56 protein-coding genes and 1 tRNA gene (2 of these 57 only partly in view) are annotated in these 56022 nt (G+C 71.0%); 21 read left to right on the top strand and 36 right to left on the bottom strand.

Features of this window, described 5'->3' with window-relative positions:
• From BM342_RS00540 to BM342_RS00520, 5 genes are all read left to right on the top strand, one after another.
• Nucleotides 1-711, top strand: partial view of a tyramine oxidase subunit B gene (locus BM342_RS00540; RefSeq protein WP_177231999.1) — the 3' portion only. It extends 444 nt beyond the left edge of the window; the window shows 711 of its 1155 coding nt (coding positions 445-1155); its start codon lies off the left edge, out of view; its stop codon occupies nt 709-711.
• 3 nt (nt 712-714) lie between these two features.
• The gene (locus tag BM342_RS00535; RefSeq protein ID WP_255368436.1) at nt 715-1950 is read left to right on the top strand and encodes an FAD-dependent oxidoreductase; all 1236 of its coding nucleotides are present in this window, start codon (nt 715-717) and stop codon (nt 1948-1950) included.
• Nucleotides 1951-1964: 14 nt separating this feature from the next.
• Entirely contained in the window at nt 1965-3251 is a 1287-nt protein-coding gene (locus BM342_RS00530; protein WP_092963538.1) for an allantoate amidohydrolase, read from the top strand.
• Nucleotides 3252-3258: 7 nt separating this feature from the next.
• On the top strand, nt 3259-3846 hold the full coding sequence (locus BM342_RS00525) for a HutD family protein (RefSeq protein WP_092963536.1): 588 nt from the start codon (nt 3259-3261) through the stop codon (nt 3844-3846).
• Nucleotides 3847-3984: 138 nt separating this feature from the next.
• Entirely contained in the window at nt 3985-5235 is a 1251-nt protein-coding gene (locus BM342_RS00520) for an ammonium transporter (RefSeq protein ID WP_092963534.1), read from the top strand.
• A gap of 73 nt (nt 5236-5308) precedes the next feature.
• On the opposite strand, the gene BM342_RS00515 is transcribed toward BM342_RS00520, so the two are convergent.
• Nucleotides 5309-5382: transfer RNA gene (locus BM342_RS00515), tRNA-Gly, on the bottom strand.
• Nucleotides 5383-5462: 80 nt separating this feature from the next.
• Between BM342_RS00515 and dcd the strand changes: the two genes are divergently transcribed.
• The 4 genes from dcd (at nt 5463) to BM342_RS00495 (ending at nt 8853) form a co-directional block, all read left to right on the top strand.
• Entirely contained in the window at nt 5463-6068 is a 606-nt protein-coding gene (dcd, locus tag BM342_RS00510) for a dCTP deaminase (RefSeq protein ID WP_092963532.1), read from the top strand.
• Between the two features lie 124 nt (nt 6069-6192).
• The gene (locus tag BM342_RS00505; protein WP_092963530.1) at nt 6193-6543 is read left to right on the top strand and encodes a hypothetical protein; all 351 of its coding nucleotides are present in this window, start codon (nt 6193-6195) and stop codon (nt 6541-6543) included.
• A gap of 194 nt (nt 6544-6737) precedes the next feature.
• Complete coding sequence (locus tag BM342_RS00500) at nt 6738-7712, top strand: alpha/beta hydrolase (RefSeq protein ID WP_092963528.1); 975 nt, start codon at nt 6738-6740, stop codon at nt 7710-7712.
• Nucleotides 7713-7833: 121 nt separating this feature from the next.
• Complete coding sequence (locus tag BM342_RS00495) at nt 7834-8853, top strand: helix-turn-helix domain-containing protein (RefSeq protein WP_092963526.1); 1020 nt, start codon at nt 7834-7836, stop codon at nt 8851-8853.
• Nucleotides 8854-8886: 33 nt separating this feature from the next.
• Here BM342_RS00495 and BM342_RS00490 read toward each other — a convergent pair whose 3' ends face one another.
• Complete coding sequence (locus BM342_RS00490) at nt 8887-9279, bottom strand: DUF4267 domain-containing protein (RefSeq protein WP_092963524.1); 393 nt, start codon at nt 9277-9279, stop codon at nt 8887-8889.
• Nucleotides 9280-9349: 70 nt separating this feature from the next.
• Here BM342_RS00490 and BM342_RS00485 point away from each other — a divergent pair, with 70 nt between their 5' ends.
• The 3 genes from BM342_RS00485 to BM342_RS00475 all read left to right on the top strand — a co-directional run bounded on the left by BM342_RS00485 (nt 9350) and on the right by BM342_RS00475 (nt 11851).
• Nucleotides 9350-9913 (top strand): TetR/AcrR family transcriptional regulator, encoded by a 564-nt coding sequence (locus tag BM342_RS00485; protein WP_218154871.1) that lies wholly within the window; start codon nt 9350-9352, stop codon nt 9911-9913.
• Nucleotides 9914-9995: 82 nt separating this feature from the next.
• Nucleotides 9996-10952 carry a DUF389 domain-containing protein gene (locus BM342_RS00480; RefSeq protein WP_092963520.1) on the top strand — a complete coding sequence of 319 codons (957 nt, stop codon included), beginning with the start codon at nt 9996-9998 and terminating at the stop codon, nt 10950-10952.
• A gap of 77 nt (nt 10953-11029) precedes the next feature.
• Complete coding sequence (locus BM342_RS00475) at nt 11030-11851, top strand: PfkB family carbohydrate kinase (RefSeq protein WP_092963518.1); 822 nt, start codon at nt 11030-11032, stop codon at nt 11849-11851.
• A gap of 114 nt (nt 11852-11965) precedes the next feature.
• Here the strand turns inward: BM342_RS00475 and BM342_RS00470 are convergent, their stop codons facing one another.
• On the bottom strand, nt 11966-12973 hold the full coding sequence (locus BM342_RS00470; protein ID WP_092963516.1) for an alpha/beta hydrolase family protein: 1008 nt from the start codon (nt 12971-12973) through the stop codon (nt 11966-11968).
• A 70-nt stretch (nt 12974-13043) separates the two neighbouring features.
• Between BM342_RS00470 and BM342_RS00465 the strand changes: the two genes are divergently transcribed.
• Entirely contained in the window at nt 13044-13736 is a 693-nt protein-coding gene (locus tag BM342_RS00465; RefSeq protein ID WP_092963514.1) for a TetR/AcrR family transcriptional regulator, read from the top strand.
• 9 nt (nt 13737-13745) lie between these two features.
• Here the strand turns inward: BM342_RS00465 and BM342_RS00460 are convergent, their stop codons facing one another.
• The 7 genes from BM342_RS00460 to BM342_RS00430 all read right to left on the bottom strand — a co-directional run bounded on the left by BM342_RS00460 (nt 13746) and on the right by BM342_RS00430 (nt 19520).
• Nucleotides 13746-14585 carry an alpha/beta hydrolase gene (locus BM342_RS00460; protein ID WP_092963512.1) on the bottom strand — a complete coding sequence of 280 codons (840 nt, stop codon included), beginning with the start codon at nt 14583-14585 and terminating at the stop codon, nt 13746-13748.
• 30 nt (nt 14586-14615) lie between these two features.
• Complete coding sequence (locus BM342_RS00455) at nt 14616-15404, bottom strand: SDR family NAD(P)-dependent oxidoreductase (RefSeq protein ID WP_092963510.1); 789 nt, start codon at nt 15402-15404, stop codon at nt 14616-14618.
• Between the two features lie 20 nt (nt 15405-15424).
• Nucleotides 15425-16351, bottom strand: a complete 927-nt coding sequence (locus BM342_RS00450) for an MmyB family transcriptional regulator (protein ID WP_092963508.1) — start codon at nt 16349-16351, stop codon at nt 15425-15427.
• A 71-nt stretch (nt 16352-16422) separates the two neighbouring features.
• Nucleotides 16423-16950, bottom strand: a complete 528-nt coding sequence (locus BM342_RS00445) for an MmyB family transcriptional regulator (RefSeq protein ID WP_092963506.1) — start codon at nt 16948-16950, stop codon at nt 16423-16425.
• Nucleotides 16951-17012: 62 nt separating this feature from the next.
• Nucleotides 17013-17810 carry a helix-turn-helix transcriptional regulator gene (locus BM342_RS00440; RefSeq protein ID WP_092963504.1) on the bottom strand — a complete coding sequence of 266 codons (798 nt, stop codon included), beginning with the start codon at nt 17808-17810 and terminating at the stop codon, nt 17013-17015.
• A 49-nt stretch (nt 17811-17859) separates the two neighbouring features.
• A complete protein-coding gene (locus BM342_RS00435; RefSeq protein WP_092963502.1) occupies nt 17860-18675 on the bottom strand; it encodes a PDC sensor domain-containing protein in 816 nt (271 codons plus the stop codon).
• Nucleotides 18672-19520 carry a FadR/GntR family transcriptional regulator gene (locus BM342_RS00430; protein WP_092963500.1) on the bottom strand — a complete coding sequence of 283 codons (849 nt, stop codon included), beginning with the start codon at nt 19518-19520 and terminating at the stop codon, nt 18672-18674. Before BM342_RS00430 ends, BM342_RS00435 begins: the two co-directional genes overlap by 4 nt.
• A 110-nt stretch (nt 19521-19630) precedes the next feature.
• On the opposite strand from BM342_RS00430, the gene BM342_RS00425 reads away from it, so the two are divergent.
• The 4 genes from BM342_RS00425 to BM342_RS00410 are packed head-to-tail and all read left to right on the top strand — an operon-like array spanning nt 19631 to nt 23645.
• Complete coding sequence (locus BM342_RS00425) at nt 19631-20698, top strand: ABC transporter ATP-binding protein (RefSeq protein ID WP_092963498.1); 1068 nt, start codon at nt 19631-19633, stop codon at nt 20696-20698.
• 53 nt (nt 20699-20751) lie between these two features.
• Complete coding sequence (locus BM342_RS00420) at nt 20752-21933, top strand: ABC transporter substrate-binding protein (RefSeq protein ID WP_092963496.1); 1182 nt, start codon at nt 20752-20754, stop codon at nt 21931-21933.
• Nucleotides 21933-22835 (top strand): ABC transporter permease, encoded by a 903-nt coding sequence (locus BM342_RS00415; protein ID WP_092963494.1) that lies wholly within the window; start codon nt 21933-21935, stop codon nt 22833-22835. The genes BM342_RS00420 and BM342_RS00415 overlap by 1 nt, the downstream gene beginning before the upstream one ends.
• A 9-nt stretch (nt 22836-22844) precedes the next feature.
• A complete protein-coding gene (locus BM342_RS00410) occupies nt 22845-23645 on the top strand; it encodes an ABC transporter permease (protein WP_092963492.1) in 801 nt (266 codons plus the stop codon).
• 72 nt (nt 23646-23717) lie between these two features.
• On the opposite strand, the gene BM342_RS00405 is transcribed toward BM342_RS00410, so the two are convergent.
• Both BM342_RS00405 and BM342_RS00400 read right to left on the bottom strand, forming a co-directional pair.
• Complete coding sequence (locus BM342_RS00405) at nt 23718-23981, bottom strand: hypothetical protein (RefSeq protein ID WP_092963490.1); 264 nt, start codon at nt 23979-23981, stop codon at nt 23718-23720.
• 44 nt (nt 23982-24025) lie between these two features.
• Nucleotides 24026-24679, bottom strand: a complete 654-nt coding sequence (locus BM342_RS00400) for a LysE family translocator (RefSeq protein WP_255368435.1) — start codon at nt 24677-24679, stop codon at nt 24026-24028.
• A 130-nt stretch (nt 24680-24809) separates the two neighbouring features.
• Between BM342_RS00400 and BM342_RS00395 the strand changes: the two genes are divergently transcribed.
• The 3 genes from BM342_RS00395 to BM342_RS00385 are packed head-to-tail and all read left to right on the top strand — an operon-like array spanning nt 24810 to nt 28005.
• Nucleotides 24810-26282, top strand: coding sequence for an aminotransferase-like domain-containing protein (locus BM342_RS00395; protein WP_177231998.1), 1473 nt, complete (start codon nt 24810-24812; stop codon nt 26280-26282).
• A 9-nt stretch (nt 26283-26291) separates the two neighbouring features.
• A complete protein-coding gene (locus BM342_RS00390) occupies nt 26292-27116 on the top strand; it encodes an alpha/beta fold hydrolase (protein ID WP_255368434.1) in 825 nt (274 codons plus the stop codon).
• A 52-nt stretch (nt 27117-27168) separates the two neighbouring features.
• A complete protein-coding gene (locus BM342_RS00385) occupies nt 27169-28005 on the top strand; it encodes a mechanosensitive ion channel family protein (protein WP_177231997.1) in 837 nt (278 codons plus the stop codon).
• Between the two features lie 42 nt (nt 28006-28047).
• On the opposite strand, the gene fdxA is transcribed toward BM342_RS00385, so the two are convergent.
• The 17 genes from fdxA to BM342_RS00300 all read right to left on the bottom strand — a co-directional run bounded on the left by fdxA (nt 28048) and on the right by BM342_RS00300 (nt 48241).
• Nucleotides 28048-28368 (bottom strand): ferredoxin, encoded by a 321-nt coding sequence (gene fdxA / locus BM342_RS00380; protein WP_092963484.1) that lies wholly within the window; start codon nt 28366-28368, stop codon nt 28048-28050.
• Nucleotides 28365-29792 (bottom strand): FAD-dependent oxidoreductase, encoded by a 1428-nt coding sequence (locus BM342_RS00375; RefSeq protein ID WP_092963482.1) that lies wholly within the window; start codon nt 29790-29792, stop codon nt 28365-28367. The genes fdxA and BM342_RS00375 overlap by 4 nt, the downstream gene beginning before the upstream one ends.
• Nucleotides 29789-30604 (bottom strand): uroporphyrinogen-III C-methyltransferase, encoded by an 816-nt coding sequence (gene cobA, locus BM342_RS00370; RefSeq protein ID WP_092963480.1) that lies wholly within the window; start codon nt 30602-30604, stop codon nt 29789-29791. Before cobA ends, BM342_RS00375 begins: the two co-directional genes overlap by 4 nt.
• On the bottom strand, nt 30601-31569 hold the full coding sequence (locus BM342_RS00365; RefSeq protein ID WP_369823080.1) for an ABC transporter permease: 969 nt from the start codon (nt 31567-31569) through the stop codon (nt 30601-30603). The genes cobA and BM342_RS00365 overlap by 4 nt, the downstream gene beginning before the upstream one ends.
• Nucleotides 31559-32302 (bottom strand): ABC transporter ATP-binding protein, encoded by a 744-nt coding sequence (locus tag BM342_RS00360; protein ID WP_092963478.1) that lies wholly within the window; start codon nt 32300-32302, stop codon nt 31559-31561. The genes BM342_RS00365 and BM342_RS00360 overlap by 11 nt, the downstream gene beginning before the upstream one ends.
• A gap of 4 nt (nt 32303-32306) precedes the next feature.
• Nucleotides 32307-33419 (bottom strand): ABC transporter substrate-binding protein, encoded by a 1113-nt coding sequence (locus BM342_RS00355; RefSeq protein ID WP_092963476.1) that lies wholly within the window; start codon nt 33417-33419, stop codon nt 32307-32309.
• Between the two features lie 172 nt (nt 33420-33591).
• Nucleotides 33592-34917: a sulfate adenylyltransferase subunit 1 gene (locus BM342_RS00350; RefSeq protein ID WP_092963474.1), complete on the bottom strand. Its 1326-nt coding sequence runs from the start codon at nt 34915-34917 to the stop codon at nt 33592-33594.
• Nucleotides 34917-35840: a sulfate adenylyltransferase subunit CysD gene (gene cysD / locus BM342_RS00345; RefSeq protein WP_255368433.1), complete on the bottom strand. Its 924-nt coding sequence runs from the start codon at nt 35838-35840 to the stop codon at nt 34917-34919. The genes BM342_RS00350 and cysD overlap by 1 nt, the downstream gene beginning before the upstream one ends.
• Nucleotides 35837-36580 (bottom strand): phosphoadenylyl-sulfate reductase, encoded by a 744-nt coding sequence (locus BM342_RS00340; protein WP_092963470.1) that lies wholly within the window; start codon nt 36578-36580, stop codon nt 35837-35839. The genes cysD and BM342_RS00340 overlap by 4 nt, the downstream gene beginning before the upstream one ends.
• Nucleotides 36577-38319 carry a nitrite/sulfite reductase gene (locus BM342_RS00335; protein ID WP_092963468.1) on the bottom strand — a complete coding sequence of 581 codons (1743 nt, stop codon included), beginning with the start codon at nt 38317-38319 and terminating at the stop codon, nt 36577-36579. The genes BM342_RS00340 and BM342_RS00335 overlap by 4 nt, the downstream gene beginning before the upstream one ends.
• Before the next feature lie 201 nt (nt 38320-38520).
• Nucleotides 38521-39399, bottom strand: a complete 879-nt coding sequence (locus BM342_RS00330) for a sirohydrochlorin chelatase (protein WP_092963466.1) — start codon at nt 39397-39399, stop codon at nt 38521-38523.
• Between the two features lie 241 nt (nt 39400-39640).
• Nucleotides 39641-40738: an ABC transporter ATP-binding protein gene (locus BM342_RS00325; protein ID WP_092963464.1), complete on the bottom strand. Its 1098-nt coding sequence runs from the start codon at nt 40736-40738 to the stop codon at nt 39641-39643.
• Complete coding sequence (locus BM342_RS00320) at nt 40735-41766, bottom strand: ABC transporter permease (RefSeq protein WP_092963462.1); 1032 nt, start codon at nt 41764-41766, stop codon at nt 40735-40737. Before BM342_RS00320 ends, BM342_RS00325 begins: the two co-directional genes overlap by 4 nt.
• A gap of 1 nt (nt 41767) precedes the next feature.
• Complete coding sequence (locus BM342_RS00315; protein WP_092963460.1) at nt 41768-42745, bottom strand: ABC transporter permease; 978 nt, start codon at nt 42743-42745, stop codon at nt 41768-41770.
• Nucleotides 42742-43803 (bottom strand): ABC transporter ATP-binding protein, encoded by a 1062-nt coding sequence (locus BM342_RS00310; protein ID WP_092963458.1) that lies wholly within the window; start codon nt 43801-43803, stop codon nt 42742-42744. The genes BM342_RS00315 and BM342_RS00310 overlap by 4 nt, the downstream gene beginning before the upstream one ends.
• 141 nt (nt 43804-43944) lie before the next feature.
• The gene (locus BM342_RS00305; protein ID WP_255368432.1) at nt 43945-45606 is read right to left on the bottom strand and encodes an ABC transporter substrate-binding protein; all 1662 of its coding nucleotides are present in this window, start codon (nt 45604-45606) and stop codon (nt 43945-43947) included.
• A gap of 49 nt (nt 45607-45655) precedes the next feature.
• Nucleotides 45656-48241 (bottom strand): beta-glucosidase, encoded by a 2586-nt coding sequence (locus BM342_RS00300; protein ID WP_255368431.1) that lies wholly within the window; start codon nt 48239-48241, stop codon nt 45656-45658.
• Between the two features lie 219 nt (nt 48242-48460).
• On the opposite strand from BM342_RS00300, the gene BM342_RS00295 reads away from it, so the two are divergent.
• Complete coding sequence (locus tag BM342_RS00295; RefSeq protein WP_143109712.1) at nt 48461-49114, top strand: TetR/AcrR family transcriptional regulator; 654 nt, start codon at nt 48461-48463, stop codon at nt 49112-49114.
• 3 nt (nt 49115-49117) lie between these two features.
• Here the strand turns inward: BM342_RS00295 and BM342_RS00290 are convergent, their stop codons facing one another.
• The 7 genes from BM342_RS00290 to BM342_RS00260 all read right to left on the bottom strand — a co-directional run.
• Nucleotides 49118-50203 carry a tartrate dehydrogenase gene (locus BM342_RS00290; protein ID WP_092963452.1) on the bottom strand — a complete coding sequence of 362 codons (1086 nt, stop codon included), beginning with the start codon at nt 50201-50203 and terminating at the stop codon, nt 49118-49120.
• 47 nt (nt 50204-50250) lie between these two features.
• Complete coding sequence (locus BM342_RS00285; protein WP_092963450.1) at nt 50251-51234, bottom strand: ABC transporter ATP-binding protein; 984 nt, start codon at nt 51232-51234, stop codon at nt 50251-50253.
• Nucleotides 51231-52229 (bottom strand): ABC transporter ATP-binding protein, encoded by a 999-nt coding sequence (locus BM342_RS00280; protein ID WP_092963448.1) that lies wholly within the window; start codon nt 52227-52229, stop codon nt 51231-51233. The genes BM342_RS00285 and BM342_RS00280 overlap by 4 nt, the downstream gene beginning before the upstream one ends.
• On the bottom strand, nt 52226-53128 hold the full coding sequence (locus BM342_RS00275) for an ABC transporter permease (protein WP_092963446.1): 903 nt from the start codon (nt 53126-53128) through the stop codon (nt 52226-52228). Before BM342_RS00275 ends, BM342_RS00280 begins: the two co-directional genes overlap by 4 nt.
• Nucleotides 53125-54090 carry an ABC transporter permease gene (locus tag BM342_RS00270; protein WP_092963444.1) on the bottom strand — a complete coding sequence of 322 codons (966 nt, stop codon included), beginning with the start codon at nt 54088-54090 and terminating at the stop codon, nt 53125-53127. The genes BM342_RS00275 and BM342_RS00270 overlap by 4 nt, the downstream gene beginning before the upstream one ends.
• Nucleotides 54091-54180: 90 nt before the next feature.
• Nucleotides 54181-55881 carry an ABC transporter substrate-binding protein gene (locus BM342_RS00265; RefSeq protein WP_092963442.1) on the bottom strand — a complete coding sequence of 567 codons (1701 nt, stop codon included), beginning with the start codon at nt 55879-55881 and terminating at the stop codon, nt 54181-54183.
• A gap of 128 nt (nt 55882-56009) precedes the next feature.
• Nucleotides 56010-56022, bottom strand: the 3' portion of a protein-coding gene (locus BM342_RS00260; RefSeq protein ID WP_092963440.1) for a S9 family peptidase. Its footprint extends 1862 nt past the window's final position; the window shows 13 of its 1875 coding nt (coding positions 1863-1875); its start codon lies beyond the right edge, outside the window; it ends in the stop codon at nt 56010-56012.

Below are 56022 nucleotides of genomic sequence, written 5' to 3'. Positions count from 1 at the left end.
GCCGCCGCGAAGCGGCTCGCTCCCGTGAACGCGAAGTCGCTCGGCATCATCGGCCCGGGCGCCATGAACAAGAGCGCGCTGCACGCCATGACCACCGCGCGACCGACCCTCGATACGATCCGCATCAACGGGCGCCGCCGCTCGACCTCCGAGGCGTTCGCGACCTACGTCAAGACCCACTACCCCCAGTTCACGACCATCGAGATCGCCGACTCGGTCGAGGCGGCCGTGCGCGACTCCGACATCGTGTCCGAGGCCGTGACCGGTCTCGTCGGATCGGAGAACTACCCGTACATCGACGGCGACTGGATCAAGCCCGGTGCGTTCCTGAGCCTGCCCGCGAACCTCCGCATGGACAAGGAGTACACGCTCTCCGGCAAGGCGCGGCTCATCGCCGACGCGAAGAAGATCTACGAGGCCTGGGCCGAGGAGTACCCGGCACCGTCGCACGAGACCGCCTTCGGCATGATCGGCCTGTACTGGCAGGACCTCATCGATGCGGGCGAGCTCGACGAGTCGAAGGTCGTCAACATCGGCGACGTCTTCGACGGCAGCGCCGTCGGGCGGGAGTTCGACGATCAGCCCGTGCTCTTCAGCGTCGGCGGCATGGGCGTCGAGGATGTCGCGTGGGCGAAGACCGTCTACGAGAACGCGGTCGAACTGGGCATCGGCACCAAGCTGAACCTCTGGAACACGCCGGACTTGGCCTGAGCCATGCCGCACGACATCCGCGAACCCATGGACGACCTCGCGAACCCGAATCCGAACCGGAACCCCCGACCCGAGTCGGCGACCTATGCGGTCATCGGCGCCGGCCTGACCGGAGCCTCCGCGGCCTGGCGGCTGGCCCAGTCCGGCGCCGAGGTGATCGTGCTCGAGCGCGACGTGCCGGCGTCGGCGCAGGGCAGCTCGCATGGTTCGGCCCGCATCTTCCGCTACGCCTACCCGGATCCCTTCTATGCGGGCCTGGTCGTGCAGGCCAAGCTCGGTTGGGACGAGCTCGAAGCAGCGAGCGGCCGGCGGCTGATCACGCCGAGCGGTTCGCTCGACTTCGGCGCGGTCCGAGACCCGCTCGGCCTTGCGCAGGTGCTGGCGGAGACGGGCGTCGACCACGAGATGCTCGGCAGGGCCGAGGCGCAGGCCAGGTGGCCCCAGCTGCACTTCGACACCGAGGTGCTGTGGCATCCGGGGGCCGGGGTGATCGACGCCGAGCGCTCGGTGGAGACGATGCTCGAGCTCGCGCAGGCGGCGGGAGCCGAGGTTCGCCTCGGCTGGGAGGCCGCGACCGTGCGTCGCGCCGCGACGGGATACCTCGTCACCTCGGCGACCGGCCAGACCGTGCATGCGGAGCAGGTGATCGTCGCCGCGGGCGGCTGGCTGCCGGCCCTGCTCGACGGGCTCGACCTGCCGGCCGGCTTCCTCGACGCCCTGCCGCAGTTCGAGGTGCGGCAGGAGAACGCCTTCCACTTCCCCTACCGCGATGCGCGGCACCAGGGCGAGACGCCTCCCGGAGCGACGACCTCGTGGCCGACGTTCATCTACAAGGGCGAGGACATCCAGGCGTACAGCCTGCCCGGCGGGCGCGATGCCGATTTCCGCGGGCAGAAGATCGCGGAGTACAACGCGGGTCGGGTGATCCCCTCCGCTCGCGCCCAGGACGGCGTGATCGACGCATCCAACCGGGCACGCGTCATCGGGTTCGTCGAGCGGTTCACGCCGGGCATGGCGCCCGAACCCTACGCGGAGGCCACGTGCCTGTTCACGAACGTGCCCCGCGACGACATGATCATCGACCGCGCCGAGGGCATCACCGTCGTCTCGCCCTGCTCCGGTCAGGGTGCGAAGTTCGCGCCGCTGCTCGGCGAGCTCGTGCTCGACCTCGTGGCCGGATCGGGGCGGGCCGCCGAGCGGTTCCGTGCGGCCGGGCAGCGATTCGCGGCGGCGGCATGAGCGGCCAGGCCGGTATGTCCGTACTGTCCGGCAGGGCCGGAACGGTCGCCCCGAGCGGCGCGGGCACGCACGGCGACGCGAACGCACTGCTGGCCGAGATCGAGGGGATCGGCCTCGCTCCCGATGGCGGCGGTTACACGCGCCCGGTGTTCTCGCCGGCCGAGCTCCGGCTGCGGAGCTGGTTCACCGCACACGCCGAGGCCCGGGGCCTTGCGGTCGAGACCGACCGGAACGGCATCATCTGGGCGTGGTGGGATGTCGCGGGCGGGCCGACCGCGACCGCGACCGCTCGACGCGACGCGATCGTGACGGGCTCGCACCTCGACTCGGTGCCCGGCGGCGGCAACTTCGACGGTCCGTTGGGCGTTGTGAGCGCCCTCGCGGCCGTCGACCTGCTGCGGGATCGCGGCGTCCGTCCGGTGCGGCCGCTCGCCGTCGCGGTCTTCCCCGAGGAGGAGGGGTCGAGGTTCGGCATCGCGTGCCTCGGTTCCCGGCTCCTCGCGGGTGCGGTGGCGCCGGAGCGGGTGCACGCGCTGGTCGACGACTCGGGATCGACGTTCGACGAGGTCGCCGCGGGCGCGGGCTTCGACGCCTCCGGCATCGGCCCGGACCCGGATCGCCTGGGCGACATCTCGGCGTTCGTCGAACTCCACGTCGAGCAGGGCCGCGGGCTCGTCGACCTCGATCAGCCCGTCGCGCTCGCCGGCGCGATCATCGCGCACGGCCGCTGGCACCTGCGGATCGAGGGGCGCGGCGACCATGCCGGCGCCACGCGAATGGCCGACCGGAGCGACCCCGTGATCGTGGCATCCGAGGCGATCCGCAGCGTTCGGCAGCGCGCGCTCGCCGTCGACGATGCCCGCGGCACCGTCGGGCGCATCAAGGTCGTGCCGGGCGGCACCAACGTCATCGCCTCGGCCGTCGACCTCTGGATCGACGTCCGCCATCGCGACGTTGAGCGGGTGCGTCGGATCGTGGAGCAGGTCGTCGCCGACACCCGCCGGGCGGCCGAGGCCGAGGACTGCACGCTCGCGGTGGCCGAGCAGTCGTTCTCGCCGACCGTGTCCTTCGACCCGGAGCTGCGCGATCGCATGCAGGCCGTGCTGCCCGGGGCCCCCGTGCTCGACACGGGTGCGGGCCACGATGCGGGCGTGCTCGCAGCGAGCATCCCCACGGGCATGCTGTTCGTCCGCAACCCGAGCGGTGCCTCGCACACCCCGGCCGAGTCGGCCGAGCCCGCCGACGTGGCCGCGGGAGTCGAAGCTCTTGCCCGGGTCCTCGAGCACCTGGTCACCCGATAGGCCGGCCATGACCCCCGAAGCTCGTGCCGAACCCGGGGTCGTTCGCCCAACGGATGTCGCGGCGGAGCCATGGCGGAACGGCAGGGGCGTCACGCGCGTGCTGGTGGCGCGACCGACGTGGCGCATCAGCGTCGCCGAGATCGACGGGCGCGCGGCCTTCTCGGAGTTCGCCGGATTCGACCGGGTGCTGATCCCGCTCGACCGCGGCGGGCTGCACCTCGAGATCGAGGGAGTCGGGCAGCGAGTCGCGCAGCACTCGAGCATCGCCTTCCGCGGAGAGGATCGCGTCACCGCTGACTCGGGCGACCGCCAGGCGAAGGTCGTGAACGTCATGGTGCATCGATCGTGCATCGGCGCCGACTGGACCGTCTCGATCGAGTCCGGCTCGGCGCTCGCCGGTGTCGAAGCACGTGATCGACCCGAAGCGGATGCCGCGGCGGCCGTCGCGCTCACCGGCACCGTCTCGGCACCCGATGCCCGACCGCTGCCACCGGGCAGCGTGGTGCTCGCGCCGGGGACGGCGCGCATCGGCGCCACCCCGCACGACGTGTGGGCCGTGCTGCGCCTGCGCCCGGCCGCGGCATCGGACGCATGACGCCCGACCCGCGACATCCGGCCCACCGCACTCACCAGAACCAACGGTCTCACCAGTACCGCCGACCGCATTCGACCCACTGATCCACCGCGACACCAGACCCACCGACACACCCGACCCTCGAAAGGAACCCCACTGATGGATAGCGGAAACCTCGCCTGGTACCTCGTCGCCGGCGCGATCGTCCTGTTCATGACCCCCGGCATCGCCTTCTTCTACGGCGGCATGGTCAAGGCGAAATCGGTCGTCAGCATGATGATGATGAGCTTCGGCGCGATGGGCCTCGTCGGCGTGCTCTGGGTGCTGTACGGCTACAACATGGGCCTCATGTCGCCGGGGGAGGGCAACCTGATTCCCGGCCTGCTCGGCAACCCCTTCGCCGACATCGGCCTCAGCGCGATGGCTTCGGCCGACGACAACGGCACCCTGCTGGCCGTCTTCTACGGCGCGACCTTCGCGATCGCGACCACCGCGCTGGTCTCGGGGGCGATCGCCGACCGTGCCCGCTTCGGCCCGTGGATGCTGTTCGCCGGCATCTGGGTCACGCTCGTGTACTTCCCGGTGCAGGGCTGGGTGTGGGGCTTCGACGCCGACGGCACGCCGACCGGCTGGATCTACGCGCTCGGCGACACGCTCGGCTTCTCGACCACGACGATCGACTACGCGGGCGGCACCGCCGTGCACATCAACGCGGCAGCGGCAGCACTCGCCCTGGCCCTCGTGCTCGGCAAGCGCATCGGCTTCGCGAAGGGCGCGCACCAGCCGCACAACGTGCCGCTGACCCTGATCGGCGTCGCGATCCTGATCGTCGGCTGGTTCGGCTTCAACGGCGGCGCCGCGGCCACGATGGGCTTCGACGGCCTCGGCCGGATCATCCTGAACACCTTCGTCGCGGCGGCTGCCGGCATCCTTGGCTGGGTGCTCGTGGAGCGCGCCAAGGACGGCAAGGCGACCTCGATCGGCGCCGGCTCCGGCGCGATCGCCGGCCTGGTCGCGATCACGCCAGCCTGCTACTCGCTCACGCCCGGCTGGTCGATCCTGCTCGGCGTGATCGCCGGCGCCGCCTGCGCGTTCGCGATCGAACTCAAGTACAAGCTCGGGTTCGACGACTCGCTCGACGTCGTCGCGCTGCACGGCATCGGCGGACTGATCGGATGCTGGTTCCTCGGGTTCTTCGCGACCGACACCGGCCTCATCTTCAGCGGCAACCTCGAACAGCTCACCGTTCAGGTGATCGCCTCGACCGCCGTCGCGGTCTACTCCTTCGGCATCACCTGGCTGATCGGCACCGGAATCGAGAAGACGATCGGCTTCCGCGTGCAGAACGCCGACGAGCTCGCGGGCGTCGACGCGGCCCAGCACGGCGAGGACGGCTACGTGCTCGCGTAGCCGATCGGAGCAGCCGGGAAACCACGAGGCCCCGTGCGACGCAGTTCACGCTGTGTCGGACGGGGCCTCGGTGTGGAGCCGATGACGGGAATCGAACCCGCGCTATCTGCTTGGGAAGCAGAAGTTCTGCCATTGAACTACATCGGCGTGCGGCATCCGTCGGCCGTGTGACGGGCCCGCGGTGCAACGAGAGTCATCCTAGCAAGCGCGTTGCTACGCTGGCACACGTGCTTCTCTCGGATCGTGACATCAGGGCCGAACTCGAACTGGGGCGCGTGCGCCTCGAGCCGTCCGATCCGGCGATGCTCCAGCCGAGCAGCGTCGACGTGCGGCTCGACCGGTACTTCAGGCTGTTCGACAACCACAAGTACCCGTTCATCGATCCGGCCGAAGATCAGCCCGAGCTGACGCACCTCATCGAGGTCAAGCCCGACGAGGCGTTCATCCTGCACCCCGGCGAGTTCGTGCTCGCGTCGACGTACGAGGCCGTGACGCTGCCCGACGACGTGGCGGCGCGACTCGAGGGCAAGAGCTCGCTCGGTCGTCTCGGCCTGCTCACCCACTCGACGGCCGGCTTCATCGACCCGGGCTTCACCGGGCACGTCACGCTCGAGCTCAGCAACGTCGCGACGCTGCCGATCAAGCTCTGGCCGGGCATGAAGATCGGGCAGATGTGCTTCTTCCGCCTCTCGTCGCCGAGCGAGAAGCCCTACGGCTCGGCCGAGTACAGCTCGCGCTACCAGGGCCAGCGCGGCCCGACGGCATCGCGGTCGTTCCACAACTTCCACCGCACGGATGTCGGCGCGACCGACGCGGGGTCGCTCGGCGGCTGAGCGCATTCGTCGCCGAGACGCCGACCCGCGATACGCGCGCCGAAACGCGGCGGGCGATGCCCTCGGGAGTACCGTGAGCCTCACGCCGGCGGTTCGCGCTCGGCCTGTTCGAGGGGGTACCGACATGGCTGGTGAACGACCGGGCGGCGTGACACTCGTCGCCGTGCTCGCGTGGATCTCGGGCGCGTTGCAGGTGGTGTCGGGGCTCTTCCAGATCTTGCCGGGAGGCGGCAACTTCGGCGCGGGCGTCTGGGCGATCATTCTCGGCATCATCACCGTCGTCGTGAGTCTCGGCCTGTTCCGCGGCTCGAACGCGGCCCGCGTCATCGTCACGATCATCTTCGTGATCGACATCGCCACCGCGGTCTGGCTCATGACCCTCGGCGCGTTCTGGAGCGGCCTCTTCTCGGCGCTGTTCCCGCTGATCGGTCTCATCCTGCTCTGGAGCAAGCGGGCCAACGCGTTCTTCTCCTGATCGATCTCCTGATCGATCCTTCCCGCTCGGTCGACGAGGCTCCCCGGTGACATCCGCTCGGTGAATGCCCGTCCGCCGACTGGCGGGTGGACTCGGGTGAACCGGCTACGATCGTCGGTTCCGGATGCCGCGTGCCCGCGCGGATCATCGGAGCAGACGTCACGACGAGGTGACGCACGATCGAGGAGTCACCGATGACCGACACGACTGCGACGCGGACCCGACCGCCCTTCGACCCCGAGCTGGAGGCCGTGCTCGGCATCCTCGGAGAGCAGCTGCCATCGAGCATCACGCCCGAGATGATCCCGCTGATGCGACAGGCGCCGATCGTCGCTCCCGTCGACGACCTGTTCGCAGAGCACGGCATCTCCCGCCGCGACGTGACGATCCCGGGCCACCTGGGCGACGAGATCGTCGTGAGCGTGCTGCAGCGCGTCGGGCGAACCGGCACTGGCCCCGGCATCTTCCACACGCACGGCGGCGGCATGATCATCGGCGACCGGTTCGTGGGCATCGCGGGTGTCATCCCGTGGATCCTGGAGCACGATGCCGTCTGCGTCACGGTCGAGTATCGGCTCGCGCCGGAGTTCCCCGACCCGTATCCCGTCGAGGACTGCTACGCGGGCCTGCTCTGGACGGCCGAGCACGCCGAGGAGCTCGGCGTCGACCTGGCTCGCCTGCTCATCGCCGGCGCGAGCGCTGGCGGCGGGCTCGCCGCGGGCGTCTCGTTGCTCGCCCGCGACCGCTCGGGCCCCGAGCTCATCGGGCAGGTGCTCATCTACCCGATGCTCGACGACCGCGATCTCACCGTGTCGACGCAGCAGATCGATGGCGAGGGCGTGTGGGACCGCACGAGCAACCTCACCGGGTGGACGGCACTGCTCGGCGAACGTCGCGGAACCGACGACGTGTCGATCTACGCATCGCCGTCGCGCGCGACCGACCTGTCCGGCCTGCCGCCCGCCTTCATCGACTGCGGCAGCGCCGAGGTGTTCCGCGACGAGGACGTCGCGTACGCGTCGCAGATCTGGGCCGACGGCGGCGAGGCGGAGCTCCACGTGTGGCCCGGCGGGTTCCACGGCTTCGACATGATGGCGCCGCATGCCGTGATCTCGAAGGCGATGGTCGCCGCACGCGATGCCTGGGTCGCCCGAGTGCTCGCGGCCTGACGCCGCTCGACTTCCGTGGTCGCGGGCGAGCCGGCATGCCTGCCCCGTCGTCCGCGACCGCGGAGACATCGTGCGCCCGCTCGATTAGGGTTGGGCGCACACGCGCGATGGAGCCCGCACCATGCAAGAACTCGTCGGCCGTCTGACGGCGCTCGATCCCGAGGCGAGCGAGACGCTCAAGGTCGTCTCGTACTTCGACACGCTCGTCGCGGGCGGGGTGGGCATCGAGTCGCTGCTGCGCGGGGCTGCCGTGCTCTCCGGTGCCGTCGCGGGATTCGCCCCTTCGGGCGCGGGGCGCGGCAGGCGCATCGCCCCTGACGGCGTCGAGGTCGAGGGCGATCGTGTCGCGTCGGCGGATGCCGCGGCATCCGCCTGGCCGTCGCGCGCGACGAGCGACGGCTCGCTCGTCTGGCTCGAGCGCGCCGGCGCAGCGCACGCGAACGACGCCATGGTGCTCGAACGGCTCGCGCTCGCCGTGGCCATCACGACGGCGCGTAGGGCGAACACGCCGGATGCCGCAGTCGAGGTCGTCGTGACGGCGGGCGCCGCGGCAGCCGATCGGGCGATCGCCGCTTCGCGGCTGCGCCTGGACTGCGCACCCGATGTGCGGGTGGTGGCCGTTCGCGCCGACGAGCCGGCGCCGATCGAGGGTCCGACCGCGGTGGTCGCGACCGCTCGCGGGCTCGTGCGCGTCGTGCTCGTCGAGGGCCCGCCGGTGCTGCCGCCGGGCGTGCGCACCGGGGTCGGCGTGGGCGGCGCGGCCGAACGGCTGCCCCAGTCGTTCGGCTCGGCGCTCATCGCGCTGCGATTGGGCACCGAGGCCGAGCCGCTTGTCGACGCCGCGCAGCTCGGCGCGCTGCTGTTCGTCGCCGAGGCCGCGGATCGCCATGAGCAGCCGCATCCCGATGCCGCGGCGTTGGCCGCACTCGACCCGCGGACGCTGGCAGTGCTCGACGCGCTCGCCGACGCGGGCAGCGTGCGGCAGGCGGCATCCGCCCTCGGCATGCACCACTCGAGCGTGCAGGCCCGGCTCGACGCGCTCACCGAGATGCTCGGGTACGACCCGCGCACACCGGCCGGCCGCACCCGCTTCGCGCTCGCCCGTGCGCTGGCGGCGCTGCAGCGCCCGGGTCTCGGCTGACGTCGCCGGTCTCGGCTGAATGCGGCCGTCGGGTCAGAAGAAGAGCAGCACCGCAGCGAGGATCATCGCCGCCGCAGTCGCGCCGTGGACGCCGAAGGCGGCCGAGCGGTTGCCGCGGTGGCGCAGGATGTTCGCCATGTCGCCGATCGGCACGATGGATTCGACGAGCAGGATCACTGCTGCGGCCGTCGGACCGAATCCGACGAGCATCGCGATGACCACGAGCCCCGATGCGATGTCGCGCGGGCCCTTGATGTGCTGCCACGGGGTCACCTCGGGCGTGATCGCCGTGGTGAACCCGAATCCGGCCGAGGCCGTGGCCGGTGCGAGGAGGTACCAGAGGCCGATGGCGATGATGCCGAGTGCGAGCACCAGGGCGAGTGCTGCGCCGATCCAGGTGAGCGGCGTGAAGGTGCTGAGGTCCATGAGAATCCTTTCAATGCAAGATTTCTAGCAACGCTAGCAATCCTTTCACCCGAGCGCTAGTCTGTGTTTCGTGGCAACCAGTGAGCGCATGGCGCGTCGGCGCGATCAGCGGCAGGGCGCGATCCTCGCGGCCGCGCGCGAGATCGCCGAGGCCGAGGGCTGGAGCGCCGTGACCTCCCGACGGCTCGCGAATGCGATCGACTACACCCAGCCGGTCATCTACTCGCACTTCGCGTCGATGGAGGCCGTGATCGACGCGGTCGCGCTCGAGGGCTTCGCCGAGCTCGCCCCCGAGCTCGCACGGGCGAGGGTCGCGGCATCCGTCGACCGCGACGCGCTCGCGCACGTCGGTCGGGCCTACCTGCGCTACGCCGAGCAGCACCCCGCCATGTACGACGCGATGTTCGTGCGCGGCACCGGCCTGGCGTTCGCCGACGCGCAGACCCCCGAGAACATGGTGGCAGCCTTCACCGAGATCCGCGAGGCGGTGAGCCCGTTCACCGACGACCCCGACACGCTCGCCGAGGTCTACTGGGCGAGCCTGCACGGGCTGTCCCTGCTCCAGCGCTCGCATCGTGTGCCCGGCGACGGCGAGCAACGGCTGGCCGTGCTCCTGGGCATGATCGCCGGCTGAGCGACGGCCGCGGCATCCGACCCGCACTCGATCGCGCCTATCGTGGTCACGCGCGACCACGCGCCCGAGGAGGATCCGGATCATGCTCAACGTCAGGGTCACCGCCCCGCACGCGCTCGCCGAGAGCCTGCGGGCCCAACTGACCGCCGAGCCGACGGTCAGCAATGTCGCGCTCGTGCCGGGGGTCGCCCTCGACGGCGAGGGCGACGTGCTCTTCTTCGAGCTCGCGCGCGAGAACGCGAACAACATCATGCGCACGCTGCGGCATGCGGGGGTCCCCGAGGTCGGATCGATCGTCGTGAGCGATGCGCTCGCAGTGGTGTCGGATGCAGCGACCGCCGCCGAGCGCGCGGCGCCCGGGCATCCGGCCGACGGGGTGCTGTGGGCGCAGCTCGCCGACACCTCCCGCGAGGACTCGCGCCCATCGTGGAGCTTCTTCGCGTTCCTGCTGCTCGCGACGCTCATCGCGGGCATCGGACGCCTGCTCGACCAGCCGATCCTGATCATCGGGGCGATGGTCGTCGGCCCCGAGTTCGCCCCGATCGCGGCCATCTGCTACGCCATCGTGCGTCGCAAGCGCGGTATCGCCGGCATGGCGTCGCTGACCCTGTTCGGCGGCTTCGCCTTGTGCGCGCTCATCGCGTGGGCCATCTGGGCGGTCGTCTACGCCCTGGGCCTGTTCACCTTCGAGCAGGCCACGACCGGACCGCTCACCGACTTCATCGTCGCGCCCGACGCGTGGTCGTTCGTGATCGCCCTGCTCGCGGGCATCGCGGGCGTGCTGTCGCTCACGACGTCGAAGTCGTCGGCGCTCGTGGGCGTGTTCATCTCGATCACCACGGTGCCCGCGGTGGGCACCATCGGCCTCACGCTCGCGGTCGATGCCTGGGACGAGTCGTGGGCCGCGCTCGTGCAGCTCGCGCTCAACCTGGCCGGCCTGCTCATCGCCGGGGTGGCGACGCTCTTCGTGCAGCTGCACGTCGGGCGCGCGGTCGGCCGGCGGCTCGCCGCGCGACGCAAGCCCGTCGCGGCCGGCTGAGCACCCGGCGCTCCGGCACGTCGGCACGTCGGCACCTCGGCACTTCGGCACCGTCGGGCCCGGGTAGGCTCCGGGGCATGGGTGCGCGCGTCGTGGTGGTCGGCTCGATCAACGTCGATTCGGTGGTGCGCGTCGTCGAGCATCCGGCGCCGGGCGAGACCGTGCTCGGCCTCGGCGTCGAGCTGCTGCCCGGCGGCAAGGGCGCGAACCTCGCCGCAGGCGCAGCGGCCTCGGGCGCCGACGTGCTGCTGATCGGGCGCGTCGGCGACGACGATCTCGGCCGGCGCTACGTCGAGCGTCTCGCCGAGCACGGAGTCGACACCTCGGCCGTCTCCGCCGACGCGAAGCAGCCCACGGGGCAGGCGTTCATCACGGTGGCCGAGTCGGGCGAGAACAGCATCGTCGTCATCGCGGGCGCGAACGGCGACCTGGCTCCGGATGCCGCGGCCCGCGCGATCCCAGATGATGCGGCCGTCGTGGTCACCCAGCTCGAACTCGGGCCCGAGGTCGCGGAGGCGGTGCTGCGCAGGGGGCGCACGCTCGGCGCGACGACGGTGCTCAATGCGTCGCCCGTCTCGCCCGCGGCATCCGCCCTGCTCGAACTCGCCGACGTCGTGATCGTGAACGAGCACGAGTGGGCCGCGCTGGGTTCGCCCGCGGATGCGTGCGTGACCCTCGGCGCAGCCGGTGCACGATGGGGCGACGCGGATGCCGCGCCCGACCCGGTCGAGGTCGTCGACACGACCGGCGCCGGGGATGCGTTCGCGGGCGCGCTCGTCGCGCAGTTCGCCGCCGGAGCGAGTCGAGCGGATGCGCTGCGTGCCGCCGTGGCGGCCGGAGCCCGCGCGACGACGTACGCGGGCGCGCAGCCGTGGGGCTTCGCCGCCGCGACCGGGTAGCGCCGCGGGCGACTCCCCACGGGAGGAGATCTGACGCTCGGGAGGATGATTCCGGCCGGATCCGCCCTCCCGAGCGAGCAGAGTCCTCCCGTGGTCACAGCAGGGATGCGCGGGTCAGACCGCCGGCGTCAGCGCGGCATCCGAAGCCGTGACGAAGTCGACCACGGCGTCGAGCGTCACGTCGGCGCGCAGGATGCGATTGTGGCCGAGCCCGTCGGTCGGCACGAGGCGCGTGCTCGCGGGGTTCGCCGCGGCGATCTTCGGCGCCTCGGCGAAGGGAACGCGTCGGTCGCCGCGGTCGTGCACGAGGAGCAGCGGCGTGCCGTCCGGAAGCGGGTGCGCGAGTGCCGAGTAGCGGTCGAAGGGGTCCTCGTCGTCGGCGAAGAGCCTGCGTGCGAACGCGCTCGCCAGGGCGGCGCGCGTCGGGGCGCCGAGCCCGACCATCTCGCCGAATCCGTCGATGAACACGTCGGGGGATCCGGCTCCGGCGATGGCCGCAACCCGGCGCGCGTCGATGCCCTCGCCCGGCGCGAGGAGGGTCGCCATGCCGCCGAACGAGTGCCCGACGAGTGCATGGAACCGTCCGTGCCGCTGCTGGAGCGCGGCGAGGATGTCGAGGTGGTCGACGAGGTAGGTGCCGCGTCCGGGCGAGTCGCCGTTGGCGGGCGCGTCGAACGCGACGACGCGGAAGCCCTCGCTGCGCAGCTCGCGAACGAGTGACGCGAAGACGCTCGCGCGCGACTGCCAGCCGTGGGCGAGCACGACGGTGTCGGGCCCGCCGCCCCACTCGTAGGTGACGACGTCGACCCCCGAGCGACGGATGCCCGGGATGCGCACGCTGCCGCGTCGGGCCTCGTCGTGCGTCGCGAGGTCGGCGGACGCCACTCGGGCCCGGCGGCCGACGTGCATGAAGAGCGGCAGCGCGAGCCGCGCCCCGAGCTCGGGCGAGATCGAGGAGGCGAGACGGATGCCGCCGGCCACCGCGCGGAGGGCCGGCGGTGTCGCGGGCGGTGCCGTCGCGGGTGCGAGCGGCGCGCGCGTAGCGCTTCGAGCGCCCCGGGCGACCCGCACCGGCTCGGCCAGGACGGGGATCGACGAGGTGTCGGATGCCGGTGCGCTCACGGGGTGCCTCCAGAAACTCTACGAACGTTCGTACGTAGAGTGTACGAACGTTCGTGCGTAAACTGCAACCATGGCGATCACCGAGCAGCGCGCGACCGACGAGCGACGGGCCGCCGACGGCCGACGCGCCCGCGGCGACGCCTCGCGCCGCATCGTGCTCGAGGCCGCCGCCGACCTCGCCTCGCTCGAAGGCCTCGACGGCCTCTCGATCGGGCGGCTCGCCTCGGCGGCATCCGTCAGCAAGAGCGGCATCGCCACGCTCTTCGGCTCCAAGGAGCAGTTGCAGCTCGCCACGATCGCCGCCGCTGCCGAGCGGTTCACCGCGACCGTGATCGTGCCCGCACGCGTGCAGCCGCGAGGCATCCGTCGCCTGACCGCGCTGCTCGACCGGGTGGTCGCGTACTCGCAGGACCGCGTGTTTCCGGGCGGATGCTTCTTCTCGGCGTCGGCGGCGGACTTCCACGCCAAGGCCGGGCCGGTGCGCGACGCGCTCGCCGACCAGCTCGAGAACTGGATGGGCTATATCTCGGCCTCGGCCCGATACGCCGTCGAACAGGGCGAGCTGCCGGGGCTCGACGACCCCGACCAGCTCGCGTTCGAGCTGCAGGGCACCTTCGAGTGGATGAACCTCATGGCCGTCATCCGCGAGTCCGACGTGCACTACGCGCGAGCCCGCCGCGCCTACCGCGACCGCCTCGTCTCGCTCGGGGGCGATCCCGCGATCGCCGAGCTCGTGCTCGAGCCCGGCGCCGCGGTGCGCTGAGTCGCGCGCTCAGTCCGCCGTCGCCTCGGCCTTCGCCTCCGTCGGCGTCAGGCCCTGTCCCTCGAGCCAGGCGAGCACATCGGCCGCCACATCCTTCCACCCGTCGTCGAGGGTCAGCGAATGACCGCGGCCCTCGTACTCGTGGTACTCGGTGATCGAGGCCGCGTTGTCGGCGTAGAGCTTCGCGACCTGCTTCGTCACGACCTTCGGCACGACATGGTCTTCGGTGCCCGAGGTGAGCAGCAGCGGTCCGCGCACGGCGTGGTGCGTGTCGACCGCGGCCGGCGAGTCCTTGGTGAACGCCGCGGCCGCGTCCTCGAAGAGCGGGCGCCCCGGGCCGGGAATGACGAACGCCTCGAAGATCGCGTTGCACTCCGCCTCGGAGATCGCGTTGCCGAAGCTGTAGTGGAACTCCTTCGCGGTGAGCGTCACGGTGCGCTTCTTGTTCGCCGGGTTCTTCAGCACCGGGAAGCCCGACTTCAGCTGCGAGAACGGCAGTGCCGTGACGCCCTTGATCGGTGCGGGGTCGATCGCGACCGCGCCGCGCACGAGATCGTGCGCGAGCAGCTCCTGCGCGATGAGCCCGCCGAACGAGTGCCCGACCACGATCGGCTTGGCGTCGAGCGCCCCGATGAGCCCGGCGTAGTGCTCGAAGATCTGCGCGATGCCGACCCCGTCGAGCTCGCTCGGGTCGTCGCGGGTCTCGGCGACGGTCTCGTGGTCGCCGGGCCAGCCGGGCGCGATCGAGGTGTAGCCGTGCTCGGCGAAGAGGTCCTGCCACGGTCGCCACGACGACGAGTGGATCCAGAGGCCGTGGATGAAGACGACGTCGGGGGCGGTGTTCGACATGTGATGCTCCTTGCGTAGTGGATGTGTGCTTCAGAGGGTCTTGATCAGGCCGCCGTCGATGAGGAAGTCGGAGCCCGTCACGTTGCCGGCCCGATCGCTCGCGAGCAGCAGCACCAGGTCGGCGACCTCCGACGGCTGCGTGAAGCGCCCGGTCGAGAACCCGCCCTGGCCGGCGATCACGGTGTCGCGCGCCGTGGCGAAGTCGACGCCGAGCTGCTTCGCGGCCGTGGCGGCGACGCCCTGGTCGCCGAGCCACAGGTCGGTCGCGACCGGCCCCGGGCTGATGCTGTTGAAGCGCAGGTTCGCCGGGCCGTACTCCTTCGACAGCGACTTCGACAGGTTCCAGACGGCGGCCTTCGCGGCCGAGTAGTCGATCACGCCCGGATCGGGCAGGAACGCGTTGACCGAGCCGATCGTCACGACGTTGCCCCCGCCTCGGGCGATCAGTTCGGGGATCGCGGCGCGCGACATCCGGAGCATCGAGAAGAAGCAGACCTCGAAGGTGCGGCGCCAGGCGTCGTCGTCGATCGCGAGGAATCCGTCGCCGCGCAGGCTCACCGCGCCGACGTTGTTGACCAGGATGTCGAGGCCGCCGCGTTCGCGTGCGACCGCGACGAGGCGGCCGGGCGCATCGGGGTCGGTGAGGTCGACCGAGACGAAGGTGACGTCGTCGCCGAGCGCTTCGAGATCTGGCGTGAGCGAACGCGATGCGGCGATCACGTGCACGCCCTCAGCGACGAGCGCGGTGGTCACCGCGAGCCCGATGCCCTTGCCCGCGCCGGTCACGATCGCGGTCTTGCCGTTCAGTCCGAGGTCCATGGCTCGAGGCTAGGGATGCGTCAGGCCGAGGGCGTGGCCCCGGGCTTCCTAGGTGCGACACGGTCAGGTTCGGAAGGCTGCTCGGCGGGCTGCTCGGCGGGCTGCTCGGCGGGCTGTTCGGCGGAGCGCTCGGCGGGCTGTGCTGCGAGGAGCGACAGCATCTGCAGCTTCTCGGCCGAGGGGCTGCCGGGCACCGGGATGTACATGCCGAGCACCTGGCCGCCGGAGCCCGGCAGGTCGAACGTCTGGTACCGCAGTTCGATCAGGCCGACCGAGACATGATCGAAGGTCGACCGATGCCCCGCGGGCGAGCGCGTCTCGTGGTGGTTCCACAACACCTCGAACTCGGGATCCATGTCGCGCAGCTGGGCGAGCAGCATCGTGATCTCGGGGCCGTCGTCGTGCGGATCGATCGAGGCGCGCAGGTAGGCGACCGCCCGGCTCGCGGTCGACCGCCAGTAGGCATCCCGCGGAACGCGCGGATGGAACATCAGCTTCACGAGGTTGTTGCCGACCCGGAAGCCCGGGCTGAGCTCCTCGGCGAGCCGATTGACGAACAGGATGTCGAGGCGGCTGTTGACGATGTGCGCCGGCATCGACGGCATCGACCCGATGAGGCCGATCAGGCTCGCGCTCACCCGGTCGGAGGGCACTGCGGCGCGGGCGACCGCGGGGCGGGCGAGCCGATGGAGGTGGAGCACGGCGTCGTCGTCGAGCGCGAGGCCGCGCACGAGGCCCTCGAGCACCGTCGACGACGGATGCTGCTCGCGGCCCTGTTCGAGCTTCAGGTAGTAATCGGTGCTGATGCCCGCGACGAGGGCGACCTCTTCGCGACGGAGGCCTACGACCCGTCGCGAGGAGCCGTCACGGGGCAGCCCGATGTCCTCCGGCTCCACCAGAGCACGGCGCGCACGGAGGAACTGCGCCAGAGGGCTCACCCGCTCCATGCGAACAGGATACGAGAGCGCTCCCACGGCGCGCGTGTCCGTCTCGCTCCCACGATGGGGATTCGCCGCGTTCACCGTGCCGGCGGATCGAGGTGGGCGGCGAGCTCGTACAGGCGGCGCTCCGAGAGGCTGCCCGGCGCGACATGGCCCAGGATCAACGTCTGGTCGGCGTCGGGAACGCGAAGCAGTTCGTAGGTGATCTCGATCCGCCCGACGTCGGGATGGTCCATCGTCACCTCGAGCGCGTACTCGGCAGGCACCGTCGCGTCGTTCCACGCCCGTGCGAAGTCGGCGCTGCGACCTGCGAGATCGGCGCGCAGCCCCTCGGCCCGCGACCGTGCGTCGCCCGCTGCCGAGACCGACTCCTTGAGGAGCCCGGCCATGCGCGCCGAGACATCCTGCCACTGCGGCAACGTGCGGTGGGCGCTGAGATTGTCGAAGGTGGCCTCGGCCAGGTTCACGCCGGCCGTGAGGCTGGGCGAGACCGCCTGCGCGAGGGCGTTCGATGCGATCACGTCCCAGCGCCCGTCGACCACGATCGCCGGCGTGGTCGGAAGCGCCGCGACGAGTTCTGCGAGCAGCGGGGCGATCCCATCCATACGGGGGAGCCTAACCAGCGGGCCCGCGGTGCGAAGAGGCCCTGTCGCACCCAGTCAGCCGCTCACTCGCCGAGCGCGCGCAGCACCTCGGCGGCGGGCGTGCCCGGCTCGGCGTAGTGCGCGACGAGGGTCAACCGCGCGTCGCCCGGAACGGCGAGGCTCTGCCAGTTGAGCGTGAGCAGCCCGCCGATCGCCGCGACCCAGGTCGTGCCGACCCCGCTCGACTGCACCGTGACGTCGTGGCGATCCCACAGCCGCGCGAAGTCCGGCTCGGTCACGACCAGGCGGCCGACGAGCTCGTGCAGCCGGGGGTCGTCGGGGTCGCTCCGCTCGCGGAGCGCGGAGATCCCGAGCAGGACGTGCTCGTCCCAGTTCGGCAGGTTCGCGCGGGCCGGCGCCGAGAAGAGGGTGTCGAACATGTTCGAGCCGACCGACCCGAACGTGAAGACACGACTCGCGCGCTCGTTCACGGCCAACACGTCCTGGCACGAGTTGATGACGTAGGCGGCCGTGTCCTCGAAGCCGTCGAGGAAGACGAACACGTCGTCGTCGAGCGAGCCCGGAAGCGGGGCGAACGACCGCAGCGGCGGCGGGTCGGCGATGCGGTGCAGGTAGTCGGTCGCCGCGTCGTCGAGGTTCAGCGCGCGAGCGAGCGCGGCCAGCACTTGGTCGGACGGGTGCGTGTCGCGCCCCTGCTCCAGACGCAGGTAGTACTCGGGGCTGATGCCGGCGAGCCGTGCCACCTCTTCGCGGCGCAGGCCGTCGACGCGCCGCCCGGAATCGGAGGGGAGGCCGACCTCCTCGGGCCGCACGGCGTGCCTGCGCGCGCGGAGGTAGTTGCCGAGTTCGTTGATCGCCACGGGCCGAGGCTACGACGGATGCGCGGTCGAGCGCATCCGCACTGCACGATCAGGGCCCGGGCGCCTCCGCCACGAGTGCGAGCGTGGTGTCGCCGCAGGGCAGCACGAGCTCGCCGCCGGTGAGCACGACCGAGTGCCCCGGGTGCTCCTCGTGCAGGGGGGCGAGCGCATCGGCCAGTCCGTCGAGCCGGAGCAGCGCGCCGGTCGCCCGGCGCGAGTCCGTCGAGACGAGGATGCGTCCGGAGGCGTTCACGAGCGTGCAGGCGCCGCCCCACTCGCGCAGCACGGGCAGCAGCTCGCGTTCGAGGCGCGCGACGTACGCGTCGGTGCCGACCACGCCGACCATCTCGCCGTCGGCCGTGACTGGGGTCGTGATGGTGACGGTGTAGTCGTCGGTGCAGAGGTAGTCGACGTAGGGGCCCGTCAGGTGGCGGCGACCCGTTCGCGCGGGAACGCGCCACCACTCGAGCGTCGTGTAGTCGCGGAACTGCTCGGAGTCGGGGTCGCTGACGGCCTCGAGCCGACGCAGCGCCGGGACCCCGCTCGTGCCGAACGAGTTCGCACTGCTCAGCCACCAGGCGAGGTGCCACTGGGCGTCGGGCAGGAAGCCGGGTGCGGCGACGAATCCGGCGCCGGTGATGAGGGCGTGCTCGCGTTCGAGCTCGGCCCCGACGAGCGCCTCGACCACGGCGTCGAGCGTGGTCGCCCGGGCCGTCGGCGAGCCCGTCAGCGCGCCCGCGAACGGGCCCGAGAGCTCGGCTTCGAGCACGCGGCGCCATCCGTCGACCATGGCGAGGAGTGGCTCGATCGTCGAAGCGACGCGCCGGGCGATGTGCTCGGCCGCGAGATCGAGGGTGGTGCTCACGCGGGGATTCCTTCCGCTGATTCCGTTCCGGTGCCGGGTTCCGCTGCGGTGGCGGAGGTCGCATCGGAGGCGGATGCCGGCCCGCCGGCCGGGTGCGCAGCCTGGTCGATTCTGGACTTCTCGTCGACCAGCCACTGCACGGCCTGGGCGATGTGCTCGGTCGTGACGCGTCGTGCACGTTCGGGTTGCACGTCGCGGATGGCCTGGATCAGATCGAGCCGCACGATGCGGCTGCGGTCACGAGCATCTTCCTCCCGCAGGCACATCCAGAGCAAGGGTCCGGCCTCTGCCTGCAGTCGCAGCTCCTCGTGCACGAGGCGCGGCGACTGGCTCACGGCGGCGATCTCGAGCTGGAATCGGCCGACCGCGCGGCGGGCTCCGCCCGCGGTCGTGAGGTCGGCCCTGGCGTCGATGTCGGCGAGATTCGCGAGGTCGTCCTCGCTCGCGCGGTCGGCTGCGACCTCGGCTGCCATGCCGGCGATCGCGGAGTAGTGCAGCGACAGGTCGCGGATCTCGACTCGGCTGAGCGAGCGCAGCCGCCGTTCGACCATGCGGGCCGACGTGTCGGGGTCGAAGGTGACGAAGCTGCCGCCGTCGCGCCCACGCCTCGTGTGCACGAGGCCGTTGTCGCGCAGGGCGACGAGCGCCTCACGGGCGGTGACGACCGCGACGCCGAGGCTCTTCGCGAGGTCGGATTCGCTGGGCAGGCGCTCGCCGTCGCGCAGCACGCCGGCGACGATCGCATCGGTGATGCGCTGTTCGACGAGTTCGGCGCGTCCGGCGCCGTCGAGTGGCGCGAAGACCACTGCGCGGGTGGCGTCGGTTCGGCCGGCTGCGTGCGGCATCCGCCCTCCCGGGTCCGGCTCGGAAACTGTGACACGACCGTAACACGCAGGTCTGGATTAAGACATCTGGATCCATATGATTTTGAACACGCCTCGCGAAGGAGCAACGCATGACCGACAGCCAGCCGGCGATCAGGCTGACCGGACTCACCAAGGAGTTCGGCGCCGTGACCGCCGTCGACCACGTCGACCTCGAGATCGCGGCCGGGGAGTTCTTCTCGATGCTCGGCCCCTCGGGCTCGGGCAAGACCACCGTGCTGCGACTCATCGCCGGATTCGAGCAGCCCACGGGCGGCACCATCGATCTCTTCGGCGAAGACGTGACCAAGCGCGCCCCGTTCGACCGCGACGTGAACACCGTGTTCCAGGACTACGCGCTGTTCCCGCACATGAGCGTGCTCGACAACGTCGCCTACGGCCTGCGCGTGCGCGGCATCGGCAAGAAGGAGCGCAACGAGCGCGCCCGCCGGGCCCTCGCCAGCGTGCGCCTCGAGCAGATGGCCGAGCGCAAGCCGTCGCAGCTCTCGGGCGGCCAGCGCCAGCGCGTCGCACTCGCCAGGGCGACCGTCGTCGAGCCGAAGGTGCTGCTGCTCGACGAGCCGCTCGGCGCCCTCGACCTCAAGCTCCGCGAGCAGATGCAGGTCGAGCTCAAGCAGATCCAGCGCGACCTCGGCATCACCTTCATCTTCGTCACGCACGATCAAGAGGAGGCGCTCACGCTCTCCGACCGCGTCGCCGTGTTCAACGACGGCCGCATCGAGCAGCTCGGCACACCCGCCGAGCTCTACGAGCGACCCGGCTCGCGCTTCGTCGCCGGATTCGTCGGCACCTCGAACCTCTTCGACGACACCCGCTCGCAGGCACTCCTCGGCCGCGGCGGCGAGCACTCCGTGCGCCCCGAGAAGCTCGTCGTGAGCGCCGAGCCCGAGGCGGGCGCCGGTGTGCGCTCGGCCTCCGGCACCGTGGTCGAGGTCATCTACCTCGGCAGCGGCATCCGCACCGTCGTCGACCTCGACGCCGGCCTCCGCGTGACCGTGCTCGCGCAGAACGACCGCCGCGCCCTCGCCGCCGGCGACCGCGGCGACCGCGTGCACGTGAGCTGGCACGACGCAGACGTCATCGCGCTGGCACCCACGGCTTCATCGAGCGAGGCGGATGCCGCGGCATCCGTCGCCTGACCGAAACCGCAGCTCCGCACCACCCCTGCAGTCCCACACAGAAGGAGAGAACCATGAAGCGCATTCCGCACACGGCCCGCCGTGGCGCGGTCGTCGGCCTCGCGATCGCCTCGGTCGCGTTGCTCACGGCCTGCGGCACCTCGAGCGGCTCCGGCGACTCCGGCGGCGACGCCGCGACCGAACTCGGCGAGAACGAGGGCCAGATCTCGATCCTCGCGTGGCCCGGCTACGTCGAAGACGGCACCAACGATCCGACCGTCGACTGGGTGACGCCGTTCGTCGACGCGACCGGCTGCAAGGTCACCACCAAGACCTTCGGCACCTCCGACGAGGCCCTGAACCTCATGAAGACCGGCGACTACGACGTGGTCTCCGCGTCGGGCGATGCGACCCTCCGCCTCATCGCGGGCGGCGACGTGGCACCCGTGAACACCGACCTGATCCCGAACTACGCCGGCATCTACGACTTCCTCAAGGACCAGCCGTGGAACTCGGTCGACGGCGTCGCGTACGGCGTGCCGCACGGCTACGGCGCCAACCTGCTCATGTACAACACGGAGCAGTTCCCGACCGCGCCCACCTCATGGGACGTCGTGTTCGACAAGGCCTCCGAGAACGCGGGCAAGGTCACGGCGTACGACTCGCCCATCTACATCGCGGATGCCGCGGTCTACCTGATGGCGCACGAGCCCGACCTCGGCATCGAGAACCCGTACTCCCTCGATGAGGACCAGCTCGCCGCGGCGGTCGACCTGCTGAAGACGCAGCGCGAGAGCATCGGCGAGTACTGGAGCGACTACCTCAAGGAGATCCAGGCCTTCACGACCGGCGACAGCGTCGTCGGCACGAGCTGGCAGGTCATCCAGAACGTGCTCGAGGGCGAGAGCGCACCCACCGCGGTCGTGCTGCCCGACGAGGGCACGACCGGATGGTCGGACACCTGGATGATCGCGTCCGAGGCGAAGAACCCGAACTGCGCGTACGCGTGGCTCGACTACATCGCCAGCCCCGAGGCGAACGCCACCGCGACCGCCTACTTCGGCGAGGCCCCGTCGTCGGATGCCGCGTGCGACTTCCGCGACGACTGCGAGGCGTACCACGCCGGCGATGCCGACTACGCGTCGCAGATCTGGTACTGGACCACGCCCATCGAGAAGTGCCTCGACGGTCGTACGGATGTCACGTGCACCGACTACGCCGCATGGACCTCCGCGTGGCAGGAGATCAAGGGCTGATGACCTCGGCCTCAGTGGAGTCCCGCCCGCGTCGCTCTGCGGCGCGGGCGGGCTCCGCCTTCCTCTCGACCCATCCGCGCACGCGGCTGGCGCTGCTGCTCGCAGCTCCCCTGTTCTGGCTCGTCGTGGTCTACATCGTCGCGCTCGCGCTGCTGCTCGTCACGGCCTTCTGGTCGGTCGACAGCTTCACGGGCGAGATCACGACCGAGTTCACGCTCGACAACATCATCGAGGTCGTCACCGGCACGCTGTACCAGACGGTGACCCTGCGCACGGTGGGCGTCGCGCTCGCCGTGACCGTGATCGACGTGCTGCTCGCGCTGCCGATCGCCTTCTTCATGGCCAAGGTCGCGTCGCCGCGCATGCAGCGCGTGCTCGTGATCCTCGTGCTGACGCCGCTCTGGGCGTCGTACCTCGTGAAGGCGTACGCCTGGCGATCGGTGCTCTCGCAGGACGGCATCCTCGAGTGGCTGCTCGCGCCGTTCGGCGGGCACACGCCCGGCTACGGGCTTCCGGCGACGATCATCACGCTGTCGTACCTGTGGCTGCCGTACGTGATCCTGCCGATCTACGCCGGCCTCGAGCGGGTGCCCGATTCGTTGCTCGAGGCATCCGGTGACCTCGGTGGCAAGTCGTGGTCGACGATCCGGCTCGTGGTCTTCCCGCTCATCCTGCCCGCGATCATCGCCGGCACGATCTTCAGCTTCTCGCTCTCGCTCGGCGACTACATCACGGTGAACATCGTGGGCGGCGCGAACCAGATGCTCGGCAACCTCGTCTACACGAACGTGGGCGCCGCGAACAACCTCCCGCTCGCGTCGGCGATCGCGCTCATCCCGATCGTGATCATCTTCGGCTACCTGTTCCTCGTGCGCCGCACCGGCGCCCTCGACAACCTCTAAGGCAGACGGATGCGCCTCTCCCGCCCCGCCCGCGTCACGCTCGGCGTCATCACTGCGATCATCCTCGTGGTGGTCTACGTGCCGCTGTTCGTGGTGCTCGTGAACTCGTTCTCGACGTCGACCTCGCTCACCTGGCCGCCGCCCGGATTCACGTTCGAGTGGTGGCAGAAGGCGTTCCAGAGCGCCGGCGCGCTCGAGGCGGTGCTCACGAGCGTGCAGGTCGCGATCGTCGCGACGATCATCGCCCTCGTGCTCGGCACGCTCATCTCGATCGCCCTCCAGCGCTTCGAGTTCTTCGGGCGCGACGCGATCAGCCTGCTCGTGATCCTGCCGATCGCTCTGCCCGGCATCATCACGGGTATCGCGCTGAACAACTTCTTCCGCACGATCATGGGCGTGCCGCTCTCGATCTGGACCGTCGTCATCGCGCACGCCACGTTCTGCATCGTGACGGTGTTCAACAACGTCATCGCGCGCCTGCGCCGGCAGGGCACGAACCTCGAAGAGGCGTCGGCCGACCTCGGTGCGGGGGTCTGGACGACGTTCCGGCTCGTGACGTTCCCGCAGCTGCGCTCGGCGCTGCTCGCGGGCGGCCTGCTCGCGTTCGCGCTGTCGTTCGACGAGATCATCGTGACGACCTTCACCGCAGGCTCGGGGGTCACGACGCTGCCCATCTTCATCCTGAACAACATGTTCCGGCCGAACCAGGCGCCCATCGTCTCGGTGATCGCCGTCGTGCTGGTGCTCGTGTCGATCATCCCGATCTACATCGCCCAGAAGCTCTCGGGTCCGGCCGACCAGAAGCGGTAGTCGAGCGAGCGGATGCCGCGGGCCGGCGTCCCGGTCGGGCGACCGTCGCCCGTGTCTGAGCACACGAACCGCTCAGCGGTTCACCCAGTGCAGGGCGGCGAACTGCCGCCCGAGGGCGCGGGCCCGCTCCGACTCGGGGTAGTCGTCGAGCAGGTCGACGGGGTCCGGCCTCAGCAGGTCGTGCAGCCGCGCGAGCACCGCACGCCATGCCCGGCCGATCGACTCGCGGCGGCTTCGGGCCCGGGAACCGGCCTGCTCGAACGGGAGGCGTGCGATCAGGTCCGCGCAGGCGGGCGCGATGCGGATCGGCTCGGCGGAGGCGAGTTCGCAGGTCATGTCGGTGGTCCTTCTGTTGGGGTGGCGGGTTGCCCGGGATGTCGCTATCCGGCCGTCGTCGCGGGCGCGGGGGCCTCGACGAGGAGCCCGATGCCGACGCCCGCGAGCAGCGTCGCCGTCGCGCGCCGCTGCCAGGTCAGCCATCGCGGTCGTCGGCGCAGGAAGGCGGCGATCGCCCCGGCGGCGAGGATGATGAGGCTGTTCACGGCCATGCTGACCGCGATCTGCACGCCGCCGAGGATGAACCCCTGGGCGACGACCTGGCCGTGGGCGGGCACGATGAACTGGGGGATGAGCGCGACGTACATGATCGCGGCCTTGGGGTTCAGCAGGTTGGTGGCGAGCCCCATCGAGAAGAGGCGGGCGTTCGTGTCGCGGGCGAGGTCCCGCACCTCGAACAGTCCGATGCCGCCGGGTGAGACGGCCCGGATGGCGAGATACAGCAGGTACAGGGCGCCGGCGACCTTGAGCGCGGTGTAGAGCCACGGCACCACGACGAACACCGCGGCGAGGCCGAGGTTGGCCATCGTGAGGTACACGACGAACCCGACCGCGGTGCCGCCGAGTGACACGAAACCTGCTGAGGTGCCCTGCGAGATGCTGCGCGAGGCCAGGTAGAGCATGTTCGGCCCCGGGGTGAGCACCATCGCGAGGGCGACGAGCGCGATCCCGAGCACGGCTCCTGATCCGACGGGCACGGCCGCCTCCTTCGTCTGAGGGAATCCGGATGCCGCGGCTCGGCGTCCGTTCCAGTGTGCGACGATGTTGAGACACTCGGGCAGAATTCGGCAAAGTGTCACACGACACTTCCGGGCGAAGGGAGCGGGCATGCGCGTCTCATCGGGCTGGTCGCCGCGGCTCGCCGCCGGAACGGCGACGACGTCGGAGCGACTCGTCTCGGCGCTCGCCGAGGACATCCTCGACGGGGTCGTCGCCGAGGGCGAGCGCCTGCCGCCGCACCGTGCGCTCGCCGAACAGCTCGGCGTCGCGCTCGGCACGGTGACGAAGGCCTACGCCGAGCTCGGGCTGCGCGGGCTCGTGCGCGGAACCCACGGACGCGGCACGTTCGTGAGCTACCGCGCCGAGGAGTCGACCGGCAGCATCGACCTCGCGATGAACATGCCGCCGCGCATGCTCTCCGACGCGGTCATCGCCGATGCGCTCGCCGCGAGCGCGCGTCGGGTCGACGCCGAGGTGCTCTCGGCGTGCGGTCCGCCCGGCGGCCGGCTCGAGTACCGCCGGTCGGCCGCTGCCTGGATCGCGGCGAGCGGACTCGACCTCGCGCCCGAAGACCTCGTGCTCGCCCACGGCGCCCAGCAGGGCATCGCGGCCGTGCTCATGGCGCTCAGCAGCGGGGCCCCGGGAGGTCGCCCGGTGCCCGTGTTCACCGAGGAGGTCACGTTCCACGGTGCACTGAGCTACGCGCGGCTCGCCGGTCACCGGCTGCGCGGCGTCCCGGTCGATCGGCAGGGCATGCGGCCCGACCTGCTCGACCGCAGGCTGCACGAGCACGCACGCGCCGGCGGGCCCCGTCCGGTGGTCTACGTCACGCCGACCCTCCAGAACCCGACCGCCGCGACGATGTGCGCCTCGCGTCGGCGCGAACTCGTGCGCGTCGCGCGCCTGCACGACGTGTTCATCATCGAGGACGACGTCTATGCGCTCTCCGAAGAGCGCAGCGCGCCGGCGCTGGTCTCGCTCGCGCCCGAGCGCACATTCCACGTGAGCAGCGCATCGAAGGCCCTCAGCCCCGCGATCCGGGTCGGCATGATCAAGCCGCCGTGCGCATTCCGGCCCCGTATCGCCGAGGCGGTGCGAGCCCTGGGCCTGCCGGTCTCGCCGCTCATCTGCGTGCTGCTCGACGAGCTCGTGAGCGCTGGCATCGCCACCACGGTGCGCGCCTCGATCCGCGACGAGGGAGCCAGGCGCATCGCGCTCGCGCGAGACGTGCTCGGCCCCGCCCTGTTCGTCGCGCCTGCGTCCGGCTACCACGTCTACCTTCCGATGGCGCCGGAGCGCGCCCGCTCGGTCGCACGTTCGGCCGACGCCGCCGGCGTGCTCGTGACCGACCCCGACTCGATGCTGGCCGATCCGCAGCAGCCGGTCGGCGGCGTGCGGCTCAGCCTCGGAGCGCCGACCATGGCCGATCTCGCACGCGGGCTCTCGGCGATGCGCGACGTGCTGGGAACCGCCTCGGCAGGAGCGACGACCGATGACCCGGGGAGGCGGCTGTCGCCGACGCCGACGCCGATGCCGATGCCGACGCCGTGGCCGGGATCGGATCGTCGGTCGGCCGGGTAGGGTCGGCGGGTGCAGACCTACACGGCCGCCGACGGCACAGAACTCGCCTACTCGAACATCGGCACGACAGCGTCCGACCTCCCGCCCGCGCTCGTCGTCCCGGGCGGGCCGTGCCGTGGCGTCGACTACCTCGAGGACCTCGCCGGCGCGGGCGCCGATCGGCCGCTCGTCGTGCTGCATCCCCGCGGAACGCCGACCACGGGCGGGCGTTCCAACGGCTGGTGGGCCGATGCCGACGACCTGGTCGCGCTCGCCGATCACCTCGGACTCGAGCGGTTCGACGTCGTCGGGCACTCCGCCGGAACGAGGCTCGTGCTCGCGGCATCCGCTCGCTTCCCCGATCGGCTGCAGCGACTCGCGCTGGTCACTCCGGCCGCGGCGTGGCTCACGGATGCCGCGTGGGACGGCGATGCGATCGGCGGGCGCCGCGGCGATCCAGCGGTGTTCGCGGCGCTCGAGTCGCTCACCGGTGCGCAGCCGGTCGACCAGCGGCAGTGGCATGCCGCCCGAGCCGTCGAGGGGCCGGCCGGGTACGCGCACTGGACCGCCCGCGAACGCGCGCACAGCACGGTGGGTGATTGGGAGCTCGCCGCCGTCGAGGCATGGTTCACGGGCGTCCCGGATGACGCGGCCGCACGGATCCTCACGGCGCCGCGCGTGCCGACGCTCGTCATCGCCGGCGACGCCGACATCCTCTCGGGGGTTGCGCCGGTCGAGGCGTACGCCGCAGCACTCGACGCCGACCTGCGCGTGCTCGCCGACTGCGGCCATTACCCGTGGGTCGAGCAGCCCGATGCGTTCCGCGAGGCGCTCGGGGCGTGGCTCGTCGGCTGATCGGCCTGCGCGGCTGCCGGACGGCGAGCCTCTGCGCTCCTATCCTGACGGAGTGGACCTGAGTCAGCTCGCCGAGTCGACGATCACCTGGCAACAGGTGCTCTTCGCCGTCATCGCGCTCATCGCCGGTTGGGTCGGCGCGTACTTCGCGGGCAGGGGGATGTCGGCCGTCCTCGGTCGGGTGCCGAACCTTCCCGAGGGCGTTCGGACGTTCGCCACCCGGTTCACGCGTTCGTTGCTGATCCTCCTCGGGGTCGGCGTCGCGCTCGCGTTCCTCGGTGCCAACGTGCAGCCGCTGATCGCGTTCCTGGTGGCCGTCGGCGTCATCGTCGTGCTGGTGCTCCGCGGCGTCGCCGACAACTTCGCCGCGAGCGTGCTGATCCAGACCCGAAGGCCCGTCGTCGCGGGCGAGGAGATCATGGTCGAGGGCCCCGACGGGGAGCCGATCATCGGCACCGTCGTCGACTTGAACTCGCGGGCCGTCATCCTGATCACCGTCGACGGGCGGACGGTCCACGTGCCGAACGCCAAGCTGCTGGCCGACGCGCTGGTCAACCACACGCGCAGCGGCTCGCGTCGCAGCGAGGTGCAGCTGCGCGTCGAGCTCGGCGGTCGCGCCGATGCCGTCGACGACGTGCTCGGGCGCGCGAGGGACGCCGCCGCCTCGGTCGAGGGGATCGACCGCCAGCGTGTGCAGACCGTCGTGCAGTCGATCTCGCCGGGCCGGGTCATCGCCCGCCTCCAGTACTGGCACGATCCTGCGGTCGGGGTGCGGGCGACCTCGGACGTCGTCCGCGCGGTGTCCGCGGCGTTCGTCGCCGAAGGGCTGCCCGCGACGGTCACGAGCACGCCGGGCCTGCCGCTGCTGGTGCCGCCCGACGGGTTCTGAGGAACCCGTCGGGCGACCTGCAGGGTCAGTGGCCCTGCGGGGTCAGTGCCCCTGCGGGGCCAGGGCCGCGATCACGGGGTGGTCTTTCGCGATGACGCCGACCTTGGCGGCGCCGCCGGGTGAGCCGAGGTCGTCGAAGAACTCGACGTTCGCCTTGTAGTAGTCGGCCCACTCGTCGGGCAGGTCGTCTTCGTAGTAGATGGCCTCGACCGGGCAGACCGGTTCGCAGGCGCCGCAGTCGACGCATTCGTCGGGGTGGATGTAGAGCGAACGCTCACCCTCGTAGATGCAGTCGACCGGGCACTCGTCGATGCAGGCGCGGTCCTTGACGTCGACGCACGGCAGCGCGATGACGTAAGTCACGAGACGACCAGCGACCCGTCGCGCGAGATGTCGACCTGCTCGTCGCGGGGGACGACCTTGACGCGCTCGCGCACGATCTCGCCGTAGTGCTCGGGCGCCTCGAACGCCTCGCCGAGCGAGCGCTCGTGGGCGTCGAGCGTGAGCCAGCCGTTCCACGTCGTGTAGGCCACCTCGCGCGAGTCGAGCAGCGCGAAGATCTCCTCGCCGTCGGCCGCGTCGACGAGGGCCGCCGGGAGCGAGCCCGCCGTGGCATCCGCGATCAGGTTCGTGATGGTCTCGAGCGCGTCGCCCTTGGTGTGGCCGATGAGGCCGACGGGGCCGCGCTTGATCCAGCCGGTCGCGTAGACGCCGGGCAGGTGCGCGCCCGAGGCATCCGTCACGCGGCCGCCCTCGTTGGGGATCACGGCCTTGCGGTCGTCGAACGGCACGCCGTCGATGGGCGAGCTCGCGTAGCCGACGGCGCGGTAGATCGCCTGCACGGGGATATCGGTGAACTCGCCGGTTCCCTCGACCGAGCCGTCGCCGACCGGGCGGGTGAGCTCGAAGCGCACGGCCTCGACGGCGTCGGAGCCGAGCACCTCGACGGGGGCGTGCAGGAAGTGCAGGTGCAGGCGTCGCGAGGCGGTGTACTCGTGGCCCTCGGGCTTGCGCCACCCGTTGAGCGTGCGGGTCATGACCTTGACCTGGTTGTTCGACGCGAACAGCTGCTCGGCGTGCGGGTCGTTCTCGGCGCGCACGAAGTCGGCGTCGTAGACGATGACGTCGACGTCGGGCACCTCGCCGAGCTCGCGCAGCTCGATGGGCGTGAACTTCACGTGGCCGGGGCCGCGGCGGCCGAAGACGTGCACGTCGGTGACGGGCGAGGCCTCGAGGCCCTCGACGACGTTCGCCGGGACATCGGTCGACAGCAGGTCCTTCGGGTGCTTCGCGAGCACGCGGGCGACGTCGAGCGCGACGTTGCCGTTGCCGATGACGGCGATCGACTGCGCCTCGAGGGGCCAGGTGCGGGGCACGTCGGGGTGGCCGTCGTACCAGGCGACGAAGTCGGCGGCGCCGTACGAGCCGGGCAGGTCGATGCCGGGGATGTCGAGCGGGGCATCGCGCAGCGCGCCGGTGGCGAAGATGACCGCGTCGTAGCGCTCCTGCAGCTCGTCGACGGTGATGTCGCGGCCGACCTCGACGTTGCCGATGAGGCGGATCGTGCCCGCATCGAGCATCTCGTGCAGCGAGTTGACGATGCCCTTGATGCGCGGGTGGTCGGGCGCCACGCCGTAGCGGATCAGGCCGTAGGGCGCCGGAAGCGACTCGTACAGGTCGATCGCGACCTCGCCGCCGGCCTCGGTGACCTGGCGGTTCAGGATGTTGCCTGCGTAGATGCCGGCGGGGCCGGCTCCGACGATCGCGACGCGGAGGGAGAGGGTCATGTCTGCGTGGTCTTCCGTTCTGCGGAGGCGGGGGCCTCGGGGGTGGTGGTCGCGGCAGGCGTGCCGACCGCGGACGTGATGGCTTCCGGTGCGTAGGGGCTCAGGGTCACCACGTCGCCGACGACGACGACCGCGGGCGAGCGGATGCCGCGGCGGGCCGCCTGCAGTGCGATCGTGTCGAGCGTACCCACTGTGACACGCTGACCTGAGCCGTAGCCGTCTTCGATGATCGCGACGGGGCATGCGCCGCCGCGATCGCCGCGGGAGAGCGTGATCGCGGAGTTCGCGAGGGTGCCGACACCCATGAGCAGCACCACGGTGTGGTCGCGTCCGCCGCCGAGCGACTGGATCTGGTCGTGGCCGGTGACGACGGTGAACGTCGTGGCGAGGCCGCGGTGGGTGAGCGGGATGCCCGCGATCGCGGGAACCGAGATGGCGCTCGTGATGCCGGGCACGACCTCGACCGGGATGCCGGCCTCCTGGCAGTGGTGGAGCTCTTCGCCGCCGCGTCCGAAGACGAACGGGTCGCCGCCCTTGAGGCGCACGACGCGCTTGCCGTCGCGCGCGAGCGACACGAGCAGCGCGTTGATCGCGTCCTGGGGCACGGCGTGGTGGCCGGGCAGCTTGCCGACGTCGACGACCTCGGCAGCGAGGTGCACGCCCTCGGACGCGAGCCCGTCGAGCACCGCGCGGGCGCCGAGCCGGTCGGCGACGATGACGTCGGCCGCCTCGAGGGCGCGGAGGCCGCGGATGGTCAGCAGTCCGGCGTCGCCGGGGCCGGCGCCGACGAGCGTGACGTGGCCGGCGGTCATCGTGAGACCGCCTGCAGCAGGCCGCGGCGGCGCAGCATCCGTCGCTCGAGCGGGGCGAAGAAGACGAGCTCGATGAGGATGCCGATCGCGAGGATCACGAGGATCGTCGCGAGCACCCCGGCGAGGTCGGCGAGCTCACGGCTCTGGTTGAGCATCGAGCCCAGGCCGAAGCCGATGGTGCCGCCGGTCGCGATGATCTCGGCCGCCATGAGCGAGCGCCACGAGAACGCCCAACCCTGCTTGAGCCCGGCAACGTAGCCGGGGAGCGCGGCCGGCAGCACGACGAGCGTCGCGAGACGCCACGGCCCGGCGCCGAGCACGGTGCCGACCTGTCGGAGCTGCGGCGGCACCTGGTCGACGCCCGCGATCAGGCCGTTCACGATCGACGGCACCGCGCCCATCAGGATCACGAAGTAGACGGTCGCGTCGCTGAGGCCGAACCAGAGGATCGCGGCGGGCACCCACGCGACCGACGGGAGCACCTGCAGGCCGGAGATGATGGGGCCGGCGGCGCGGCGCAGCGGCTTCACCTCGGCGAGCAGCAGACCGAGCGGCGTGCCCACGACGATCGCGATGACGAAGCCCAGGATGCCCCGCTCGAGGCTCGTGGCGACGGCGAGCTGCAGGCGGCCGGACTCCCACGCCTGCCCGATCGCCGCGACCACGTCGAGCGGGGCCGGCACGATGTCGGGCCGCGGCTGGGCGATGACGACGTAGAGCTGCCAGATCACGATGAGCACGACGACGAAGAGGATGGGCGGCAGCACGCTGCGGGTGAAGACGCGCCATGCACTGGGAGCGCGGTCGTCGTCGGTCTGGAGCCGGTCGAGCCCGGCCGTGAGCGTCTGGAGGTCTTCGGGCTCCCGCGCGGGTGCCGGAGGGCGTTCGACGAGTTCGGGGAACGGCATCGACCCGTGAGGCAGGTCGGCGAACTGCGTCGGAGTGGAGACGGAGTCATGCGGCATTTCGGCGGATCTCCTTTCGCAGCTCGGCGGTGATCTCGAGCGAGAGCGCCGCCACCTCGGGCGATTCGATGCGACGGCCCTCGGACGCGTCGATGCGCCATTCGCCAGCGACGCGCCCGGGTCGGCTCGACAGGAGCACGACCCGCTCGCCCAGCCGGGCCGCCTCGCGCACGTTGTGCGTGACGAAGACGATGGTGCGCCCGGTCTGACGCCAGACGCGCTCGAGCTCCTCGTGCAGCAGGTCGCGGGTGATCGCGTCGAGTGCGGCGAACGGTTCGTCCATGAGGAGCACGGGTCGGTCCTGGGCGAGGGCCCTGGCGAGGGCGACGCGCTGGCGCATGCCGCCGGAGAGTTCGTGGGGGCGCTTCGCCGCGGCATCCGCGAGGTTGACCGTCGCGAGCAGCTCGAGGGCCTGTGCGCGGCGTTCCGTTCGTGCGACGCCCCTGAGCCGCAGCGCGAGCTCGACGTTCTGCACCGCGGTGAGCCACGGCATGAGGGCCGACTCCTGGAACATGACCGCGGCGCCGCCCGGCGGCGTCGTGATCGACCCCGCCGTCGGCCGGTCGAGCCCGGCGATCAGGTTCAGCAGCGTGGACTTGCCACAGCCCGAGGCGCCGAGCAGGCAGACGAACTCACCCGCGGCGACGTCGAGGTTCACGTCGTCGAGCACGACCGGACCCGCGCCGAAGCGCTTGCCGAGGTGTTCGATGCGAATGGCCGTCTGCCCGCTCATGCGCCTACTCCTCGCCGAGGCCGCCGGCCGAGACCGGCTCCTCGCCGGCCTCGTCGCGCAGCTCGTTCAGGATGCGGAGGTCGAACAGGCCGTCGATCGAGCCGTCCTTCTGCGTGCCGGCCTCGAGGCCGTTCGCGACGAGGGTCTCGAACGTCTCGGCGTGCGGGTCGTCCGAGAACGAGACGTGCTCGAGCGCGCGATCGATGACCTCGTCGGCGAGGGGCTTGCCGGTCTCGGCCTCGATGCCCGCGTTGATCACGCCGGCGGCCTCGTCGGGGTGCTCCGAGAGCCAGGCGAGGGATGCCTCGTGGCCCTGCAGCAGCGCCTTCACCGTCTCGGGGTGCTCGGCCAGGAACTCCGCGCGCACGAGCAGCACGGTCGTGGGGAACGCGCCGTCGTCCCAGAGGTCCGCCTCGTCGACGAGCACGTGCGCGCCGGCGTCGATGATGAGGCGGGAGACCCAGGGCTCGGGCAGCCAGGCGCCGTCGATCGCGCCCTGCTGGAAGAGCGTCAGGGTCTGCGAGTTCTCGGTCGGCGTGATGTTCACGTCGCCGCCGCCCGTCGTGTCGGTCTCGTACCCCTCGTCGGCCAGCCAGGAGCGCAGGGCGACGTCCTGCGTGTTGCCCAGCTGCGGCGTGGCGAGGGTCGTGCCCGCGAGGTCGTCGGCCGAGTCGATGCCGTCGCGCACGACGAGCGCCGCGCCGCCGGTCGCCGCGCCTGCGACGATGTGCGCGGACTGCCCGCCCGACTGGATGAACGTGTTGATCGACGGGTTCGGCCCGATGTAGGTCGCGTCGATCGCGCCGGCCGAGAGTGCCTCGATGGCGGCGGGCCCGGCGTTGAAGACCTGCGTGGTCAGCTTCGTGTCGCCGAGCGCGTCGGCGAACAGTCCCTCCTGCAGGCCCACGATGGCGGGTGCGTGGGTGACGTTCGCGAAGTAGCCGAGCCGGAGCTCCGTCGCGGGCGTGGTCGAGGCGGATGCCGCGGCATCCTCACCCGCAGCCGCGGTCGGGGCGCAGCCGCTCAGCAGGAGCACGGCGCTCGCGGCGATCGCAGCCGCGGACATCATGCCCGCGACCAGGCCGAGGCGGGGACGGACGCGTGATGGTGCGGTCATGCTGCTACTCCTTCGGTGTGGATGGTGCGGGGGTTCGCCGGGTTCGCCGGACGTCTGCGGAAAGTCGCGGGTCAGGCCTGCCCGCTCGCGACGATCGAGGTGATCACGATGGCCGCCGCGATCGCGAGGCCGCCCAACAGCCCGACGATGGCGCGACCGCGCCTCGCGGCGGTCATGCGGCGGCCTCGGAACGGCCCGGCTGCTCGCCGGGGGAGGACACGATGCCGGCCGCGAGCGTGTAGCCCGACTGCGGGTCGATCACGAGGAACGCGCCCGCACGACGATGCGTCGCGTACTCCTCGACCGCGAGGTCCGCGGCGAGCCGCACGCGCACCTGGCCGATGTCGTTGATCTCGAGGGCGCCGGCCGGTTCGAGGGCGAGCGTGTCGAGGTCTCGGCGCCCGACGATGTCGGCGACGAGGGCCTGCACGGTGCTCGTGCCCGACTTCACGAGCACGCGGGCTCCCGGTCGGAGGGGCGCGGCACCGAGCCAGAACACCTGCGCGTCGAGCTCGCGGCGCGGCGTCGGCAGGGCACCCTCGGCAACGATCACGGCACCGCGCGCGGCGTCGAGCTGGTCGGCGAGGCGCAGCGACACCGAACGCGGGGCGGATGCCGCGTCGACCGTCGTGGACCCCGCATCGATGCCCGTGACGGTCGTCGTCGCGCCGCCGGGGAACACCTGCACCCGGTCTCCGACCCGCACGGTGCCCGACGCGATGCGCCCGGCGAACGCCCGGTAGTCGCGGAACGCTTCGGCGTCGTCGACGTCGTGCGCGAGCGCGCCCTGGGGGCGGATCACGAGTTGCACGGGCATGCGCAGCGCCTCGAACTCGGTCTCGAGCTCGTCGAGCGAGGGCAGCGTCTCGAGCAGCTCGAGCAGGCTCGGACCGTCGTACCAGGGCGTGTTCGCCGAGCGGTCGACGATGTTGTCGCCCGCGAGGGCCGAGACGGGGATCACGTGCGTGTCGGCGAGGCCGAGTTCGCGCGCGAGCGCGGCGACATCCGATGCGACACCGTCGTACGCGGCCTCGGAGTAGTCGAGCAGGTCGATCTTGTTCACGGCGATGATCACGTGCGGCACGCGCAGCAGCGCGACGACCGCGAGGTGGCGGCGGGTCTGCTCGAGCACGCCGTTGCGCGCGTCGACGAGCACCACGACGGCGTCGGCCGTGGTCGCGCCGGTGACCATGTTGCGCGTGTACTGCACGTGCCCGGGGCAGTCGGCGAGGATGAACGACCGGCGACCGGTCGAGAAGTAGCGGTAGGCGACGTCGATCGTGATGCCCTGCTCGCGCTCGGCGCGCAGTCCGTCGGTGAGCAGTGCGAAGTCGATCGCCCCCGGCTCGCCGCCGAAGCCGCGCTCGGCACTCGTGCGGGCCACGGACTCGAGCTGGTCGGCGAGGATCGCCTTCGAGTCGTGCAGCAGGCGGCCCACGAGGGTGGACTTGCCGTCGTCGACCGATCCGGCCGTCGCGAAGCGGAACAGTGCGCCCATCAGAAGTACCCGTCCTTCTTGCGGTCTTCCATCGCGGCCTCGGAGATGCGGTCGTCGGCTCGCGTGGCCCCGCGTTCGGTCAGCGTCGAGAGCGCGATCTCGCGCACCACGTCGGCGACGGATGCCGCGTCGGACTCGACCGCGCCCGTGCAGCTCATGTCGCCCACCGTGCGGTAGCGCACGATGCGGTGCTCGACCGTCTCGTCGGCCCGCGCGGGCGAGACGTCGGAGACCGCGCGCCACATGCCGTCGCGGAGGTACACCTCGCGCTCGTGCGCGTAGTAGAGCGGCGGCAGCTCGATGCCCTCGCGCTCGATGTAGCGCCACACGTCGAGCTCGGTCCAGTTCGAGATCGGGAACGCGCGCACGTGCTGGCCGACGGTGTGGCGGCCGTTGTAGAGGTCCCAGAGCTCGGGGCGCTGGTTGCGGGGGTCCCACTGGCCGAACTCGTCGCGCAGGCTCAGGATGCGCTCCTTGGCGCGCGCCTTGTCTTCGTCGCGACGTGCGCCGCCGAAGACCGCGTCGTGCCGGCCCGCGGCGATGCCGTCGAGCAGCGGCTGCGTCTGCAGCGGGTTGCGGGTGCCGTCGGCGCGCTCCTGCAGGCGTCCGTCGTCGAGGTAGTCCTGCACGGAGGCCACCTCGAGGCGCAGCCCGAGCCGCTCGACCGTGCGGTCGCGGAACTCGATGACCTCGGGGAAGTTGTGACCCGTGTCGACGTGCAGCACCGGGAACGGCACCTTGGCCGGCCAGAACGCCTTCGCGGCCAGGTGCAGCACGAGCACGGAGTCCTTGCCGCCCGAGAACAGCAGCACGGGCCGCTCGAACTCGGCGACGACCTCGCGGATGATGTGGATCGCCTCGGCCTCGAGGGCGTCGAGCGTGTCGATGCCCGCGTCGACCTGGAGGGTGTCGATGGTGCTCATACGTGCAACCCGCATTCCGTCTTGTCGAGGCCGGACCAGCGGCCGGACCTCGGGTCTTCGCCGGGGGCGACCTGCTTCGTGCACGGCTCGCAGCCGATCGACGGGTAGCCCTCGCTCAGGAGGTCGTTCACGGGCACGGCGAAGGCGGTCGAGTAGTCGATCAGGTCGTCGAAGCTCCACGCCGCGAGCGGGTTGACCTTCACGAGCCCGTTGCGCTCGTCGAACGTCACCAGCGGGGTGTTCGTGCGCGTGGGCGCCTCGTCGCGGCGCACGCCCGTGAACCACAGCTCGTAGCCGCCGAGTGCGTCGTGCAGCGGGGCGACCTTGCGCATCGCGCAGCACTCGGCCGCGTCGCGGGCGAACAGGTCGGCGCCGAACTGCGCGTTCTGCTCGGCGACGGTGAGCTCGGGCAGCACGTCGACCACGCGCACGTCGAGCGCGTCGGCCACGCGGTCGCGCGTCTCGTACGTCTTCGCGAAGTGGTAGCCGGTGTCGAGGAAGAGCACGTCGACGCCCGGCAGCGACTGCGCGACCACGTGCGGGAGCACGGCGTCGGCCATCGAGCAGGCGACCGCCGCGGCATCCGCATCGAAGTTGCGTGCGACCCAGGCGATGACCTCGTAGGCGGATGCCTCGTCGTCGGCCAGGCTGCGGAGCTCGGCGTCGCCCGCCTCGGCGAGGGCCCGCAGCTCGTCGTGGCTGCGGAGAGCCGCGGCGCGAGGGGCGAGGGACACGCTCATCGGAGCACCTCCTCGTCGGCGCGGTGCGCCCATTCGGCGAACGTCTCGTCGTTGACCGAGTCGCGGTCGTCGAGGAACCGCTTGACGACGCGTTCGACGTACTCGGCGATGCCGTCGGCCTCGACCTTGAGGCCGCGCACGGTGCGGCCGAGCCCAGCCTCTTCACGGTCGGCCGTGGCGAGTCCGCCGCCGAGGTGCACCTGGTAGCCGGGCACCTGCTCGCCCGCGTCGTTCATGACCAGCTGACCCTTGAGGCCGATGTCGGCGGTCTGGATGCGCGCGCACGAGTTCGGGCAGCCGTTGACGTGCAGGCTGATCGGGTGCGGCAGGTCGAAGCCCTCGAGCGTGCGCTCGAGGTCGAGCACGGCCGCCGTCGCGAACGCCTTGGTCTCGACGATCGCGAGCTTGCAGAACTCGATGCCCGTGCACGCGATGGTGCCGCGGCGGATCAGGCTGGGGCGCGCCGAGAGACCGAGCTCGTCGAGGCCCGTGATGAGCGATTCGACCCGATCCTCGGGGATGTCGAGGATGACGAGCTTCTGGTGCGGAGTCGTGCGCAGTCGCGTCGACCCGTGCGCCTCGACGAGGTCGGCGAGCTTCGCGAGCGTCGGGCCCGAGACGCGGCCGACGATCGGGGTGGCGCCCACGTAGAAGCGGCCGTCCTTCTGGCGGTGCACGCCCACGTGGTCGCCGTGCGCGAGCGGCTTGGGCGCGGCCGGCCCGTCGGGCAGCGGCGACTCGAGGTACTCGGTCTCGAGCACCTCGCGGAACCGCTCGGTGCCCCAGTCGGCGAGCAGGAACTTCAGGCGGGCCTTGTTGCGCAGGCGGCGGTACCCGTAGTCGCGGAAGATCTGCGCGACGCCGTGCCACGCCTCGGCCACGCGGTCGGGCGAGACCCAGACGCCGAGGCGCTCGGCGAGGCGGGGCGAGGTCGACAGGCCGCCGCCGACCCAGAGGTCGTAGCCGACGCCGAGCTCGGGGTGCTCGACCGCGACGAACGCCACGTCGTTGATCTCGTGCACGACGTCCTGGCTGGGGTGGCCCGTGACGGCCGACTTGAACTTGCGCGGCAGGTTCGCGAGCGTCTCGTCGCCGATGAAGCGGCTCGTGATCGCGTCGATCTGCGGCGTCGGGTCGATGAGCTCGTCGGCGGCGATGCCGGCGACCGGCGAGCCGAGCACCACGCGCGGCACGTCGCCGCACGCCTCGGTCGTACCGAGTCCGACGGCTTCGAGGCGCCGCCAGATCTCGGGCACGTCCTCGACGCGGATCCAGTGCAGCTGCACGTTCTGGCGGTCGGTGAGGTCGGCGGTGTCGCGGCCGAAGTCGATCGAGATCTGCCCGATGACGCGCAACTGCTCGGTGGTGAGCTGGCCGCCGTCGATGCGCACGCGCAGCATGAAGTACTCGTCTTCGAGCTCGTGCGGCTCGAGGGTCGCCGTACGGCCGCCGTCGATGCCGGGCTTGCGCTGCGTGTAGAGCCCCCACACGCGGAAGCGACCGTGCAGGTCGGTCGGGTCGATCGAGGCGAACCCGCCCTTGGAGTAGATCTCCTCGATGCGACCGCGCACGGCGAGGCCGTTGTCGACCTGCTTCCACTCCTCGTTGCCGTTGAGCGGGGCCGTGCCGTCGACCTTCCACTGACCGTTCGGGCGGTTGGCGCCGGGGCGCGCAGGGCGGCCTTCCGGGCGCGCAGGGCGCTCGGGGCGGGCCGGGCGCGCCGTCTCGCTCAGCGTCACGAGGGCCTCCTGGGGGTCGATTCGACGACGGATGTCTCGTCGATGAGCCGACGCTAAAGGAGGGGTGGGCGTGCGGCACGTTCGTGACGTCGGGGCCTGTCACGGTGCGTCACGGGCGGTCGCACGACGCCGCATTGCGTCATGTGCTTGCCCTGCACGGGCGGGATCGCTTAGTGGAGGCGTTCGAGTCTCACGGGCGGCTCAGCGCGCGCGAGCGGATGCCTCGTCGTAGCGTTCGAGCACGATCTCGACGAGCTCGGCGGGGGCCGGGGCGTCCGGCAGCAGCAGCGGCTCGGCGACGACGTCGGCGCCAGCGTCGCGCGCGAGGTCGTCGAAGTACCCGGGAGCGAGCAGGTAGTTCGCGACGACGACACGGGGGGCTGCGGCATCCGTCGCCCGATTCGTGCGCCGCACGCCGGGCAGGCCGGGGATGTCGGAGACGCCCGGGATGCCGAACAGCGCGCCGGGTGCACCCGGTGCGTCGATCGCTCGCGCCACGGCGGCGTCGGCGCGCGCTGCGGCCACCGCGGCCGGCAGCGACGGCTCGGCGGCCGAGAGGAACCCGACCGAGACCGCGCGACCGGATGCCTCCGCGAGCCGCGCGGTCATGTCGAGGCAGTCGTCGACGGCGCGCCGGTCGCTCGAGCCGGCCACCGCGAGCACGACGGCGTCGTCGTCGCGGACGCCGGCCTCGGCGAGGCGTCGGATCAGCACCGCAACGAGTCGGTCGTCGGGGCCGAGTGCGCCCGCGAGCACCACGGGCCTGCCCGTCTCGGCTTCGACGGCCTCGGTGAGGTCGACGTGCACGTGGTATCCGGCCGAGAGCAGGAGCGGGACGACGACCGCGGGCTCGCCCGAGTCGAGCGAGGCGAGGGTCGCCGGAACGTCGGGCTGTTCGACGTCGACGTGGCCCAGCCGGAGCGACGGCGTCCGGGCGCCGTCGGTGCCCGCGTCGACGCGCGCGGCGCGGCGCCCGAGCGCTTCGCCGACCGCGTCGCGCAGTCCGCGGACCGCGGCCTGCCCCTCGGCCGAGCTCGTTCCGTGCGAGATGGCGACCAGGGCAGGCAGGCGTTCGGGCATGCGCCCATGCTCGCAGATCCCGTGCGCGTCGCGGAGTCTTGCGACGCGCGGCAACCACGTGGACGTCAGGCGGCGCCCACGTGAGTCGCGCGGCGCTCACGCGAAAAGTCGCGCGGCGCCCACGTGAAAGGGAGGAGATCCGCGCGAAGGGAGGGCGTCCTCTGCGAGAACGTCCTCCCTTCGCGCGAATCTCCTCCCCTCGAGGCCGGGCATCCGACCGGGAAGGCGGGGAGGGCGGGTGTCAGGTCAGCGACAGCTCCGCGGGAACAGGCAGGGGTTCCTCGCCCACCGCGCGGACGGCGGCGGGGTCGTGGCGCAGGCAGGCCACCGAGCGGCGCGGGTCGTCGCCCGCCACGTTCGGGAACACGAGCTCGGGGTTCACCTTCGAGCAGGCGTCGAACGCGAACGCGCAGCGGTCGGCGAACGGGCATCCGCCGCCGAGGCGCGCGAGGTCGGGCGGGGAGCCCGGGATTCCGACGAGCTCGCGCCGCGGCCCGCGCAGGGGCGGGAACGAGTGCAGCAGGGCCGACGAGTACGGGTGGCGGGGCTTGTTGTACACGTCGAGCGCCGGGGCGTCCTCGACGATCTCGCCGGCGTACATGATCGCGATGCGGTCGGCGATCTCGATGAGCAGCGACACGTCGTGCGTGATGAAGATGACCGAGAACCCCAGCCGGTCGCGGAGCTCGGCGATCTGCTCGACGATCTGGCGCTGCATGACGACGTCGAGCGCCGTGGTGGGCTCGTCCATGATGAGCACCTGCGGGTCGAGCGCGAGCGCCATGGCGATCATGACGCGCTGACGCATGCCGCCGGAGAGCTGGTGCGGGTACGAACGCAGGCGGTCGGGCGAGATGCCGACGAGGTCGAGCAGTTCGGCGGCCCGTTCGAGCGCTTCTTTCTGCGTGGTCTTCGGCTCGTGGGCGCGGATCGCGTCGGCGATCTGCCGACCGATGCGGTACACGGGGTTCAACGAGTTCATCGCGCCCTGGAACACGATCGCGAGATCCTGCCAGCGCGACGCGCGCAGCTGGGTGTCGTTCAGGCGCAGCAGGTCGGTCTTGACGCCCGAACGGTCGGTGAAGAGCACCTCGCCGCCCGTGATGAGGCCGGGCGGGGGCAGCAGGCGCGTCGCGGCGTAGGCGAGCGTCGACTTGCCGCAGCCCGATTCGCCGGCGAGGCCGAGCACCTCGCCGCGGCCGAGCGTGAGCGAGACCTGGCGCAGCACGTGCACGGGGTCGTCGTCGTAGCCGTAGTCGACCGAGAGGTTCTTGATCTCGAGCACGGGGTCGCTCGCGGGTGCGAGGCGTTGGGGGTGTCCGGGGGCTGCGAGGGTCATGCTCGGTCCTCCTTTGCTTCGCGCACCACGGGGGTGAACCCGATGCGGGGTCGGATGCCGCGCTTGCGCAGCGACTTGGCGTTCAGGCCCGTCGAACGCAGGCGGGGGTTGACGAACTCGTCGATGCCGAAGTTGATGAGGGTCAGCGACATGCCGAGCAGCGCGATGCAGAGGCCCGCCGGGACGAACCACCACCACGCGCCGCGCTGGAGCGCGAGCTGCGACTGCGCCTGGTAGAGCACCGTGCCCCAGTTCCACTCGCCGGTGTTGCCGATGCCGATGAACGACAGCGTGATGAGCGAGAGCACCGCGAACGCGACCGTGCCGACGAAGCCCGACGCGATGATCGCCGTGAGGTTCGGCAGGATCTCGGCCGTGATGATGCGCCACGTGCGCTCGCCGTTGGCGCGGGCCGCCTCGACGAAGTCGCGCTTGCGCAACGACAGCGTCTGGGCGCGCAGCACGCGCGCACCCCACGCCCAGCCCGTGATCGCGATCACGACCGCGACGGTCACGCCGCCGACCGTCGGCAGCTGCCCCGCGATGATGATGATGAGCGGAAGCTGCGGGATCACGAGGAACACGTTCGCGAGCACCGAGAGGGTCTCGTCGCCGAGCCCGCCGATGTAGCCGGCCGTGACGCCGACGATGACGCCGATCGCCGTCGCGAGGATGCCGGCGACGAAGCCCACGACGATCACGCCGCGCGTGCCGACGAGGATCTGCGAGAAGACGTCCTGGCCGAGGTGGGTCGTGCCGAACCAGTGCTCCCACGACGGCGGCTGGAGGATGTCCTCGCTGCGCGCGCTCGGGTCGTACGGCGCGATCCACGGCCCGATGATGGCGATGAGGAGGAAGAACCCGAGGATCACCATGCCGGCGACGGCCTTCGAGTTCCGCAGGAAGAGGAACTTGCGCGGCTTGCCGCGTCGCGGACCCCGAGTCGCCGCGACCACGCCCGTCATGGGCGCCTGCGACGGCTTCTCGAGCTCCTGGCCCTCTTCGACGATGCTGGTGTCGATCGTCATCTCAACCCTCCTGTCGGGTGCGCGGGTCGAGCACCCCGTAGATGAAGTCGGCCACGATGTTGGCGAAGAGCACCGCGACCGTGATCACGAGGAAGATGCCCTGCATGAGCGGGTAGTCCTTCGCGGCGACGGCCGTGAAGAGGTAGTAGCCGATGCCCTGATAGGAGAAGACGATCTCCATGACGAGCGTGCCGCCGACGATGAAGCCGAGCGAGAGCGCGAAGCTCGACACCTGCGGCAGGATCGCGTTGCGCGCCGAGTAGCCGAACAGGGCGGTGCGCTCCGAGACGCCCTTCGCCTGGGCCACGGTCACGTAGTCCTCGGACGAGACCGTGACCATCATGTTGCGCATGCCGAGGATCCAGCCGGAGATCGACGAGATCACGATCGTCAGCGCGGGAAGGGTGCCGTAGTAGATCACCGAGGAGATGAACTCCCACGAGAACGTCGGCACGAGCGAGCGGTCGTAGCTGCCGCTCGCGGGGAACCAGCCGAGCGTCACCGAGAAGATCGAGATGGCGATCAACGCGAGCCAGAAGTAGGGCACGGCCGAGAAGAACGTCGAGATCGGCAGGAGCGAGTCGGCCCAGGTGCCCCGACGCCAGCCGATGCCCGAACCGATGAGGGTGCCGAGCGTGAAGCTGATGATCGTCGCGATGCCGACCAGGCCGATGGTCCAGGGGATCGCGCCGGCGATGACGTCGGCGACCGGGGCGGAGTACGCGAACGAGGTGCCGAGCTCGCCGTGCAGCAGCAGGTTCCAGTACTGCACGTACTGGTCCCAGAGCGACATCTCCTTGTCGAGGCCGAACAGCGTGCGCAGCGCCTCGGCGGCGTCGGGGCTGATGCGGCCCTGGTTCTTCGCGATGAGCGCGCTCACGGGGTCGCCCGGCATGATGCGCGGGATGAAGAAGTTGATCGTGACCGCGGCCCAGAAGGTGATCAGGTAGAAGCCGAGTCGGCGGAGGAAGAACCTCATGCGAGCGCCTCCGTGATGTCGCTGAGCGTCGGGCGGTCGGAACGGTCGGAGTAGCCCCAGCACGCGGCTTCGCGGGCCTCGCCCGACGGACCGGTGCCGACGGGCAGGAGCGGCGGCGCCTCGGTGCGGCACAGTTCGGTCGCGAACGGGCAGCGCGGGTTGAAGCGGCATCCGTTCGGGGGCTTCACGAGGCTGGGGGCCTCGCCGCGTGCACCGTGCGCGCGGGCCTCGAGGTCGTCGGGGTCGGGCGCCGAACGCACGAGCAGCTGGGTGTACGGGTGCTTCGGGTCCTGCGTGACCGACTCGGAGTCGCCCGACTCGACGATGCGGCCCGCGTACATGACCATCGTGCGGTCGGCGAAGTACCGGGCCGAGGCGATGTCGTGGGTGATGTAGAGGATCGCGATGTGCAGGCGGTCGCGCAGGTCCTGCAGGAGGTTCAGGATGCCGAGGCGGATCGACACGTCGAGCATCGAGATCGGCTCGTCGGCCAGCAGCACCTCGGGGTCGGCGGCGAGGGCGCGCGCGATGGCGACGCGCTGACGCTGGCCGCCCGAGAGCTCGTGGGGGAACTTGTCGATGTACCGTTCGGCGGGCTTCAGCTGCACGCGCTCGAGCAGCTCGACGAGCGCCTCCTCGAGAGCGGCGCCGCGCAGGCGTCCGCGGTGGATGCGGATGCTGCGGGTGAGCATGTAGCGCACGGTGTGCACGGGGTTCAGCGACCCGAAGGGGTCCTGGAAGATCATCTGCACGCGGCCGACGTAGCGTCGGAAGGCGCGGCGGCCCTTGGCCGCGGCGTCGTCGCCGTGCAGGAGGATGCGACCGCCCGTGGTGGGCATCAGCTGGGCGAGCAGGCGGGCGATGGTGGACTTGCCCGAGCCGGACTCGCCGACGAGGGCGAGCACGCGGCCGCGCCGGAGTTCGAAGTTCACGCCGTCGACGGCGTGCACGACGTCGCGCGAGTTGAGGCCGCGGAGCTTGAAGTGCTTCTGCAGGTCGACGGCCTGGAGGACGACGTCGCCGTCCGCGGGTTCTGCTGAGGGGGAGGAGGGGGACATTCGGGGTCACCTCGGGGTCGGAGCTCAACGTTGAGTGGGTGGTGCGGCGGATGCACGAGGCATCCGCCGCACCTCATCGTCACATGTTGCGGGAGGTTCCCGATGTGCCGGTTGTTCCGGGCGGTAGCGGCCCGGTCGGGGTCACTCGCTCGGGGTGAGCTTGGACAGGATGAGCGCCGCCTGCGGGCCCGTCGGCTGCGGGTTCGCGTAGGGGTCCTCAGAGGTGGGGAATCCGGTGTAGTTCTGCGTGGAGTACTGAGCCACGGCCGGACGCGACCAGATCACGATGCCCGGGACGTCCTCGACGTAGTGCTGCTGCACGACGTCGAGTGCGGCCTGGCGCTCGCCTTCGTCGGTCGTCGACTTGAAGGTCGCGAGGGCCTTCGTGACGTCGTCGTTCTTGTAGCGGCCGAAGTTCCAGTTCGCGGTCTCGCCGAGCGGCACGTACGAGGCGCCGTCCATGATGTTCGAGTACAGGTTCCAGGGGGTCGAACCGCCGTCGGTCCAGTGCAGCGAGGCCTGGAAGTTGCCGAACGGGATGGTGTCGTTGAACCAGGTGTCCTGCACGATCGCGTCGACCGTGGCCTCGGCGCCGAGCGCCTTCGCACCCTCGGCGATGATGCCGAGCGCGTCGAGATAGTCGGTCCAGCCGCTGGGGTTGGTCAGCTTGAACGAGACCGCCTCGCCGTCGGGGTCGACCAGCTTGTCGCCGTCGTAGGTGTAGCCGGCATCCGTCAGCACCTTCTTGGCGCCGTCGACGTCGACCGTGAGCTCCTCGCCCTGGTACTCCTCCGAGATGAAGGCGTCGCCCGAGGGCTGGGGCAGGCCGGTGACGCTCGTGATCTCGGGCCACACGCCGTAGCCCGCGGTCTTCGTGATGTCGGCGTGGTCGACGACCATGTTCAGCGCCTTGCGGAACGCGAGGTTGTTGAACGGCTTCGTCTCGTTGTTCAGGTAGAGCACGTCGACGCCGAAGCCGCCGCCGGCGACCTGGTTGAAGTGGTCGGGGTCCTTGGCGATGTAGGTCGACTCGTAGTCGGGGATGAAGGTCCAGCCCCACTGCGCCTCACCGGTGGTGAGGGCCGTGGTCAGGCCCGCGTTGTCGTTGTAGGCGTCGTAGCGGAGCTCGCCGACCTTCGACTTGCCGCCCCAGTAGGTCTCGTTGGGGACGAGCGTGACGGCCTGGGGGCTGAACGACTTCAGCGTGAACGGACCGGTGCCGATCATGTCGTCGTCGCTGAACGTGACGGCGTCCTCGCCGTCCCAGATGTGCTTGGGCACGATGAGGAGCTTGTAGAGCTTCACCTGGTTGACGTACTGGCCCGTGGTGAAGTTCACCGTGACCTTGTTGCCGTCGACCGTGATGTCGCCGTACTGGTCGGGGAAGTCGATGTTCAGCTCGGGGTTGTCCTTGCGGAGCTGGATCGAGAACGCGATGTCGTCGGCGGTGAAGTCCTCGCCGTCGGACCACTTCACGCCGTCGCGGGCGGTGATGATCGCCTGCGTGGAGTCGGCGTTCCACTCGACCGAGTCGGCCAGCCACGGCGTGGGCGCCGCGGTGGGGTCGATCTCGTTGACCTGCATGAGCGACTCGTAGACCGCGAACGCGTAGCCGAGCGACAGCGATGCCGATCCGGTGGCCAGCGGGTTCTGGTTCGGCTGCTGCGGGCCGTTCGGCATGCCGACGGTGAGCACCTTCGCGCTGCCACCGCCTTCGCTGCCGCCCGTGTCCGCGCTGCACCCCGTGAAAGCCAAGCCTGCGGCAACCAGTACGGCGCCAGCGGCGAGGATGCTCTTTCGCATTTCCATGCCTCCTTGCATTGTGTGTGGGTTGGTGCGTTGTTGGTGCTGCTCAGCCTGCGACCGTCTGCACGGCCTCGAGGCGGAGATCTCGGGAGGACCGGCCCGCCTGCACACGGTACGTGGCTTCGGGGAGGGTCCAGGTTGCGGCATCCGTCGCCCAGGTCTCGAACGACCGGCGGGCGATGGGGATGTCGAGGGTCGCGGTGCCGCCTGCGGCGACGTCGACGACGGCGAATCCGGCGAGCCAGCGCACCGGTCGGGCTGCGTCGCTCGCAGTCGCGTCGGGTGCGATGTCGACCGAGAGGTAGACCTGCACGACCTCGCGGCCGTCGCGGGCGCTCGTGTTCTCGACCGTGACGCGCGCGGTCACGAAGGCGTCGTGCTCGGCGAAGTCGGTTCCGGATGCCGCGTCGACGAGTTCGAGCCCTCGGTAGGCCCACTCGGCGTACCCGAGCCCGTAGCCGAACTCGCGTGCGGGCGTGCGCTCGAGGCGGTCCCAGCCGCGGTGGCCCACGTCGAGGCGCTCGGCGTAGTCGATGACGCCGTCGACGGGGATGCCGTGCGGAACGGGCACGTCGGCCTCGCTCGCGGGCAGGGTCCAGGGCAGGCGGCCGCTCGGCTCGATCGCGCCCGTGAGCACGGCGGCGAGCGACTTGCCGGCCTCCTGGCCGGGCAGCCACCACCAGAGCACGGCCGCGACCTCGTCGAGCCAGGGCAGCAGCACGGGGGCGCCGGCGTTCACGACGACGACGGTCGCCGGGTTCGCCTCTGCCACGCGACGCACGAGCTCGTTCTGGCGCCCGGGCAGCTGCAGGTCGGGGCGGTCCCAGCCCTCGGACTCGGTCTCGGAGTTGGTGCCGACGACGACGACCGCGAGGTCGGCCTGCCTGGCGGCGGCGACGGCCTGCTCGATCTCCTCTTCGACGCTCGGGCTGGGCTCGAGGTGACGGAAGTGCAGGCGCACGAAGCGGCCGTACGATTCGCCGTCGATGACCTGCGCGTCGACCTCGATGCGGACGTCGCGCGATTCGTCGGCGTCGATCGCGGTCTCGACGTGCTCGGGGTTGGCGTAGCTGGAGTCGAGGATCACCTCGGCGCCGACGACGTGCTGCGAGGCGCTGCGCTCGACGCCGTCGACGAGCACGCGGTGCGCGCCGACCGGGCCGAGGTCGATGAGGTGGCGGCCGGGGCGGGTGAGGCGCAGGTCGGTCGTGAGGCGCACGGACGCCACGTCGTCGTCGTCGATCGGGAACCAGAGCGCCTCGGCGTCGGGGAGCAGGTGCGACCCGATGACCTCGCCGGTCTCGTCGAGGTGCTCGACGAGCACGCCGGGCTCGCCCGTGGGCGTGGTGAGCAGCTCGGCCGGCGCGAGCGGTGCGCGCAGGGTCGTGGCGCCGCCGCGCAGGAGGTCGACGGCGGCGTCGGGGAATGCGGTGCGCAGTGCGTCGATCGGCATGCTCACGTGCGGAGGCGTGACGAAGGCGCTGCCGCCGCCCTGCGTGAAGGGCTGCACGGCGTTGTGGCCGATGAGGGCGATGCGGCCGCGCAGCGCGGGGTCGACGGGGAGGAGGCCGCCGTGGTTGCGCAGCACCACGGTCGAGCGCGCGGCCGCATCGGTCAGGAGGGCGACGACGTCGTCGCCGGCCGGGTCGTCCGTGGCCCCCGTGCCGTCGAACGGCAGGGTCTCGCCGACGATGCCGCTGAGTGCGCCGACGCGGTCGGCGAGGCGGATGATGCGGGCGACCTTGTCGTCGATCGCGGACTCGGGCACGAGCCCGGACTCGACGGCGGAGAGCAGGCCGTCGGCCCATGGGCCGCCGGGGCCGGGCATCACGAGGTCGAGGCCGGCGATCGCGGGCTCGACCGCGGTCTTCGTCGCGAGCCAGTCGCTGATGACGACGCCGTCGAACTGCCATTCGCCCTTCAGGATGCCGCTGAGCAGGGGCTCGTGCGCGGTGGAGGTGGCCTCGACGCCGTCGCGGGTCAGGCCGTTGTAGGCGGCCATGATGGTCCAGACGCCGGCGTCGACGACCGCCTCGAACGGTGCGAGGTAGACCTCGCGAAGCGTGCGCTCGTCGATGCGCGAGAGGTAGGAGGTGCGGTCGGTCTCGGTCTCGTTGCCGATGAAGTGCTTGACGCACGCGGCGATGCCGCCGGCCTGGATCGCGTCGATGAACGCGACGGCGAGGCGGGCCGTGAGCAGCGGGTCCTCGGAGAGGCACTCGAAGTGGCGGCCGCCGACGGGGCTGCGCTGGAGGTTCACGACCGGGGCGAGGATCACGTCGACGCCCTTGCGACGGGCTTCGGCCGCCATGAGCGAGCCGAGGCGGGCCTGGAGGTCGACGTCCCACGTGGCGGCCGTGGCCGAGGGGGCGGGCAGTTGCGCCGAGGCGAGGCCGTCTTCGCCGGTGCCGCGAACGCCGATGGGCCCGTCGGAGACGGTCATGGTGCGCATGCCGATCTCGGGGATCGAGCGGAGGGTCCACGTCGCCGCGCCGGTGAGCAGCGCCACCTTCTCGTCGAGGGGGAGCGATGCGGCGAGGTGCGCCGGGTCGATCGCCGGTGCGCCTGCGGCGGCGGCCGAGGTCGCCCCCTTGGGGTCGAGTGCACCGGGTGCGGTCGTCGTAGCGGTCACGCCTGAACTCCATCCATGCTCGTCGTTGAGTGACGAGGGATATCGTGACACACTTACTGACCAGTAAGTAAGTGAATAGTGTCACGGTTCGGTAACGGCGGACGGTGGCACCCCGAAGACCCGAGAATCGAGTGCTGCACTCGACATGCGGCCCCTCAGGCGGCATCCTGCACAGGAGCGGATGCCGCGAGCCGGCGCTGCACGAGGAAGGAAACACCCGTGGTGGAGACAACGCGAGCCGGGGCCCCGAAGCCCGCGGCCGAGCGCGTGCAGCGCCCCCAGGCGCGCACGACCGAGCGTCGCGAGGCGGTGCTGAAGGCCGCCATGAACGTGTTCGGTGCACGCGGCTACAACAAGGGCGCCCTCGTCGAAGTCGCCGAGCAGGCCGGCATGACGCATGCGGGCGTGCTGCACCACTTCGGGTCGAAGGAGGGCCTGCTCGTCGCGATGCTCAAGTACCGCGACGGCGAGGAGGTCGCCGGCATCCCCGAACGTGCGCAGGTCGAGGGCCCGGCGTTCCTGCAGCACCTCGTCGACACCGTCGAGGAGAACACGCACCGACGAGGCGTCGTGCAGGCCTACTCGGTGCTCGCCGGCGAATCGGTGACCGACGGGCATCCGGCGCACGACTACTTCCAGGGCCGCACCGAGGGGCTGCGCACGAAGATCGCCGGCGTGCTCGGCGAGGTGTCCGGCAACACCGACGCGCAGGAGCTGCGCGACTCGGCGTCGTCGCTCATCGCGATCATGGACGGCCTGCAGGTGCAGTGGCTGCTCGACCCTGACGCGATCGACATGCCCCGGGTCGTCGGCCGCACGGTCGACGAGATCGTCGAGCGGCTGCGCTCCGAGGCCGCCGCACCGGTCGAGTAGGCGTCAGCCCGCCCGAACCGCCTCGGCGATCGCCGCGCCCAGCTCGACGGTCGTCGCGGTGCCGCCGAGGTCGGGGGTGAAGGGGGCGGATGCCGCGCCACGGGCGAGCACGTCCTCGATCGACGCGAGCACGGCCGCGCCGGCATCGGCGTGGCCCAGGTGCTCGAGCATCATCGCGCCGCACCAGATCTGGCCGATCGGGTTCGCGATGCCGCGGCCGGCGATGTCGGGAGCCGAGCCGTGCACCGGCTCGAACAGGCTCGGGAACGCCCCTTCGGGGTTGATGTTCGCGCTCGGCGCGATGCCGATGGTACCCGTGCACGCCGGACCCAGGTCGGAGAGGATGTCGCCGAAGAGGTTGCTCGCCACGACCACGTCGAACCAGTCGGGATGCAGCACGAAGTTCGCCGTCAGGATGTCGATGTGGAACTGGTCGCGCCGCACGTCGGGGTGCTCGGCGCCGACGGCGGCGACCCGCTCGTCCCAGTAGGGCATCGAGATCGAGATGCCGTTGCTCTTCGTCGCGGACGTGAGGTGCTTGGCCGGTCTGCGTTCGGCGAGCTCGAACGCGTACTTCAGCACGCGGTCGACGCCGGTGCGCGTCATGACCGTCTCCTGCACGACGAACTCGCGCTCGGTGCCCTCGAACATGCGTCCGCCGATCGACGAGTACTCGCCCTCGGTGTTCTCGCGCACGACGTAGAAGTCGATGTCGCCGGGCTCGCGGCCCGAGAGCGGGCTCACGACTCCCGGCATCAGCCGGCACGGCCGCAGGTTGACGTACTGGTCGAACGCGCGCCGGAACTGGAGGAGGCTCCCCCACAGGCTCACGTGGTCGGGCACGACCTCGGGCCAGCCGACCGCGCCGAAGTAGATCGCGTCGAACCCCGAGAGCGTGTCGAACCAGTCGTCTGGCAGCATCTTGCCGTGCCGCAACCAGTAGTCGGCGCTCGCGAAGTCGAAGTGCGTGAACTCGAGGCGGAGGTCGAAGCGCGCCGCCGCGGCCTCGAGCACCCGGATGCCCTCTGGCATCACCTCGGTGCCGATGCCGTCGCCGGCGATGACCGCGATGCGGTGGGTGGTGGTCATGCGGGGTTCCTCACTGTGGCGAAGGGGCGGCGGGAGAGTCCGGCGCGTCAGACGACGGCGCGCTCCTCGGGGTAGTGGCAGGCGACGCGTTGGCCGCCGCCCAGATCGGTGAGCTCGGGCACCTCGGTCGCGCAGCGGTCGGTGGCCTTCCAGCAGCGCGTGCGGAAGCGGCATCCGCTCGGCGGATCGACGGGGCTCGGCACGTCGCCCGTGAGCACGATGCGCTGCCGTGCGCGCTCGACGCGGGGGTCGGGCACGGGGATCGCCGAGAGCAGGGCCTGGGTGTACGGATGCTTCGGGTGCTCGTAGAGCAGGTCGACCGGTGCCTCCTCGATGAGGCGGCCGAGGTACATGACGCCCACCCGGTCGCTCAGGTGCCTCACGACGGAGAGGTCGTGCGCGATGAAGAGGTACGTGAGGCCGAGGTCGCGCTGCAGGTCGTCGAGGAGGTTCAGCACGCCGGCCTGCACGCTGACGTCGAGCGCGCTGACTGGCTCGTCGAGCACGATCACCTCGGGCTCGACCGCGAGCGCGCGGGCGATGCCGATGCGCTGCCGCTGGCCGCCCGAGAACTCGTGCGGGAACCGGTCGGCGTGCTCGGGGTTGAGGCCGACCTGGTCGAGCAGTTCGGCGACGCGCCGCTGCTCGTCACGGCGGTGCAGGCCGTGGATCGCGAGCGGCTCGGACAGGGTCGCTCGCACGGACTTGCGCGGGTTGAGCGAGGCGTACGGGTCCTGGAAGACGAACTGCACCCGCCGGCGCAGCGCGCGCAGCCGTGACCCGCCCACCTTCGAGATGTCGTCGTCGCCCAGCCGGATCAGCCCGGAGTCCGAGGACTGCAGCCGGGCGACGCTGCGGCCGAGCGAGGACTTGCCGCAGCCGGACTCGCCGACGAGCCCGAACGTCTCGCCGCCCCCGATCGAGAAGCTCACGTCGGAGACGGCCTGCACGACCTCGCGGGCGCCGCCGAGGAAGCCGCCACCGACGCGGTACTCCTTGACGAGGTTCTCGACGCTCAAGCCCGTGCTCATCGTGCCTCCTCCTGCCATTCGCCGACGCGGACGCAACTGGCCGTGTGCCCCGTGCCGACCGCGACCGGCTCGGGCACGGCCACGTCGCAGCGGCCGGCGACGGCGTGGGCGCAGCGCGGTGCGAACCGGCATCCCTTCGGCCAGGCCGTCGAAGCCGGCGGCTGGCCGGGGATCTGGTAGAGCCGTTCGTCGCGCGACCGCCGATCCATGCGCGGCATGGAGGCGAGCAGTCCGGCCGTGTACGGGTGCGCGGTCTCGTAGAAGAGCGGCTCGACGTCGGCGGACTCGACGACGCCACCCGCGTACATGACGATGACGCGATCCGCGACGCCCGCGACGACGCCGAGGTCATGGGTGATGAGCAGAATCGTCGTGCCCGTGCGCCGCTGCACCTCGCGCAGCACGTCGAGCACCTGCGCCTGCACGGTGACGTCGAGCGCGGTCGTCGGCTCGTCGGCGATGAGCAGGTCGGGCTCGTTCGCGATGCTCATCGCGATCATGACGCGCTGGCGCATGCCGCCCGAGAACTCGTGCGGGTAGCGGGCGATGCGCTTCTCGGGAGCCGGGATGCCGACGAGGTCGAGCAGCTCGATCGCGCGAGCGCGGCGCTGCGCGGCGGTCGTGTCGGGGCGGTGCACGCGCACGGCCTCGATGAGCTGGTCGCCGACGGTCATCACCGGGTTGAGCGCGGTGAGGGCGTCCTGGAACACGATCGCGACGTCCTTGCCGCGGATCTCCCGGAGCTGCTCGTCGGTGAGCCCGACCAGCTCGCGCCCGCGCAGGCGGATCGACCCCGTCACGATCGCGTTCTTCGGCAGGATGCCCATGATCGCCATCGCCGTCATCGACTTGCCCGATCCGGACTCGCCCACGATGCCGGTGGTCTCGCCCTCGTGCAGCACGAACGAGACGCCCTCCACGGCGCGCGCGGTGCCGGCATCCGACGGGAAGCTGATCGAGAGGTCCTCGACCTCGAGCAGGATGTCGCTGGTCACAGGTTCTTCCCCTGGGGGTCGAGGGCGTCGCGGAGGCCGTCGCCGATGAAGTTGACGCAGAGCACCGTGATGAGGATGAACAGGCCGGGGAAGTAGAGGAGGTAGACCTGCGAGGTGCCGACGTAGCCGGCCGCCTGGCTGAGCATCGAGCCCCAGCTCGTCTGCGGGGACTGCACGCCGAAGCCCAGGAAGCTCAGCGTGGACTCCGCGATGATCGCCGAGGCGACCGCGAGGCTCATGCCCACGGCGATGACGCCCGCGAGGTTCGGGAGCAGGTGCGACAGGATGATGCGCGCATTGGACGCGCCGATGCCCCGTGCCGCCTCGATGAAGTCCTTCTCGCGGAGCGAGAGCACCTGGGCGCGCACGACGCGGGCGATGTAGGTCCAGCCGAGCGCCGTGAGCGCGAACACGATCGTCACGGGCGAGGGGCCGAGGCCCTGCAGGATCACCGCGAGCAGGGCGATCGCCGGCACGATGAGGAAGAGGTCGGTGATGCGCATGATCAGCTCGCCGACCCATCCGCCCGCGAAGCCGGCGATCGCGCCGAGGGCCGTGCCGACCACGGTCGAGAAGAACGCGACGGCCAGGCCGATGGCGAGCGAGATCTGCCCGGCGTAGAGGATCTCGCTGAGGTAGTCGCGCCCCAGCTCGTCGGTGCCGAGCCAGTGCTCCGCCGACGGCGAGGTCGGGCCGAGCAGCAGGTCCTGCTGCCCCTGCGGGAACGGGGCGATCCACGCGGCGCCGAAGCAGACGACGAGCAGCACGCCCAGCACGATCAGGCTCGCGAGGGCGAGCCGGTGGTGCGCGAAGCGATCGACGAGCTGCCTCGTCGAGCCCTTCTGCACCGGCTGCTCCGCGAGGATCTCCTCGGGGCCGGCCAGTCCTGCACCGCTCATCGGAGCCTCACTCTCGGGTCGAGCAACGCGTAGCCGATGTCGGCCGCGAGGTTGCAGAGCACGACGGCGATCGCGACGACGATCATCCACGGCAACAGCACGAAGACGTCGCCCGCGACGAGCGACTGCAGGAACAGGCGCCCCATGCCGGGGATCGCGAAGATCTGCTCGGTGACGACGAGGCCGCCGATGAGGATGGCCGCGTCGAGCGCGACGACCGTGACGAAGGGGGCGAGCGAGTTGCGCACCGCATGCCGCCAGATGACCTGGCGCCGGGGCACGCCTTTCGCCCTCGCGGTGCGCACGTAGTCGCTCGACAGTGCGTCGAGCACGGCGGCTCGCCCGAATCGGCTCCACGACGCGACCAGCGCGATCATGAGCGCGGCGACCGGCAGCACGAGGTGGCGGATGTAGTCGACCACGCCCGAGTCGCCCGGCGAGTGCAGGCCGATGAAGTAGAGCGGGGGTTCCTCGAGTCCGAACGTCTGCTTGGGCCAGACGGCGAACGTCTGGATGAGGATGAGCCCGAACCAGAAGGCCGGCATCGCGATGCCGATGTACGACGCCGCCGTGAGCACATGGTCGCCGGGGGAGTACTGCCGCACCGCGGAGTAGACGCTGATCGACCCGGCGACGACGATCGCGATCAGGAGGCCCCAGAACGCGAGTTGCAGCGTCGGCCAGAGGGCCTCGCCGATGAGCGGCAGCACCGGGGTGCCGGTGCGCGAGCTCACGCCCCAGTCGCCGGTGACGAAGGACTTCAGCCAGAGGAGGTACTGCTCGAAGATCGAGCGGTCGAGGCCGAGCCGCTCGACCTCGCGCGCGAGTGCGGTCGGGTCCTGCGCGAGCCGGAGCTTCGCGAGCGGGTCGAACGTCGACCGCACGGCCCAGAAGAGGATGAACGATGCCACGAGGATCACCGGAAGCGAGACGAGCACTCGCCGTGTGATGAAGGTGATCACGATCTCTCCTGGGCCGGTCGGTCGGGTGGTTCTGGTCGGGCGTTCGGGCGGTGCGTCCGGGCGGTGCGTTCAGGGGCGTCCGTCAGGCGATCAGCCTGCGAGGCCCCACGCCGCGAGGTTCCAGAACGGTCCCTGCACGGGGTTGATCTCGAGCGGGCCGCCGACCTTCTCGCTCCAGAGGAGCACGTTCGGCACGGTGTCCAGCGGCAGCGAGGGCACGTTCTCGGCGATGATCGCGTCGGCCTCCTTCGAGGCGGCGATGCGGGCGTCGGTGTCGAGCTCGCTGTCGACCTGCGCGAGCAGCGGGTCGAGCTCGGGGATCGAGGTGCGGTAGAAGTTGATGCCGGAGTAGCCGTTGGCCTCGCTCGGGATGTTCACCGACGAGAACGTCGAGCTCAGCGTGGGGTCGGCGAACGTGTCGACGAGCGCCCAGAGCCCGGCCTGGAAGTCGCCCTCGGGAGCCAGGGTGCCGAACAGGTCCGCCGGGGTGACGGCGCTGATCTTCATCTCGAAGCCGGCGTCGGCGAGCTGCGACTGCAGCACCTGGGTGGTGAGGTCGCGGCGCTTGTTGCCCGCGAGCGTCAGCATCGTGAAGGTCGCGGTCTTGCCGTCCTTCGCCCAGACGCCGTCGCCGTCCTTCTTCCAGCCGTCGCCCTCCATCAGCGACTCGACCTGGTCGAGGTCGGTCGTGTAGGTCGAGAAGTCGTCGGCCGCGAAGGCCCCGACGATGGGGCTGTTGAAGCTCTGCTGCGGCTCCTCGACGCCGAGGCTGCCGAACAGGCGCGACACGATCGCCTTGCGGTCGATCGAGTAGGCGAGGGCCTGGCGCACGGCCACCGAGTCGAACGGGAACGCCTCGTTGTTCAGCCACACGGCCTCGAGGTTGCCGCTCTTCGCGTCGATCTGGGAGTTGATGCCCGGCAGGCCCGCGTCGATCTGGTTGATCGCGTCGAGCTGGGGCGACGGGTAGAGCGCGTCGACCTGGCCGCTCTTGAGGGCTTGGAAGGCGGCCGTCGTGTCGGGCAGGAACATGAAGGTCACCTTGTCGAGGTGCGGCTTCTCGCCCCAGTAGTTCTCGTTCGGCACGAGCGTCGCGGAGGTGCCGCGATCCCATGACTCGATCTTCCACGGGCCGCCGCTGAAGTCGTAGCCGTCGGCCATCTCGGCAGCGCGGTCCTTGCCCTCGAGCAGGTGCGACGGCAGCACGCCGTAGACGCTGAACAGCGTGCGCCACCCCGCGTACGTGGAGCCGAGGGTGACGACCGCGGTGGAGGGGTCGGTCGCGTCGACGTCGAGGATCTTGTCGTAGCCCGTCTTGTCGAAGATGTCGTCGCCGTCGCGGATCTGCAGTGCCGTGTAGGCGAAGTCGGCAGACGTGATCGGCTCGCCGTCGGACCAGACCGCGTCGGGGTTGATCGAGTACGTGATGACCTGGGTGTCGCCGACCATCTCGGCGACGGGCTCGGCGGTGACGAGGTCGGAGGCCACGGGGGCCCACTCGCCGTCGACCTTGCGGGTGTCGAACACGGCCGGGATCGTGGGGATCTGCATGATGTAGGTGCCCCAGATCGAGCCGGCGCACGTGGCGATCCAGTCGACGCAGTCGGGCTCCTGCTCTGCGCCGATCACGATCTCGCCTCCGTCCTGCACGGCGACGTCGGGCGCGGGCGCGGACTCGGCGCTGCCTCCGGTGCAGGCGGCGAGCGAAGCCACGAGCGTGAGCGAGAGCAGCGACGCGAGGGCGATCGTCTTCGCGCGACGGGGAGTGGTGGCGGGCTGTGATTTCGACATTGACGGGACTCCGTGATCGTGGGGGACGTACGGTGCAACCTGCTGAGTGGTTTGACTATAGGCCCGCTCCGAGGGTTTAGCAAGCGTTATAGTCAATGCGATTGATTATCGGTTCTCCGACGCGATGGTCAGTGGGCGACG

This window comes from Agromyces sp. CF514 (assembly GCF_900113185.1).
Lineage (GTDB): Bacteria > Actinomycetota > Actinomycetes > Actinomycetales > Microbacteriaceae > Agromyces.
This window is presented reverse-complemented; position numbering and strand designations above follow the sequence as displayed.

Excerpts from the sequence above, each read along its gene's own strand:
- BM342_RS00290 (WP_092963452.1), bottom strand. The coding sequence starts at position 50,203 with ATGACCACCACCCACCGCATCGCGGTCATCGCCGGCGACGGCATCGGC.
- BM342_RS00275 (WP_092963446.1), bottom strand. The coding sequence starts at position 53,128 with ATGAGCGGTGCAGGACTGGCCGGCCCCGAGGAGATCCTCGCGGAGCAG.
- BM342_RS00415 (WP_092963494.1), top strand. The coding sequence starts at position 21,933 with ATGACCTCGGCCTCAGTGGAGTCCCGCCCGCGTCGCTCTGCGGCGCGG.
- BM342_RS00425 (WP_092963498.1), top strand. The coding sequence starts at position 19,631 with ATGACCGACAGCCAGCCGGCGATCAGGCTGACCGGACTCACCAAGGAG.
- BM342_RS00315 (WP_092963460.1), bottom strand. The coding sequence starts at position 42,745 with ATGAGGTTCTTCCTCCGCCGACTCGGCTTCTACCTGATCACCTTCTGG.
- BM342_RS00465 (WP_092963514.1), top strand. The coding sequence starts at position 13,044 with ATGGCGATCACCGAGCAGCGCGCGACCGACGAGCGACGGGCCGCCGAC.
- BM342_RS00505 (WP_092963530.1), top strand. The coding sequence starts at position 6,193 with ATGGCTGGTGAACGACCGGGCGGCGTGACACTCGTCGCCGTGCTCGCG.
- BM342_RS00285 (WP_092963450.1), bottom strand. The coding sequence starts at position 51,234 with ATGAGCACGGGCTTGAGCGTCGAGAACCTCGTCAAGGAGTACCGCGTC.
- BM342_RS00455 (WP_092963510.1), bottom strand. The coding sequence starts at position 15,404 with ATGGACCTCGGACTGAACGGCAAGACCGCGATCGTGACCGGCGCGGGC.
- BM342_RS00445 (WP_092963506.1), bottom strand. The coding sequence starts at position 16,950 with ATGGATGGGATCGCCCCGCTGCTCGCAGAACTCGTCGCGGCGCTTCCG.
- BM342_RS00355 (WP_092963476.1), bottom strand. The coding sequence starts at position 33,419 with ATGACCGCACCATCACGCGTCCGTCCCCGCCTCGGCCTGGTCGCGGGC.
- BM342_RS00265 (WP_092963442.1), bottom strand. The coding sequence starts at position 55,881 with ATGTCGAAATCACAGCCCGCCACCACTCCCCGTCGCGCGAAGACGATC.
- BM342_RS00520 (WP_092963534.1), top strand. The coding sequence starts at position 3,985 with ATGGATAGCGGAAACCTCGCCTGGTACCTCGTCGCCGGCGCGATCGTC.
- BM342_RS00450 (WP_092963508.1), bottom strand. The coding sequence starts at position 16,351 with ATGGAGCGGGTGAGCCCTCTGGCGCAGTTCCTCCGTGCGCGCCGTGCT.
- BM342_RS00530 (WP_092963538.1), top strand. The coding sequence starts at position 1,965 with ATGTCCGTACTGTCCGGCAGGGCCGGAACGGTCGCCCCGAGCGGCGCG.
- cobA (WP_092963480.1), bottom strand. The coding sequence starts at position 30,604 with ATGACCGCCGGCCACGTCACGCTCGTCGGCGCCGGCCCCGGCGACGCC.
- BM342_RS00320 (WP_092963462.1), bottom strand. The coding sequence starts at position 41,766 with ATGACGATCGACACCAGCATCGTCGAAGAGGGCCAGGAGCTCGAGAAG.
- BM342_RS00490 (WP_092963524.1), bottom strand. The coding sequence starts at position 9,279 with ATGGACCTCAGCACCTTCACGCCGCTCACCTGGATCGGCGCAGCACTC.
- BM342_RS00395 (WP_177231998.1), top strand. The coding sequence starts at position 24,810 with ATGCGCGTCTCATCGGGCTGGTCGCCGCGGCTCGCCGCCGGAACGGCG.
- BM342_RS00535 (WP_255368436.1), top strand. The coding sequence starts at position 715 with ATGCCGCACGACATCCGCGAACCCATGGACGACCTCGCGAACCCGAAT.
- BM342_RS00475 (WP_092963518.1), top strand. The coding sequence starts at position 11,030 with ATGGGTGCGCGCGTCGTGGTGGTCGGCTCGATCAACGTCGATTCGGTG.
- BM342_RS00420 (WP_092963496.1), top strand. The coding sequence starts at position 20,752 with ATGAAGCGCATTCCGCACACGGCCCGCCGTGGCGCGGTCGTCGGCCTC.
- BM342_RS00310 (WP_092963458.1), bottom strand. The coding sequence starts at position 43,803 with ATGTCCCCCTCCTCCCCCTCAGCAGAACCCGCGGACGGCGACGTCGTC.
- BM342_RS00340 (WP_092963470.1), bottom strand. The coding sequence starts at position 36,580 with ATGAGCGTGTCCCTCGCCCCTCGCGCCGCGGCTCTCCGCAGCCACGAC.
- BM342_RS00480 (WP_092963520.1), top strand. The coding sequence starts at position 9,996 with ATGCTCAACGTCAGGGTCACCGCCCCGCACGCGCTCGCCGAGAGCCTG.
- BM342_RS00405 (WP_092963490.1), bottom strand. The coding sequence starts at position 23,981 with ATGACCTGCGAACTCGCCTCCGCCGAGCCGATCCGCATCGCGCCCGCC.
- BM342_RS00430 (WP_092963500.1), bottom strand. The coding sequence starts at position 19,520 with ATGCCGCACGCAGCCGGCCGAACCGACGCCACCCGCGCAGTGGTCTTC.
- BM342_RS00325 (WP_092963464.1), bottom strand. The coding sequence starts at position 40,738 with ATGACCCTCGCAGCCCCCGGACACCCCCAACGCCTCGCACCCGCGAGC.
- BM342_RS00330 (WP_092963466.1), bottom strand. The coding sequence starts at position 39,399 with ATGCCCGAACGCCTGCCTGCCCTGGTCGCCATCTCGCACGGAACGAGC.
- BM342_RS00525 (WP_092963536.1), top strand. The coding sequence starts at position 3,259 with ATGACCCCCGAAGCTCGTGCCGAACCCGGGGTCGTTCGCCCAACGGAT.
- cysD (WP_255368433.1), bottom strand. The coding sequence starts at position 35,840 with ATGAGCACCATCGACACCCTCCAGGTCGACGCGGGCATCGACACGCTC.
- BM342_RS00500 (WP_092963528.1), top strand. The coding sequence starts at position 6,738 with ATGACCGACACGACTGCGACGCGGACCCGACCGCCCTTCGACCCCGAG.
- BM342_RS00305 (WP_255368432.1), bottom strand. The coding sequence starts at position 45,606 with ATGCGAAAGAGCATCCTCGCCGCTGGCGCCGTACTGGTTGCCGCAGGC.
- BM342_RS00360 (WP_092963478.1), bottom strand. The coding sequence starts at position 32,302 with ATGAGCGGGCAGACGGCCATTCGCATCGAACACCTCGGCAAGCGCTTC.
- BM342_RS00365 (WP_369823080.1), bottom strand. The coding sequence starts at position 31,569 with ATGCCGCATGACTCCGTCTCCACTCCGACGCAGTTCGCCGACCTGCCT.
- BM342_RS00460 (WP_092963512.1), bottom strand. The coding sequence starts at position 14,585 with ATGTCGAACACCGCCCCCGACGTCGTCTTCATCCACGGCCTCTGGATC.
- BM342_RS00495 (WP_092963526.1), top strand. The coding sequence starts at position 7,834 with ATGCAAGAACTCGTCGGCCGTCTGACGGCGCTCGATCCCGAGGCGAGC.
- BM342_RS00410 (WP_092963492.1), top strand. The coding sequence starts at position 22,845 with ATGCGCCTCTCCCGCCCCGCCCGCGTCACGCTCGGCGTCATCACTGCG.
- BM342_RS00375 (WP_092963482.1), bottom strand. The coding sequence starts at position 29,792 with ATGACCCTCTCCCTCCGCGTCGCGATCGTCGGAGCCGGCCCCGCCGGC.
- BM342_RS00350 (WP_092963474.1), bottom strand. The coding sequence starts at position 34,917 with ATGGGCGCACTGTTCCGCTTCGCGACGGCCGGATCGGTCGACGACGGC.